Raw genomic sequence first — 51,727 nt, forward strand, 5'->3', positions numbered from 1 at the left:
CTGTTCGGCAGCCATTCTGGCCGCTCTCAGGCAGAAACTCCACTTATCCCGCTGTCCAAATTATCCGAGCCAGCTCTAGGTAATTGATCGAGACGGTCGCTCCATTTCTGGCAAACATAGCGGCAGTAGCAAAACCAATACCGGATGCCCCCCCCCGTGACTAAGACTTTCCTTCCGCTAAGATCTAACGAAATCAATCACTTCTCCGCAACCTTAGGTGAAAACTGGGCACACCGGCTTGGTACCACGATCTTAGTTCGAATCTTTGTGGTTGTGCATCTTGATCTTCATAAATCGCGCACATTAAATTAGAGAGGCAGGTGGAAATTAATTTCGCTGATCGGAATATGATCGAGAAAGCTCTTCGGGATTGCGTGTCAAAAACAGGACATAAACAGAACTCGGAGCTAACCTTAGTTCCTTGATGAATGTGCGTCGGCAGAGTGGTTTAGCGGCTGGAAGGTAGCCAAATGGCATTTCTCACTGAGTCTACTCCAGAGCGTGGTGTCGCTTCTGAGATAGTGCCCGGTATTAGGCGGATCGTCGCTCGCAATCCAAGTTTGATGACGTATCACGGCACCAATACGTACCTGATCCCGAGGCCGTCCGGCTTCATCGTAATCGACCCAGGACCGGACGATTCCGTTCATGTGAACGATGTTCTCTTGGCAACGGAGGGTCGTGTATCGACGATCATCCTCAGCCACAGCCACTCGGATCATCGCGGCGCCTGCGCAGCTCTGAAGGAGAAGACCGGAGCCCCAGTTGTCGCATTCCATGCTAGTGCGTCCCCCGAGTTTAGTCCGGACATCCCGCTGCAGGATGGCGACGAAGTGGAGGGCATGATCGCCATCCATACGCCCGGCCATGCGAGCGACCATCTTTGCTTCGCCAGGCCGGACGGACTTCTGTTCAGCGCCGATCACGTCATGTCATGGTCGAGCACGATCGTTTCCCCTCCCGATGGGGATATGGCGGATTATTGCACAAGTCTTCAAATTCTGTTGAATCGAGGCGAGAACATCTTTCTTCCTGGGCATGGGCCGCCGATTCACAATCCCAAGCCCTATGTTGCCAGCTTGCTCAGCTACAGAACCGAGCGTGAGCGAGCAATCGTCAATGCCCTGAATATCCGCCCGTTCAACACCTGGGATCTGGTCGATCGTTTGTACTCGAAAACCGATCCTTGGTTGAGGATGGCGGCCGAAAGGAATGTCGTCGCCCATCTGCTGAAGCTGCAGAGCGAGGGCAAGGTGGAGGAGTACGCCGAACTGTGGCGTCCGACGTCTCTGCGCCGCGCGCAAGCTCGCTGATCAGACCGCCGCATTGCCACGAGTTGCCACGAGGCCGATGCCGTGTTTTCGACCGGATGCTTGGGTCGGGAGTGTTCAAACGCTGCCCAAGGCTCGACGAATGCGCGTGGCGAGTTCGACAAGATCTCGTCCCACCGTATCGAGCATGTCCGTTTGCAAGATGAGCGCGGAGCCGCCGCAGTTCAAAGCATAGGTCTGCGCGCCGTGAAGAACCAGCGGCACACCGACAGAATTGACCTCCTGCTTCCATTCGCCCACAGAGGTGACATAACCGTTCTGGCGATATTGCTCGACAGACCGCTGAACACCCTCACGTATGGATTGTCCTGCCTCGTCCGGAAAGCACAGCTCCTCGAGAAGGCGCTCCCGCGCCGCAGGATCGAGGCTCGCGAGATAGGCCCTTCCCATGGCGGAGGTAGCCATCCTGATGTGAGAGCCAACCTCGATGCCGATATGCAGCGGGCTCGAGCCACGACAATGCTCGATATAGACCATCGTTCGCCCGTCCGGCGCGCCGATCGCAACCGAACATCCGACCCGGTCTGCAAGTTCCTGCATCATCGGGCGTGCAACATCGCGGACGGCGATACCCCCGAGCGCGGTGAAGCCGAGCGCCAGAGCCGAGACCGAAAGGGAGTACCGACCTGTTACCGGGGAATATTCTAGGTAGCCAAGGCGACTCAGCGTATAGGTGAGGCGTGATATCGTGGATTTCGCCAGTCCGGTCCGATCCGCAAGCTCCTGATTGCCGAGTCCGATGTCGCCACGCCTGAAGGCCCGAAGCACGCTGAGCCCGCGGGCGAGGGCGGTCACGAAACGAGGGTCTTGATCGTCGGCGAGAGTCGCTGTCGCGACGACACTGTCTTTTCGCTTGCGCATCATCGTCCCAGCCAAAAACTGTCACGCCACCCCTTGACCTAAACTGCGGCAAAGGGCAACTTCTAACTACGATTTCGGAATTTAATTCCACGGGGCGGAATTGACAACAGACAGCGAAGTTTTTCAACAGCTTTTGGATACGGTCGAGCGTTTTGTCCGGGAAAGGCTCCGGCCACGGGAGCTCGAGGTGGCCATGAGCGATGCCGTGCCTGCCGACGTCGTTCAGGAGATGCGCGACCTCGGCCTGTTCGGGTTAGCCATATCCGAGGAGTTCGGCGGACTGGAGCTCAACCTTTCGGAAGAAGTGCAGATCGCCTTCCGGCTTGGAGGAACCTCGCCTGCGTTCCGCTCCGTTATCGGCACGAACAACGGCATTGGATCGCAGGGCATCGTCATCGACGGAACGTCTGAGCAGAAGGCCTACTATCTGCCGCGCCTGGCGAGCGGTGAGTTGATCGGATCCTTCTGTCTGACCGAGCCGGAGGCGGGATCGGATGCCGGATCGCTTCGCACCTCAGCAAAGCGCGACGGCGATTACTTCCTGATCTCCGGCACCAAGCGATTCATCACCAACGCGCCGCAGGCCGGTGTTTTCACCGTGTTCGCGCGAACCGATCCGGAGAGCAAAACCGCCTCGGGCGTTACTGCCTTCATCGTCGATGCTCATCTGCCTGGCATAACGCTCGGCAAGAAGGACCATAAGATGGGCCAGCAAGGTGCTCATACCTGCGACGTGATCTTCGACAATGTCCGGGTGTCCGTGACTGCCATCATCGGCGGTGAGCGCAACCTCGGAAAGGGATTCGCCACCGCGATGAAGGTGCTCGACAGGGGCCGCTTGACTATCGCGGCGGTCTGCGTCGGCATAGCCGAGCGGCTGATCGCCGACAGTTTGGCCTACGCAATGGAACGAAAGCAGTTCGGACAGCCCATCGCGGAATTTCAGCTCGTCCAGGCCATGCTCGCGGATATGCGCACCGAGTGCTTCGCCGCACAATGCATGGTCGAGGAAACGGCCCGCCGGTTCGACAATGGCAAGATGATCGCCACGGAAGCCGCCTGCTGCAAGATGTTTGCCTCCGAAATGGTGGGGCGCGTCGCGGACAAGGCCGTGCAGATCCATGGCGGCGCTGGATATGTCGCGGATTATGGGATCGAACGGTTCTATCGGGACGTGCGCCTGTTCCGGATCTACGAAGGGACAACGCAGATCCAGCAACTTGTCATCGCGCGCAACATGACGCGTGACGCGCGGCGGCAATCCGCCAACATCTAATCCGACACGGAAAGGCTCGTCATGGTATCGGTAGAGGTTGAGCGCAGGGATGAAATCGCGATTGTCTGGGTCGACAACCCGCCGGTCAACGCATTGGGAGTTGCTCTGCGGGCTGGTATTCTGGGTTCCTTAGAGGCGGCTGTCCGAGATCAGGCAGTGGCCGGCATCGTATTGGCCTCGCGCCAGGGGATTTTCAGCGCCGGTGCCGATATCAAGGAATTCAACCAAACTCCAGCCAGGCCATCGCTGCGTGAGGTGATCGAAGCATTCGACGCATCTCCCAAGCCGATTGTCGCGGCGATCAACGGCGTTTGCTACGGCGGCGGCCTTGAGCTGGCGCTCGCGTGCGACGCAAGGATCGTGACCTCCACGGCGCTTCTAGCGTTCCCGGAGATCAAGCTCGGTCTGTTGCCAGGGGCCGGTGGAACGCAGCGCCTGCCAAGGCTCATGAGGCCTGCCGATGCCCTGAAGCTCATGGCTGATGGGGTGCCCTGCACCGGCGAGCAATCTGTGACGATCGGACTGGCGGATGCTCTCGCGGCATCCGAACGACTTGTCACCGAAGCGACGGCGAAAGCGAGGTCGCTCGCGAAGAGGAGTGCCCGCCAACGCCTTCGCGACTCCGTCGTCGACCATCGGACCCGGGAGGCCTTTGAGACTGCCGCGGCAGCGCTGTTGAAAGCGCATCCCGGCGAACCGCAGATCGAAGCATTGGTCGGGGTAGTTAGGGAGAGTTATGAGCTTTCCTTCGATGAGGGTATGCGGCGAGAGCGTAAGTCTTTCGAAAGGCTGCTGGTCGACGACCGCTCGAAATCTCTGCGTCACGCCTTCCTTGCCGAGCGCGAGAGCGGTCAGATCCCCGGGGATATCGACTCGTCCGAGCTCATCGCCGTTGAATCAGTCGGTGTTATCGGCGGCGGCACGATGGGAAGCGGGATCGCTATGGCGCTTGCTGCCAACGGTATTCCCGTCACTCTCATTGAGGCCGATGATCCTGCAGCACAGCGGGCCTTCGAGCGGATTGCCGCTAACCTCGCAAACTCGGTGCGCAGAGGGAGCCTCTCGGAATCAGCGAGATCCGAAAACCTCGCCCGAATCAAGACCGCCGTGGACTACGCGGAATTGGGCGCCGCCGATCTCGTCATCGAGGCCGCATTCGAGGAAATCGATATCAAACGCCAGATCTTCGCGAAGCTCGCGGCGGCCACGAAGCAGAACGCGGTTCTGGCTACCAACACGTCCTATCTCGACGTTGACGCGATCGCCGAGGCAAGCGGGGTCGCAGAGCGCGTGGTCGGCATGCATTTCTTCAGTCCCGCCAACATCATGAAGCTGGTCGAGGTTGTGCGCGGTGAACGGACTTCTGCCACTGCCATCGCCACCGTCGTGAATGTGGCACAAAGGCTCGGGAAGCTTCCTGTGGTGGTCGGCAATTGCCATGGATTTGTCGGCAACCGAATTCTCGCTCGGCGCAGCGAGCAGCTGGATCGGTTGCTTCTTGAAGGGGCTACGCCGGAAGATGTCGATCGTGCATTCACCGCATTCGGGTCGAAGCTCGGACCTTGCACCATGGGCGATCTCGCTGGCCTTGACATCAGTTGGCGAATGCGCCGCGCGACGGGACGAACCGCTCCCGTGGCCGACGCGCTCGTCGAGGCAGGCCGCCTCGGCCAGAAGACGGGACGCGGCTACTATCGTTACGCGGAAGATGGACGCACGGCGAGCCCGGACCCTGAGGTGACACAGCTGATCGAAACGGTATCGCAGACCCACGGCGTCAAGCGCCGCAGAATCGATCAGGACGAAATCATCGACCGGCTCATTCTCCCGATGATCAACGAAGGGGCACGTATCATCGAGGAGGGAATCGTGGCGCGTCCGGGCGATATCGATGTGATTTGGATCCATGGTTATGGGTTCCCGCGCTGGAGGGGCGGCCCGATGTTCTATGCCCAGACGCGTGGCCTTCCAAACGTTGTCGCTCGCCTAAAGGATCTCGCCGAAATGACAGGCGATGAGTCCCTCCGCCCGGCACCCCTTCTTGAGCGGCTGGCCGCGGAAGGAAAATCTTTTGCCTCGCGATGATACTGGTATGACATACAAGCGGATAACACACATGAATGAAGCTGTCATCGTTGCAACCGCGCGGACGCCGATCGGAAAGGCACAACGGGGAGCCTTCAACGATACAGCCGGCGTGGATCTAGTGGCGCCGCTGCTTCCCGAGCTTCTACACCGGGGCGGAGTATCGGCTGGCGATGTAGAAGAAGTCGTCATGGGCTGCGGCTACCCGGAGGGTGCGACCGGCGGCAACGTCGCCCGCGCGGCTGCGCTGCGCGCCGGTTTACCTGAGACATCCGCCGCTCTCATGATCAGCCGCTTCTGCGCATCCGGCCTCGAAGCCGTGGCCTACGCAGCTCGTCGGATCAAATTTGATGGAGTCCCCGTCTCCATTGCGGGCGGTGTCGAGTCCATCAGTCTCGTTGGGCCGAATGCCAACAAGAATCGGTTGCGCAACGAATGGCTCGAGCAGAACATTCCGGGCATCTACATGACGATGATCGAGACAGCCGACAACGTTGCCGGGCGTTATGGCATTTCTCGCGAACGGCAGGATGAATACTCCCTCGAAAGCCAGCGCCGTACGGCCGTCGCACAGCAGGCTGGCGTCTTCGCCGAGGAAATAGTCCCGACACAGGCCGTCAAGCTTGTGACGGATAAGGCAACCGGCAGCATCACGAAGGAAACGGTGAGGCTTACCCTCGATGAGGGCAATAGGACTGATACCACACTCAGCGGTCTCGCCAAGCTGAATCCGGTTCGTGAAGGGCATTTCATCACCGCTGGCAATGCGAGTCAGCTTTCCGACGGAGCCTCCGTGAACCTCCTTATGTCATCGGCGGAAGCCGAACGGCGTGGTCTCGAGGTGCTAGGGGTATTTCGCGGCTTCGCGTCGGCAGGCTGCGCGCCCGATGAGATGGGCATCGGACCTGTCTTCGCCGTTCCCCGCCTGCTCGAGCGAAATGGATTAGGGGTCGAGGATATCGATCTTTGGGAGCTCAACGAGGCTTTTGCCAGCCAAGTCCTGTACTGCAGGGACTGCCTCGGAATTCCTTCAGAGAAGCTCAACGTCAATGGCGGCGCGATCTCGGTCGGACATCCGTTCGGCATGAGCGGATCGCGCATGGTTGGTCACATCGTCCTCGAAGGACGTCGTCGCCAAGCAAAATATGCCGTCGTCACGATGTGCGTCGCAGGCGGTATGGGTTGCGCCGCGCTTATCGAATTCCCCTGATTTCTTAAGAGAGGAACGTCATGCGCGCAGTGAAGTGCAATCAATTTGGTCCGGCGGAATCGCTTGTGGTCGAAGAGTTCGATCTTCCGCCGCCCGGCCCAGGCCACGCGCGGGTCCGGGTCGAAGCCGCGGGTGTGAATTTCCCAGATACGCTGATGGTCCAGGGCAAGTATCAGGTCAAGCCGGACCTGCCGTTCGTTCCTGGCGCGGAGCTTGCCGGCATCATCGAGGCCGTGGGAGACGGTGTCGAGGATCTGCAGCCTGGCATGCCGGTGATCGGCATGGTCGGGCAGGGCGCTTTTGCCGATATCGCCAATGTCAGGACAACGCGCCTCATGCATCGACCCGACACAATGCCAGCCGTGACGGCGGCAGGGTTCTCGATGACTTACGGTACAAGCATGCACGCGCTCAAGCAGCGCGCTCATCTCAAACCTGGGGAAACTCTTCTGGTTCTCGGTGCCAGCGGCGGCGTGGGACTTGCCGCTGTTGAACTAGGTAAGGCGATGGGAGCAACCGTCATCGCCGCTGCGAGCAGCGCGGAAAAACTCAAGGTGGCCCGCAAGGCCGGTGCGGACCACCTCGTGAATTATTCAACGGAATCGCTCAAGGACTCTGTCAAGGAGTTGACGAGCGGCAAGGGTGTCGATGTGGTCTATGACCCTGTTGGCGGCGATCTCCTGGAGGAGGCGGTGCGTGCCACTGCCTGGGAGGGACGCGTCCTGATCGTGGGGTTCGCATCCGGAACGATTCCAAAGATCCCCGCGAATCTGATGCTGCTGAAGGGATGCTCCCTCGTCGGTGTCTTCTTCGGGACGTTCCGAGATCGGGATCCCGACGCGAATCGCGAGAATTTTGCCGAGATGTTCCGCTGGTATGAGGAGGGCAAGCTCAAGCCTCTCGTCAGCACCACGATGGACCTGGCCGACGTTGCCGAGGCGTTCAATATCCTGACCAGCCGGGGAGCGATCGGAAAAATCGTGCTCACCACATGATCGATCCTTTGGCGTCGACCTATCTTAATGTCGGCCTCTTCGGGCTTCTGGGTCTCGAGCTGATGCATTCCCAAGATGGAAGCGTCACGGGACGGCTTGTTATCGATCCGCGTCACCGCAATCGGGCCGGCTACGTCCATGGCGGCATATTCTGCACCATGATCGATTTTGCCGCATGCGCGGCTGGTCTCCATAGCGAGCCGGGAGAAGCTGCGCGTTACGCGGTCACTCTATCGCTGACGACGCAATTCACCAAAGCGGTGGTCGATGGAGTGCTGCAGGTCGAAGGCCGGCTCGTTTCCGCGGGCCGCAAGTCTTATACCGCCGAGGCCCACGTCTATGACGACCATGGCGCGATCGCCGCCCATGGGATCGGGACATTTCAATGGCGGCCGGGCAGCGAACCGCGTTCGCAGATGCAAACATAGAAAAAGTGGATGGTGCCGAAATGTTTGAACTCCGGGAAGATCTGAAGCCCCTGATGCGTGAGCTGACACAGTTCATGACGGACCATATCTATCCGAACGAGGAGGAGTATGAACGGCAGCTGCGGTCGCAGGCAAAGCTCTGGTCGGAGCCGCAGATCATGAAGGAGCTCAAGGCCAAGGCCAAGAAGCAGGGGCTTTGGAATCTGTTCCTGCCTGCCTATGAGCATGGCGGCAGATTGAGCAACCTGGACTACGCACATTTCTGCGAGGGGATGGGTCGGTCGTCGATCGCCTCTGAAGTTTTCAACTGCTCTGCGCCCGACACCGGCAACATGGAGACGCTCATTCTCTATGGCACCGACGAGCAGAAAAAGCGGTGGCTTGAGCCGCTTCTGGAGGGCGAGATCCGCTCCTGCTTCTCGATGACGGAGCCGGCGGTCGCATCCTCCGATGCAACGAACATCCAGACCGAGTTCCGTCGAGATGGCGATCATTATGTGATCAACGGACGGAAATGGTGGAGCACAGGCGCGAATGACGAGCGCTGCAGAATTGCGATTGTCATGGGCCGCACTGACCCGTCGGCGCCCAAGCACATGCAGCAATCGATGATTCTCGTTCCGCTTGATACGCCTGGCGTCACCGTCGAGCGTGCTCTGATGGTATTCGGATATGACGATGCACCGCATGGCCATGCGGAAATCAGCTTCAACAATGTTCGCGTCCCCGCATCCAACATTCTTCTGGGCGAGGGGAGGGGATTCGAGATTGCCCAGGGCCGTCTCGGGCCTGGACGCATCCACCACTGCATGAGGGCTATTGGGCTGGCGGAGCGAGCCCTCGAAACGATGTGCCGTCGTATCTCCTCCCGCACGGCCTTCGGCAAGCCGCTGGCGGATCAGGGGCATCTGCGCCAGCTCATTGCGATGTCGCGATGCGAGATTGAGACAGCGCGCCTGCTGACGCTGAAGGCCGCGCATATGATGGACACCGTCGGCAACAAGCAGGCGCGTCGTGAAATCGCGATGATCAAGGTGGTCGCTCCGGCAATGGCCTGCAACGTCATCGACAGGGCCATTCAGGCGCATGGCGCAGCGGGTGTATCGCAGGATACGTTCCTGGCATTCGCCTATGCGAAAGCCCGCACCCTGCGGATCGTGGACGGACCGGACGAAGTGCATCGGGAAACAATCGCCAAGCTTGAATTAAAAGCCTATCACTAACGAGGAGCAAGCCATGTTCGATATCGGCGGCAAGGTTGCCTTGATCACCGGTGCATCCCGTGGCATCGGGAGGGCAACAGCCCTCCAGCTTGCCAGAAGCGGCGCGAAGGTGGTCGTCTCGAGCCGCAAGCAAGCGGCCTGTGACGAGGTCGTCCGTGAGGTCCGTGCGGCCGGCGGCGAGGCGATCGCCATGTCCTGTCATGTGGGCGACCAGACCCAGCTCAAGGAGCTCGTCCTCTTCGTTGAGGAGACCTGGGGCCATATCGATGTTCTCGTCTGCAACGCGGCCACGAACCCGGTTTACGGGCCGATCGGAAACCTGTCGGACGAGGCATTCGCCAAGATCATGACGGTGAACGTGCAAAGCACGATTTGGCTAAGCAACCTTGTACTGCCGGGAATGGCCCAGCGAGGAGGCGGATCCGTCATCATGATGTCGTCCATCGCGGCATTGCGGGGGACTGGCACGATCGGAGCCTATGGCATGTCGAAAGCCGCCGAGGCTGCGCTGACCCGAAATCTCGCTGTCGAATGGGGGCCGAAGGGGATCCGTGTCAACGCCATCGCGCCGGGGGTGGTGAACACCGATTTCGCTCGCGAACTCATCAACGATCCTGCCAGGCGAGCGCAGATGGAGAACCGGACCCCGCTGAGGCGGTTCGGTGAGCCTGAGGATATTGCCGGGATCGTGCATTTTCTCGCCAGCGACGCCTCGGCTTACATCACAGGCCAAGTGATCGTTGCCGATGGGGGCGAAACAATTGGGTGAACGATAGGTCGCTTGCACTCAGACAGCCAGCCGTCGGCCTCACCGTCGTGTGCTCGTGATTCCGACCCCAGGACGATCTTACGCCAGTTTCGGCTTCAGGGCATGATGAAGGCTAGCTGATTTCGCACATTAGCAGCGAGCGACTTCAGCCGTGGACCCACTTCCTCCTCGATCTGGTTCGGGCTCAGCCGGAAGATAGGAACACGGCAATTCATGGCGAAGCATTCGCCATTCTTGTCACGAAGCAGCGGCACGCCCGCAGAATGTGTGCCCGGGATCCATTCGCCACGTGTCACTGAAAAGCCTTCGCTCTTGCAGTTTGCTACTCCCTTTAGGAAGGACTGGTGATACTTGTCCCATAAGTCGGGCCGGAGTTGTTTCATCTGCTGAAGCTTCAGTTCGTACTCCTGATCGGTCAGCAGCGAGCACAAGGCGTGACCGATTGCGGCGGGCACTAGGGGGCCGATCGTGCCGAGGTCTGGCGATGTCCAGATATTCTCGTTGACGCGGGATGTTTCCAGATAGACGAAGTTGGCGCCTTCGATCACCCCGATCGAAACCGTGCCACCGAGATCCTGCGCCAGCTTTTGCATGGACGGGCGCGCGATGTGGAGAATCTTCAAGTCCGCAAGCAGCGGGTTGACGAGCATTAAAGCGCCCCAGCTGAGCCGGAACTTGGATTTTTCCTGCTTCAGATAGCCGAGTTTCGTCAGTGTATAGGTCAGACGGGCAACCGTGGGGCGGTTGAGGCCGGTATGTGCGGCAATCTCGCCATTGCTCAGCACATTCCGGTCGGGGCGAAATGCTTCGAGGACAGCCAGCCCTTTTGCCAGTGTCGTGGCAAAGCCAGCATCGCGATCGGTCTCTTCCAAATGCCCCTCCTAGCCGCTTTCGAGGGGACTGAATTCCGATTACGGCAACGATTGCCGACCGGCTCAAGCACCTTCGAGGAAATTCTCTGATTTACTTCGCTACTGCAATAAATAAGAGAGCATTCGCACAAATGTCAACATATTGGACATATGGTAATAATTTTGACGATAATATTGACGTGCTGGTGCATGAGTGGTTTTCTTGACGTATAGAAATGCGTCGAAGGTAAGTAATAACGGCGCAACAACGGGAGGTTGCTGGAATGACCCGCGTAATCGATATGGAAATCGGGATGCCCGCTAGCGAGGCCAATCCAGAACTTGAGCGGATCGCCAGGGGGCGTCCGGGGACGCCGTTTCCTCAGCCTCTGGAGCGGCCGGAGGGCTACGGCTTCGCCAACTACGGCAAAGTGTTCAAGGCGCGCAATCGTGAAGAGGGTCCCGCGCACGACGTCGAGGATGGCGGGCTTGATCGGCTCGTCGAAGACATGAACCGCGCAAACATCGCGTGCGGGCTGCTGGTCGGCGCGGAGAACAGCGCGACGGGCAAGATCCATGCCCGCTATCCCGGCCGCTTCTTTACCTTCGTGACCTTCGACCCGACGGACGGAATGCGCGCCGTTCGGGAGTTCGAGCGTCTAGTCAAGGAAGAGGGGGCAAACGGCCTGCGCCTGTCCGCGCTCTACAACGGCGTGCCCGCGAACGACCGGCGCTATTATCCGCTCTACGCCAAAGCCGCGGAGCTCGATGTCCCTGTTCGCATCTACACGGCGATGAACTACGCCAATGACCGCCCTTATGATCTCGGTCATCCCCGTTACCTCGACGATGTCGCCGTCGATTTTCCCGAACTTCGCATCGTCGCCGGTCTTGCGGGATGGCCGTGGGTCAACGAGATGGTTGGTCTCCTGCGCCGTCACCCGAATCTGTATGTCGACACAGCCGCACATCACCCGCGATATTTCGCGCAGCCCGGCTCCGGATGGGAGCAGTTCCTGCAATTCGGAAACACCCTGTTGCAGGACAAGGTTATGGTCGGATTGTCGCGATATCTATTCGGAACATCATTCGAGTCGCTGATCGAGGATTATAAGAATCTGCCGCTCAAGGATAAGGTCATAGAAAAGTGGCTGTACGGCAACGCGGCTACCTTCCACCGTCTCTGATAGGGAAGGCGGTCTCCGATGCTCCGCTTTATCTTGCAGCGAGCTCTCTACGCTCTGCCGCTGATCCTGGTCATAATCGTGGTCATGTTCACGCTGCTTCACCTGATACCAGGTGATCCGGTGCAGGCCCTGGTCGGCGACTACCCCGTGCCGCCCGCCTATCGACAGGCGATCGAGGAGAAGTATCGGCTGAACGATCCGTTTCTGACTCAGGTATGGAACTACGTGACGGCGGTGCTGCAGGGGGATTTTGGCTATTCTTATCAGAACCAGCGGCCCGTGCTGGCCTTGATCCTCGAGCGCGCCCCGCGCACCATCCTGCTGGCATCCGTCGGCTTCGCGTTCGCCATTCCTCTGGGCATGGCCATTGGCATCATCACCGGCACCACGCGCAGCGCCAACACCGACAAGATTTGGACCACCTCAGCCCTGATTGCCTACGCAATTCCCACCTTCTGGCTCGGCCAGCTCCTGGTGATGTTTTTCGCACTGCGCCTCGGTTGGTTCCCGACACAGGGAATCGGTCCACTCGTGTCTCGTGCGCATGGCTTCGACTGGGTCTTGGAGCGGGGACGGTATCTGGCCCTTCCAGCCTTGGCATTCGCTATCCACGAAGGAATGCGCTTTGCGCGCATCATGCGAGCAAGCGTGATTGATACCCTGTCACAGGGATATATCATTACCGCCCGCTCCAAGGGCCTGACGCGTGGCCAGATCATCCGGCGGCATGTGCTGCGCAATTCCAGTCTGCCGCTGGTGACGGTAGCAGGATATGCATTCGGCTCGGCCCTCAGCGGGGCGGTGCTGCTGGAGACCGTGTTCACCTGGCCTGGACTCGGCCTCTTGATGGTCGATTCCATTCGCCTGCGGGACAATTTGACTGTCGTCGGGGTGGTCATATTCTCGGCGCTGGCCGTCATTCTCATGAACCTTCTGGTCGACATCCTCTATGCAATGCTCGACCCACGGATCAGGACGGGGGGATGATGGTGTCATGACAAATCAAACCTCTGTCCCCGTTTCCGCCCGCCTGAAATCCGCCTCCGATTGGGGTATCTCCAAGGTCGGGAACATGATGGGCACTCGCCACGGCGCGATCGGCTCAATCATCCTTCTCCTGCTCGCGTTCATCGCTATCGTCGCTCCGGCGATCGCGCCCTACCATCCACTTCAGCAAACCGCCGCCAGTCTCGCACCGCCGTCCAGCGAGTTCTATTTCGGAACGGACAATATCGGGCGCGACGTATTCTCGCTCATCCTTTATGGCGCCCGTTCCTCTCTTATGGTTGGGTTCGGAGCGGCTCTGGCGGCTCTGTTGGTCGGAGGAACCATCGGCATCATCGCTGGCTATTTCCGCGGGCCCGTGGAGATGGTTCTCATGCGGATCATAGAGCTCTTCCAGACGCTTCCCGTGATCATGCTGGTGCTCTGCGCCGTCGCCCTGTTTGGGTCGAACTTCTGGCTGCTCATCGCTGCCGTCGCCCTCGCCATCTGGCCTATGGAGGCACGTCTGGTCTATGGGCAATATATAAAGCTGCGTGAGCGGGACTTCATTTCCGCAGCAAGAGTCGCCGACTTTTCGACCTCTCACATCATCTTCCGTGAGATCCTCCCGAACGCCATTCAGCCTGTGATTGTCCAGGTCGCGCTTGATGCTAGTATTGCGATCCTGATTGAAGCCGGACTGGGCTTCCTTGGATTGTCTGACCCATCCATGGTGAGCTGGGGGCAGCTGCTATTCGTCGCTCAGGACTACATGGACTCGGCCTGGTGGATGAGCGTCTTCCCGGGCGCGGCAATCTGTATCGCGATCATCGGGCTCAACCTGTTTGCCGACGGCCTCAACGAAATCGTCGATCCCCGCAGCACGCGTGGAATGGGGGGGCTGCAATGACCGTTTCGCAGAGCCATATGCCCGGCGCGGCCGAGCACCTTCTCGACGTGCGGAACCTGAAGGTCCATTTCCAAGTCTCGGACCGGACGGTGCGCGCCGTCGACGGCGTCGACTTCCACGTGAAGCCAGCAGAGTGTGTTGGCGTAGTCGGCGAATCGGGATCCGGAAAAAGTACGCTGGTGCGTGCCATCTCGCGGCTGATGCCAAATCTGCGTGTAAGCGAGTTGAGCGGCGACCTGCGGTTCGAGGGACACGATATTCTCGGGATGAGCGAGCGAGATCTGCGGGCCCTGCGGCGATCGCACGGCTTCTCGATGATCTTTCAGGATCCGCTCGGATACCTGAATCCGACCCATCGGGTCGGTCGGCAGATCGCCGAGGCTCTGACGTTCCATGGCAAGGGGCGATCCGACAGCCAACGCGTTCACAGCCTGCTGGAGGAGGTCGGGTTCTCGGATCCGAAAAGCATCGCGCACGGGTTTCCTCACGAGCTTTCGGGCGGAATGCGCCAACGGGTCATGATTGCGATCGCGCTTGCCAGCGATCCGAAGCTGCTTTTTGCCGATGAGCCGACGACGGCGCTGGATGCGACCGTCCAGCTTCAGGTCCTACAGACACTTTACCGCATCCACAAGGAGCGAAACATGGCGGTCGTGATCATCACGCACGATCTCGGCGTCGTGGCAGAGCTCTGCGATCGCGTCTACGTCATGCAGACAGGAAAGGTTGTCGAGACCGCCGGCACTGTCGATCTCTTTGAAAGGCCAAAGCATAGCTATTCGGCACGACTGATAGAGCTGAGCGCACACCGCATCAACTTCAGGAGCGCTGGGCTATGAACCCACAGATCCTTTCCCTAGAAGGCGTCAGCCAGATCTATACCAGCCGTGGCGCCAACGGGTGGCGTCGAGTGGATGTTCGCGCCGTTGACGGCGTCGATCTCGATATTCGCGAAGGCGAGACGCTAGCAATCGTAGGTGAGTCCGGGTCCGGCAAGAGCACGCTGGCGAAGATGCTGCTGATGCTCAACCACCCGACCATGGGGCAGGTTACGTATCGCGGGTCGACGCTCAAGACGCTCGGCCAGGAGGAGCGCAGCCGGTATCGGCGCCAGGTCCAAGCGGTGTTCCAGGATCCTGCCTCGTCTCTCAATCCCCGCATGACCGTCGAGGAAACCCTCGGCCATGTTGCGAACCGCCACAACATCGTCGCGAAGGCCGAGGTGCGCAGTTTCCTCGCCGCACAGCTCGCAGCCGTTGGCCTCGATCCGCCGGAGCATTATCTGGGGCGCTATCCCCACCAGCTCTCCGGGGGACAGCAGCAGCGTATCGCCATCGCCCGCGCGATCATGCTGAAGCCGAAGATCATCATCGCCGACGAGCCGCTCTCGAGCCTCGATGTGTCCGTTCAGTCGCAGATCCTTCAGCTCCTGAGCGATCTGCGCAGGACGACGAATGTGGGTTTCGTGATTATCAGTCACGACCTCGGCGCGATGCAATCAATCGCGGACCGCACGGCCGTAATGTACAAAGGCCGCGTTGTCGAGATCGGCGAGGCAATCTACCGGTCACCAATCCATCCCTACACGCGTCTCCTACTCGACGCGCGGCTGCTGCCCAATCCCCGCGGAACCCGGATCCGTTCGCCTGCGCCAAGGTCGGTTGCGCCTGCCGCATCGTTGGCGACGGAGGGAGGGTGCAGATTTCTTCAGCGTTGCCCCCATGCAATCGAAGTCTGTGCCGCAGTTGACCCTCAGCTGCGGCCGATGGGTGTCGGAGCGACGCATGTCGCCTGCCACCGCGCGGAGGAGCTGTCTGCAGCACCTACGCCAATGTAGTAAGCAAAGCGAGAGTAAGAACGGGAGGAAAACAATGAAATCGATGCTTCGTCAATCGCCGACCATCTTCGAACTACGCATGGCCTCAATTCTGTTTGCTTGCGCAATCGGTGCCAACGCATCTGTCGCTATGGCCGACGATGGCAAACCCGTCACCGGGGGAACGGTGATCGCGGCCCTGAACTCGACGACTATTCCGACGCTGAACACGCAGCTTACATCATCCGTTCCGGCTCTCTTCGCGGCGGATGTCTGGGCTGATGGCTTGATGACCTACGACAAGGAGGGAACTCGCCTCCCTCGCCTGGCGACGCGCTGGGAGACCTCGGCGGACGGCAAGACCTACACTTTCACTCTGCGAGACGGCGTGAAGTGGTCGGACGGGAAGCCGTTCACGGCCGAGGACGTCGTCTTCACCTTGATGACCTTCGGCAAGTTCAACACCTATCTGACCAAACTCGTTCCTTTGGTGGAGGAGGCTTCGGCTTCGAATGCGACCACCTTTGTCCTGAAGCTGAAGCAGCCGCTCACCGCGACCTTGGATCTCTTCGACAAGGAGGTCTTCCCCCTCATGCCGAAGCACATCTATGACGGTCAGGACGTGGCCACGCATCCCGCCAATCTTGCTCCGGTCGGTCTAGGGCCCTTCAAGTTCCAGAGTTGGGCAAGCGGACAATCGATCACCTTCGTCCGCAACGAGCATTATTGGGAGAAGCCAAAGCCTTACCTCGATTCAGTTGTTTTCGCGCTTATTCCCAATCCGCAGCAGCGGATGAATGCGCTCATCGGCGGCGAGGTCAACTGGTTTCGCCCTGAGGTCGCGCAGGTTCGCGCCACCCAAGAGGCGTCCAAGAGAGGCAAGTTCAAGGTTGTGCAGATCGTTAACAACGCACCTGAGACAGCGGTGGTCGATCTCAATCTGACTCGGGAGCCCTTGAAGAACGTCAAGGTCCGTCAGGCGCTGTTCCATGCGATCGATCGAGAGCGCATCGTTCAGGACGTCTATCAGGGACTGGCTGCAACCGCCAAGAATGCGGTTCCGACGCAGTTCAAGGAATTGCACGACACGTCAGTCAACTACGATACGCTCTATGCGTACGATCCCGTCAAGGCTGGGAAGCTTCTCGACGAAGCGGGGTATCCTCTGAAGGACGGCAAGCGCTTCACGATCGAGCTAACCGTGATCGCCAAGCCGCCCTATGATGCAGTTGCTCAGATCGTGCAATCGCACTGGTCGAAGGTCGGCATCGACGTGAAGCTGAGTGCTCTCGATCAGCAGATCTGGACGAATAAAGTCTACACCCAACGCGACTTCGATGCATCGGTGATCTCGTTGACCGGCCGCACGAACCCGGTTCTGGGTGTCGATCGCAGTTTCGTATGCAATGAGGGAAGCGTGCCGTTCGCGAATCCGACCGGGTACTGCAATCCGGAGTTCGACAAGGTTGCGCTAGATGCCTCGGCTGCGCCGGTCGGCCAGCAAAAGCCCTTCTACAAGAAGTATGCCGAGATTATCGCGCGAGACCTCAATCAGCTTGCCCTTGCGGATTCGAAGGTTTTTGAGGCTGTCAGCACCGACCTGAAAGGGCTCGACGCGCAGTTCAACTTCTCCTTCAACACGCACCCCAATTGGGCTGAGGCTTGGCTGCCTGCCGACAAGCAGTAACAGAGTCCGGCCTATCTGAACACCAAAGCTGCCGTGCGGTCATCGGCTGCACGGCCGTCATCCGAAGAGGAATGATCACCTTGCATATCGATGTTACCTCCATGATGCGACCTCGTTCGGTTGCCGTTGTCGGCGCTTCGGCAAAACGTGCTACCCAAGGAAATGTGGTCATCAGCAATCTGAAGGATTGGGGCTATAACGGCACCATTTTCCCGGTTCACCCGGAAGCGAAGGAGATTGACGGACTGGCCGCCGTCAACTCGGTGGCTTCGCTCCCCTCAGATACGGACCTTGCCATCGTGGCCATTCCGGCCGCTCGAGTGCCGGGCATGCTGGACGAGCTCGAGCAGAGCCCGGTCCGTTCCGCTATCGTGTTCACAAACGGCTTTTCAGAGGAGCAGGAACGATCCATTCGAGAGCTTGGAAGTTCCAGCAGGCTCATCGTGCACGGCCCAAACTGCATGGGCCTAGTCAATTTCACGGATTCGATTCCACTTTATCCCTCGCGACCGTCGAAACGGCTGCGGGCAGGCAAGGTGGCAATCGTCGCCCAATCGGGCTCTGCCGCTATTTCCGTTATGAACTCCACCGTTATCGGGCTGTCGAAGGTCGTCACGATGGGCAGCGAGTTTCAAGTGGCCGCCGCCGACTATATCCGTTGGCTCGCTGATGACGACGCGACGAACGCCATCGGTGTCATCGCCGAATCGATCAAGGATCCTGTTGCGCTCGCCTATGCTGCCGAGAGCGTACATGCGGCCGGGAAGTCCCTCGTGGTGCTGAAGGTGGGCCGCACTGCGAGCGGACTTGCGGCGACCCAGGCGCATACGGGGGCGCTCGTCAGCGACTGGGACGCTTATGAAGATTTCTTTTCTGCGACCAACATCGCGACCGTCTCCGACTATGACGAACTCATTGCGTCGCTCGAGTGCGCTGCGGTTGCGCGGAAGATGGTTGGAGGGGCGTCTCTCGGAATCGTGGGCATTTCCGGCGGCCAGACGGCGCTTGCGTGCGATCTCGCCGAGGCGAGAGGCATCGGCGTCGCGGCCTTTGGCGAAGGCACGCAAAAGCGCCTGCTCAGAGCTCTTCCGGGTGCATCCGGGCGTAATCCGATCGATTTCGGTGCGACCGTCAACGTGGAAGATCGCAATCCAGCCGAGGCCATCGCTGCGGTTCTCGACGACGAAGAAGTGGGCGCCGTCGTTGCGCTTCAGGATACGCAGGAAAGCCTCAATCCGGCGACCCTGCAGAATTATATGAACATTCTGAACGTTTACGCGCAGAGCGGACGTGACGCGAAGAAGCCTTTCGTCGTCATCTCTCCGACCGCTGAGAATGTCGATCCGGGCGTTCGGGCGCTGCTGGCGGAGAATGGGATTCCTCTCTTGCGGGGACTTACCCCGGGCCTGCAGGCTGTCGAGCATCTCAATCTTGGCAAGCCGGGTCCGGCAGCAGCCTGGGCGCAGGCGCGTCGACCAGGCCGCGATTATTTTCACCCGCGTGCCGAGGCGCTGCGTCGGCAGCTGTCGGAGCGCTCCGGTGCCCTGGATGCCGAGTCCGCTTTCGACGTTCTGCGTGAATACGGCTTGCCGGTGGTGAAATCCATTGTGGTGGCGGATGAGGAAGAGGCGATCAGGCGTGCGGGCGAAATCGGCTTTCCAATGGTCGTGAAGGTCGCTTCAGGCCAAATCCAGCACCGGTCGGATGTCGGCGGAGTCGTTCTCGACGTCGGTGACGAGGACGCATTGCAGTCTGCGATCGCAACGATCCGATCGAAGGTCGGCGCCGCCATGCCCGACGCTACGATCGACGGCTATGAGCTGCAGGAACAGATTCTGGCGGGGATCGAGGCTCTCGCGGGCTTTACCTCCGCGGCGCCGTTCGGTCAGCTCATCGTTCTCGGTAGCGGCGGAACGCTGGTGGAGATCACGGCTGACCGGGCAGTGAAGCTGGCGCCGCTCAGCAAGGACGAAGCTGGCGCGATGCTCGATCGGACGAAGCTTGCAAAAATTCTTGACGGCTATCGGAACCTGACGCCGAAGACGGACAAGTCGCACCTCATCGACGTGGCGGTCAATCTGTCTCGGCTTGCCAATGATCTGGATGGGATCATGCTGGCCTGCGATCTCAACCCGGTGGTGGTGCGCAAGGGAACCGGCGAGGTCCGTATTGTCGACGCCTTGTGCATCACGGCGTGAGGCGCCGAGGGGCCCCGTCCCACCAAGATGGAGATGAAATCGTTCGACCTCAGCCTCACTTGAGGCTGAGGTCGAATGTTTCGGAAGCAGGCTCGCCTCCGCCCTCGGAAAGGGTCTTCTTCGCAATCTTCTCTGAGCTCGTCTTAGGAAGTGCGGAGTAATATTGTATGTAGCGCGGCACCTTGAATGCGGCCAGGCGCGAGCGGCAATGCTGAGCGATCGCTTCCGGAGGCAGATCGTCCGCGGCCACACCCGCCTGGAGAACGATGCAGGCCTTGACCTCCTCGCCCCGCTTGTGATCGGGAACGCCGATCACCGCCACTTCCATGACCTGGGGCAACGTGTAGATCGCCGATTCGACTTCCTGGGCGGCGATGTTCTCGGAGCTGCGCTTGATCATCTCCTTGATGCGCCCGACAATGTAGAAGTAGCCGCGCGCGTCCATCCGAGCGAGATCACCCGTGCGGAACCATTTTCCCCAGAACGCGGTCGTCGTGGCTTCCTGGTTCTTGTGATAGCCCTTGAAAATCCCGGGCCCTGCAATCAGTAATTCGCCGATTGCGCCGGCGGCTACGGGATTGCCCAGGTCGTCCGCTACCATGCATTCACGAAACGGGGCCGGTATTCCGCACGAGCCGGAGCCGACCATGTCCTCGGCATCGGCAGGCATGTATAGCCCCGCTCCGACCTCGGTCATGCCGAAAGATTCTCGAACCGGCACGCCCAGCTTCTCTTCAAGAGGGCGGTGAAGCTCCTTCTTCAAACCATAGAGCGATACATATTTGAGCTTGTGCTTTCGCTCGGAGTCCGACAGGGGAAGAGTGGCGATGGGATCGCCGATCCAGACCACATCGATATCGTACCGAGCGATGCGATCGTAGAATTTGCTGATGCTCGGCGCTGGAGGAACGCAAATCGCGGCCGCCTGAAAGGATGCTGCCGAGAATCGGTAGTAGGGCGACATATAGTAGAACGGCAATTCGCACAGAATACGCTTAATCGGGGGAAGCAGGGACGCCTTGACCTTGCCGAGAGTCAGCCAATAGCGATGTGTGAGAACACAACCCTTCGGCCTGCCGGTCGAGCCGGACGTGTAGAGAATGCTGATGGGATCGTCGAGATGAACTTTTTCCTGCTCGACAAAATCCGACGATGCTCCGCTCAGCATCGTTCCCCACTCGTCCTCTCCTCCCGCATCCGAGACAACGATCCGGCCTGTGGCGACGAGCGCCGAGCCAACCGATGTCGATTTCAGCAGCTCGAGGCTGTCGGCGGCAGCCAGCAGAAATGCCACGTTGCCATCTGCCAGAACATGCTCGAGCTCATGGGCCGTGAGCTTCGGGTTGACGGGGACGAGCACCGCTCCCACTTTCGCCAACCCGAGCCAAGCGACCAGGAAATCGGCTCCGTTCGGCAGCATGACGCCCACATGATGTCCTTTTCGCACCTCGCACGCCCGAAAGGCGTTCGCCGCCTTGCAGGCCATGGCGGAGATCTGGCGATAGGTCAGATCGGGACCGTCGCCGTCGATCGTGATCCAGGCAAGGTTGTCCCCATACGCCTCCGCGACCGCTTGCAGATGGGCGCCATAATTTCGCGGAAGTGGCTCGGATTCTACCCTCTCGCGAAGCTCGGCCGGGGACTCGTCGGATCGCAAGGCGGCGGGGTTCATTTCTTGCGATCCTTCAGGTAATTCGCCGTCACGCCCTCGGCCTCGTTGGCCATCCATCCCATGCGGTACAGATTCATGCCGAAATGGTAGGCGTCAGCTTTGCTCAGGTCAGCTCCGAGTTCGAGACCTTCCATTTCAAGTCGCAGCGCGATCGACGAATTGAGGGCGATCTTGCCCGCCATTTCCTCGGCCGTGGCGATGAGCTGGTCGCTCGGCACGACCTTGTTGACCAGGTTCAGGCGATAGGCTTCGTCAGCTTCCATGAATTCGCCTGACAGCGCCATCCAATAGGCGGCGGTGAACGGCAGGTGTCGGGCAAGCCTTTTGGGACCGCTGCCGCCGCCGGCACCGAATTTGATCCCGGTCAGGCCGAACTTGACGCTCTCGCTCGCGACACGCACGTCACTGTGGTAAAGGCAGTACGAGAACGCGATGCCCAGACAATAGCCCTCGATGGCCGAGACGATCGGCTTGTAGCGGCGATGCGCGCATACATCGTGCTCCCAGCCCGGACGCATGGGCTTGTCGCCCTCGTTCTGGTGCAGGAACAGATACGCCGCAAGTTCTTCCTGGCGCGTCCGCGGCGGCTTGTGCATGCTCTTCAGATCGTCACCAACCGAAAAGCACTTGCCATCGGCCCCATAGAACAAGCCGACCTTGATGTCGGGATCGATCTCAAATTCCTTGAGGCGGTGATAGAACTCCTTATGGAACTCCGGCATCAGAACATTCATCGGTCCATGGTCGATGATGAAATGTGCGATGTTGCCATGCTTTTCGTAACGTAAAGACATCCGCGCCCTCCTAGAAAATCCAAAGTGGTTGAAACGGCTTTGTCGCCCTGCTGGTGACACAGGGTCTGGGCGATACGCCCGTGTACTGCAAAAGGAAGCTCTGCGTTTCGGCGATTCAAGGCCGGCAGCCCCATCTGTCGAAAAGTTAGCATGCAGTTTTTTTGGCGCGCAAGATCAAAAATGTTGTAAAGAAGCTAGGAAACGACACTTCGTGGCGAGGGTGGAACTTTATTTGGAATTATAGGTATGTTTCTTTGGTGCAAACTGGTTTGCAGGCCGGGTCCGAGGACCATGGGGCCCCTCACGCGTTCGGGGAGAGGAAACCCGCCAATAGGGGCTTGGCATAGAATTCGATGGCTTCCTCCGAGGTGGTTTCACGAACCCAGAGGGGCAGTTCGGTCGCGGCGTAGATCATCGCGCTCACGAGGTGCGAGCCGACGACTGGATGCACCGGGCGGATCGACCCGTCCGCAATTCCTCGGACGATGGGATAGACGAAACGTTCCGACAGCTTGTTGGTCGCGTCGATCATGTGCGCGCGGTCCTCTGCGGGGAGGGCACTCAGGGCGGTGGCGCGCAGGAGCGGGCCCCGTTCAGACAGCTGAAAGGCGACCAGGTAGCTTATGGCGGAGCCGAGTTCGTTCCACCCTGTGGATTGGGAGCGTGCTTCATTCTGGACATCGCTGAGGATCGCGAATGTCCGAACCGCGCATTCGGAGAACAGTCCTTCCTTGCTTTCGTTGTAGTGATAGAAGGCTCCCTTTGTGACCTGGAGGCGCATGGAGATCTTGTCGACAGACGCGCCGGAGAAGCCGAAATCGTTGATGGTCTGGGTGGCGGCGCGCAGAAAAGCGTCGCGCGAGGAGGTCGAATCCTCCTCAAAGGACCAGTTGACCGGCGCCAGGGCTGCCGGCGGCCATGAGGCTCCAGGCGCGATGAATCCACCGATCAGCACGTCGCAGAAATGTTCGGCGACGCGCTCGTAGTCGTTCGTTGCATATCGTCCGATCCAGATCCGCATCGAATGGACGAGCGAGATGAGAAGATGCGCTCGTGCATTGAACTGACGGTTGGGCTTCGGATGCTCGGCGGTCAGGAGAAGGGCCCTGACCTCTCGAAACAGGTCGTTGTAGGCTGCGGATACGACCTCGGATTGCGTGCCTTCCAGCGCGCGCAGGTCATAGATGCCGACGAGCTTCTGCCCGCCTCCTTCCGCTTCATGAGCAAGCTGCCTGGCAAAGCCGGAGGCCAGCCTGCGGATTCTAGTCTCCGGAAACGCTTCGCGCGCCGCCTCGGCGACGATCGCACGAATGACGCTGATCGTCTCGATGAAGCAGGCTGCTGCCAGGTCGTCCTTCTTTCGAAAGTAGTAGCAGATGCTGTTGGTGCTCAGGCCGACCGCCTGACCGACGTCGGAGAGGGTGGTCCCGCGCAGGCCCTTCTCGTTGAACAGCCGGACGGCGGCGGTCAGGATCGCGCGGCGGCGCTCTTCGGAGCGGCGCTTGGTCCGCGTTTGGCGCACGGCTTTGGTCGCGGCCGTCCCGAGGTCCTCTTCCGACCGCCGCTGCGCCGTCTCCTTTGATCCTGCCATTTTGGGCCCGTGCTAATTCTTCCGAGGAGGAGTTGGATGCATGCTCGACAGGCCGCCGTCAACCGCAATGGCCTGGCCGTTGACATAGCTTGAGCTGTCGCTGGCGAGGAAGAGCGCCATCTCGGCGACCTCGTCGGGGTGGCCCGCGCGGCGCAGTGGGTTGAGCTGTCCGATTTTGTCTGAGGTTCCGCGGCTCGCGGCGCGCTCAAAGATCGCGCGCGTCATGCCCGTCTCGATCAGGCCCGGACAGATGGCGTTGATTCGCAGCCCGGTGCCGCCGAGGGCGCTGGCAGCCGTCTGGACGAGGCTGATCACACCCGCTTTGCTGGCGCTGTAGGCAGCGCCGGCTGCATTCGCGCGCATGCCCGCAACCGAGGCGGTGCAGATGATCGATCCATAACGCTGAGGCAGCATGGCGAGGGCGGCCTGTTGGACCAGCCGAAAGGTGCCGATCAAGTTCGTCCGCAGCACGGCTTCCCACTCAGCCACGGTTTGTTCGAGGAAGGCTTCGGCTCCGCCATTGATGCCAGCATTTGCGAAGACGATGTCGATTCCGCCCAGGCGATCTCGAGCCGTCGATACCATCCCGTCAATATCTGAAGCCACGTCACAATTAGCCAGATGAGGCGTGATCGCGCCGCCAGATCGGTCGAATAGTTCGGCGAGGCTGTCCCGGTTGCGGTCGACCGCAAGGACGCGAGCGCCTTCGGCTGCGAAAAGCAATGCGGAGGAACGACCGATCCCGCTGGCTGCACCGGTGATGATCGCACGCTTCCCTTCGAGCCGACTCATTGCACGCTCCTCGATGATCCGGCCGCACTCCCGCCACTGTCGGGCTCATCATTCATGAGAAGAGATGCCGGTTTTTCTAAATACTAGATCACCCATACCATAATTCGGGCAACCGGCCCCGAATTTATGTGAATGCACCGTATTGATAGCATGTAAAAGACATGCTACTTTTTCTAAATAAGAAGTGCCCGATGAAGCAAGGATGATCGGCCAGCCCATTGGAGGGCGGTCCGGCCGATCAGGCCCGCGCGACTCCGTACGTGGAGGCTGGAGCCATGAAGAGCATTCGAGAGGGGACGTCATGAAACAGACAATCCAGAATAGCGGTCTTTCCCGACGACATGTCCTGCGCATCGGCGCCACTGCGCTTGCGGCACCCTTTGTCCTGCGGCCGCAATCGGCCCGTTCGGCGCAATCGATCGTCGTCGCGAGCTATGGTGGCGGCTGGGCGGAGGCGATGACCGAGGCTTTCCACAAGCCGTTCACAAAAGAAACTGGGATCGACGTCATCGTCGCCGCTGGAACCGACCTCGCGAAGGCGCGGGCTCAGGTTCAAACAAAGAATGTCGAATGGGACGTCGTCGAGCTCTCGAACGGCTGGCTGGCCACCGGAATGCGGGATGGCCTTTGGGAGAAGGTCGATACCGGCGTCGTCGACATGTCCGGGACCACGCCCGGCAGCCAGAATGAATACGCCATCGGCCTCTGCCTCGTATCCGGCAGTTTCGCGTGGCGCACCGATAAGGTCGGGCCCGCCGGACCGCCTAAGGACTGGGCCGGCTTCTGGGACGCAAAGGCCTATCCCGGACGCCGCGGATTGATGACCCGGGTTACCAGTACGCTGGAATATGCGCTGATGGCCGACGGGGTCGACGCCAAAAAGCTTTATCCGCTCGATGTCGACAGGGCTTTCAAGTCCCTCGACAAGATCAAGCCCGCGGTGACCAACTGGGTCAATGCGATGCCCCAGACCATTTCCCTGCTGCAAGCGAACGAGGTCGACTACGTCTCGTCGGCAGCAGGACGCGTCTTCCTGGCGCGGCGTCAGGGCATTCCGCTGGCCTATGCCACCAATTGCGCCCTGGTCGACGTGACCCGGGTGGCCATCCTGAAGGGCACCAAGAAGCTCGACCTTGCCCAGAAGCATCTGGCCTTTCAGCTCAGGCCGGATCGCCAGGCCCATTTCGCGGAACTCACGAGCTACACGCCGACCAAGACCGAGGCCATCGCCAAGCTGTCCAAGGAGCTGCTCGATCTTTCGCCTGATCTCAACGGGCCGAAAACGGCCATGAGCGATGAAATCTGGTGGTCGACCCGCTTCGACGAGCTGACCCGGCGCTACAAGGAATGGCAGCTCAGCTGAGCTCCACGCGCGATCTTTCGTTCTTCTGTCCCGATGGTGAAGGGCCGCCATGTTCGCACGAACCGGTCAGCAATCTGCCGCATTCTATGTGCTTCCAGCGCTGCTCTTCACGGCGGTGGTGTTCATCGCGCCACTGGCGAGCGTCATCGGCCAGAGCGTCTGGAACGGTCAGTTCACGATCCACAGCTATCAGAGCGTCCTGTCGAGCTCGCTGTTCCAGAAGGTTCTCGTCAACACGCTGGTGATCAGCTTCAGCAGCACGTTCGTCGCGCTGCTGTTCGCCTACCCGATGGCCTACCACATGGCCAAGCAGACGCCCCGGCGCCGTGCACTTCTGATGATGATCGTCCTCATCCCGTTCTGGACGAGCATTCTCGTGAAGAGCTACGCGCTGATGATCATTCTCGGGCGCAACGGCATCATCAACACGACGATCGGCTACTTCGGCATTCCAGCTCTTCCTCTGCTCTTCAATCGCTTCGGCGTCATCGTCGGTACGATTCACACGCTGATCCCCTTCATGATCTTCCCGATCCTGAACAGCCTCCTAGCAAGGGATCCGGATCTCGGACGGGCCGCGCAGATCATGGGGGCCGGCAAGCTTCGCATTTTCTTCAAGGTGACCTTGCCTCTGAGCATGCCCGGCGTTGCCGCGAGTTTTCTGCTGGCTGCCGTTCACACCTTCGGCTTCTATGTGACGGCCTCGCTGCTCGGGGGGCGCGGCGATCTGATGATGGCCAACCTCGTCGACCTCTATACCCGTGAAATCCTGGACTGGAACATGGCCGCTACGATCGCGGTGCTGCTTTTCATCCTATGCGCGGTCTTCACCCTCCTGATGGGCCGGACACGCGCGCTCTCGACACTGGCAGGTTAGCAAGATGAGAGAGACCGCCGCTACCGCCAATCATGCGACCTGGGTCTCCCATTGCGCCAATGCCTGGGCCTGGTTCGGCTATGCCTTCCTGGTGCTGCCGACCCTCGTCATCATCCCCATGTCCTTCAACAGCACGGATGAACTCGCGTTTCCTCCCGACAGCTTCTCGCTCCGGCAATATGAGACCTTCTTCTTGAAGAGCGACTGGCTCTCGTCAACATTTCTCAGCTTCAAGATCGCGATTGCAACCGCCGTCCTCGCTGTCGTCATCGGGGTCACCGCAGCCTACGGCCTCGCACGCAGCAGCTTTCCGGGCCGCGGAGCCATTGTGCTGTTCCTCCTCAGTCCGATGCTCGTCCCCGTCGTCGTCGTCGCGCTTGGATTGTACCTGTATTTCGCGACGTTGGGCTTCTCAGGCAGTGCGTTGCCGATCATCGTCGGCCACACGCTCGTGGCGATCCCGTTCGTCATCATCACCGCGAGTTCGGCCCTTCGCCACATGGAGCGCAACATCGAAGCTGCTGCCATGATCATGGGCGCCAGCCCCTTCCAGGTTTTCCGCAAGGTGACGCTCCCGCTACTGAAATCCGGAATCATCGCCAGCGCCCTGTTCGCCTTCCTCATCTCCTTCGACGAGGTCATCATTGCATATTTCGTCGGCCGAGCAGGATTCTCGACGCTGCCGGTAAAGATGTTCTCGACCATTCAATGGGAGATCTCACCCGTCATCGCCGCAGTAGCAACCTTGCTGACTATTCTTTCAACCGGAATATGCGTTCTGGTTACGATCATCATGGACAGAAAATGATGCAAAGGACCACTCTCACCCAAGAGCCGATGGTGCGCCTCACCGGCGTCGCCAAGCGTTACGGCGGCGGCGTGGTCGCGCTCGATACCCTCGATCTCGACGTCACGAAGGGCGAGTTCGTCGCGCTTCTCGGGCCGAGCGGATCAGGAAAGACGACACTCCTCAATATCATCGCCGGAATGACCCCTCCCTCCTGGGGCAGCGTTCATATCGCCGGAAGCGACGTTACCCAGCTTCCTCCCAGCAAGCGGAATCTCGGCATGGTCTTCCAGAACTATGCACTGCTTCCGCACATGAGCGTCTATGAGAACGTGGCCTTTCCGCTGCGTGTCCGCAAACTTGCGGAGAAGGACATCGCCGAAAAGGTCGAAACGGTTCTCGAACTCGTCCAGCTTGCGCATGCCAAACAGCGCCTGCCCCGTGAATTGTCCGGCGGCCAGCAGCAGCGCGTGTCCCTTGCCCGATGCATCGTCTACGATCCGAGTCTCATTCTGATGGATGAGCCGCTCGGCGCGCTGGACAAGAAATTGCGGGAGCAGATGCAATCCGAGATCAAGCGCCTCCATAGGACGCTCGGCACGACCATTCTGTATGTCACGCACGATCAGGAGGAAGCGCTCAGCATGGCCGACAGGATCGTGCTGTTCCACCAAGGCCGCATCGTGCAGCAGGCGACCCCCGCAGATCTCTATTTCAAGCCGCGCTCGGTCTTCGCCGCAAACTTTCTCGGAGCATCCAACATCCTGTCGACCACCGCGGTCGGCGAGGGCATAGCACAACTGAAGAGTGGCGAGCCGATCCAGATCGGTTCCGGTGCGCCGGTGAGCACGAACCACCCGGTCAAGCTCCTGGTCCGCCCTGAATGTGTCAGGATCGAGCGACGGGAAGCGGCTTCACGCGCGCAAGGTACCAACAGCGTTTCCGGACGGATCGTGTCGTCGACCATCCTCGGAAACGTCACCAACCATCACATCGTGATCGCCGATGGGCACACGGTGATGGCGCAGGAGCTGACCCGCCGTGCCGCGCAGGACTGGGCGCCGGGCGAAGAGATTAACCTGACCTGGGCTGCAGCCGACACGCGGGCTCTCGAACCCGACGAGATGGAAGTGTAGCCCCAGCCGAGTTGAGTCCCAGCCCTGAGCTCTGTTCCAAAAGTTAAAAGAGGCTTCTTATGTTCCAAGTAAATCCAATGCCCGAACAGATCGATGCCGAGCTGCTCGCCCTGCTCCGCCAAGTTGACGCGGTCAAAATCGGACATTTCATCCGTGATGGTGCGATGGATCCGGGGATGGCATCGCTTTTACCTCGCACGGTCGTGGTGGGAACCGCGGTGACCGTCAAGGCTCCCGGCGCCGACGGCACGATCATTCCGCTCGCGGTCAGCCGAGTGCGACCCGGCGACTTTCTGGTCATCGACAGGGACGGGGATACGCGTCATGCCGCATGGGGCGGAATGCTCGCATATGCCGCCAAGGTCGCGGGCGCCGTCGGCGTCGCCATCGACGGTGTCGCGTGCGACATTGCGAAGCTGCGTGAGCACGGCCTTCCGACCTGGTATCGCGGTGCGAGTGCCCTGACCACCCAGCGTCTGGGGGAAGCCGGCGAGCTCAACACCCCCGTCAGGTGCGGCGGGGTCGCTGTCGTTCCGGGCGACGTCATCGTCGCCGACGAGAGCGGCGTCGTGGCTCTGAAACGGGACGAGGCGGCATCCTTTGCCGAGAAGGCGCTCGCCGTCGTGCGCAGCGAGCCCGGTACAAAGTCCCGGATCGATGCCGGCGAGAAGCTGTCCGACATGCGCGACACGCTGGGGTTCATTCGCAGTCGCGGCTTCGAGGTCGCCTGACCGCGGGTCCTCACCAGGCAAAGGAAAACACGTCATGAGTGTTCTACACGATATCCGAGTGCTCGATATATCACGGGTCCTGGCCGGGCCGAACGCAACGCAGATTCTCGCCGACTTCGGTGCGGAAGTCTGGAAGATCGAGGCCCTTTGGGGCGATGAGGCCAGAACCTGGGGCAGGTCCAGCTTCGCGATGATCAACCGCGGGAAGAAGAGCATCGCTGTCAACCTGGCCGAGCCGCGCGGCCAGGACATCATCCGGGCGCTTGCGAAGAAGGCGGACGTGGCGGTCGAGAACTACAAGGTCGACAACCTCAAGCGCTTCGGGATCGACCTCAAGAGCTTGATGACCCTGAACGAGCGCCTGATTGCCGTCTCGGTGACCGGCTTTGGCCAGACGGGCCCGAACAGGGACGGCCTGGGGTATGACATGGTTCTGCAGGCGATGACCGGCCTGATGAGCCTTACGGGCGATCCGGATCGCCCGCCGGCTCGGGTCGGCGTTGCGATTTACGACATCATGCTGGGCCTCAATGCGGCGATCGGTATTCTCGCTGCTCTCTACGAGCGCAAGACCAGTGGGAAGGGACAGCATATCGACGTATCGCTTTTCGATGTCGGCATGTCGTCCCTGCTCGGCGTCGGCACGGCCTACCTCAACGAGGGGCGCGTTGCGCTGCGGCAGGGCAGTCTGCATCCGACCCACGTTCCCGTGCAGCCCTATCAGGCCTCCGACGGACTTATCCTCGTGGCAGTGGGGACCGATGAGCAGTTTGCGCGCCTCTGCAGCGCCATCGGCTGCGAGAGCTTCTCAACCGATCCGCGCTTTCAGACAAATGCGGCCCGTATGGCCAATCGCGTCGCTCTGGAGGAACTCCTGTCCGAAGTCCTCGGAACGAAGACCCGCCAGGAATGGCTCGATATCTTCATGGCGAAGCGTGTGCCTGCCGGGCCGATTTACAATGTCGGCGAGGCGCTCGAGCATCCTCATTCAAAGGCCCGCAATGTCGTCTGGACCTTCGACGACGGAGGAAAGCCGCTCCATGTTTTGGCCAATCCCCTGCAGCATATGAGCCGCACGCCGCCAAAGCCCACCTCCGGCGCGCCGCGTCTGGGTGCGGACACCCTCTCGGTGCTCATGTCGCAAGTCGGGTTGACGGAGGAAGAGATCGAGATGCTCGTCCGCGACAAGGTCATCGGCGTGGCGCAGCCCGACCCTGCGCCGGCCGAGGCCCCAGACAGTGGCAGCAGATGATTGGGGTATGCAGCCGAGCCGATGCAGGGGCCGCGCGCCTGACGCCGGAGAAGTGCAGCGCACGGGCAGGGCGGAAGGACACCACCCTACCGAACGAGTGCGCTGTGAGAGCAGAATATCGAGAATGCGGGAAGTCCGTGAGATGAGTTCAGCAGGAGAACCGCGCCGGCAATCGACCGGGCTCATCGACGATGATGCGTTCAAGGGAACAAAGCCGCTCGAGGACGCCGGCCCCTTCGACCTGGCGCGCCTCGATGCATGGCTCGCCGCGAATGTCGAGCATTATCGTGGTCCGCTGGATATTCGGCAGTTCAAAGGCGGGCAGTCGAACCCGACTTACCACATCACCAGCCCGAGCGGCTCGCTTGTCTTGAGGCGGAAGCCGTTCGGCGCATTGCTGCCGTCGGCTCATGCGGTGGATCGGGAGTTTCGTGTCATCTCCGCGCTGCATCGGGCCGGATTTCCCGTTCCGACGCCATACGCCCTATGTCTTGACGGGGACGTCATCGGAACGACGTTCTACGTCATGGAGATGATGCAGGGCGACATCTATTGGAATGCCCTCCTGCCCGGGGCGAGCCCCGAGAGGCGTCGCAGGATCTTCCGGTCTCAGGTCGAAACGCTGGCCCAGCTTCACCACGTCGATTACGCCGCACTCGGCTTGAGCGACTATGCGCGACCCGGCAACTACTTCGAGCGGCAGGTCATCCGCTGGACGAAGCAGTATCGCTCCTCTGAGACCGAACACATCCAGGAGGTCGAGAATCTGATCTCCTGGCTGCCGCAATCCCTGCCCGCGCAGGAGCGGGTCTCGATCGTGCATGGCGATTATCGGCTGGACAACACCGTCTTCGGCAACGACGACCGCATCAAAGCTGTGCTGGATTGGGAATTGTCGACCCTCGGCGATCCCCTGGCCGACTTCACCTATTTTCTGATGCAATGGGCGATGCCCCCGGATGGACGCAGTGGTCTGGCGGGGGTTGATCTGAAGAGCCTCGGCATCCCCGACATCGATGAGGTCATCTCGCTTTATTGCGGAATGACGGGCAGATCGGACTTGCCGGATCTCAACTGGTATTTCGCCTATAATCTGTTTCGTCTCGTCGGGATCCTTCAGGGGATCGCCGGTCGTGTTCGCGACGGCACCGCATCGAGCGAGAAGGCCCGCGAAATGGCTGCGCGTACCCGCCCGCTCGCCATGCGAGCCTGGGACTTTGCACAGAAGGCTGAGGCCGGCCAATGACGGGATGCGGATACCGAGCAATCTCTCCACCGGCACGGGCCCTTGATCGGAAAGTTCACGGGCGGGCTCCAGATCAGATATATTGTGAGGTTTGATGGGCCAGGAGCACCGCTACCGTAAAGACGAGACCCAACCGATTTCGTCACCTGTCGAAACGAGCAGGATAGGTGCCGATCACGGTGTTCCGATTGCCTTCCGGAATGTCACGAAACGGTTCGGGGCATTCACGGCGCTTGACGGCTTCAGCATGACGATCGAACGGGGAGAGTTTCTAACGATCCTCGGCGAATCGGGTTCGGGAAAGTCGACGATCCTGAATGCGTTGGCGGGGTTCGTTCCGATCGACAGCGGAGAAATCTCAATCGACGGCAAGGCCGTCCACGCGCTGCCGCCGGAGCAGCGGGGCGTCGGCATGGTTTTTCAGAACTATTCGCTCTTTCCCCATATGAACGTTGCCGATAACGTTGCCTTCCCCCTGCGCATGCGGGGCGTCCAGAAGCGGGAAGCCCGCAGGCGCAGCGAAGAGGCGCTCGATATCGTCAGGCTGAGCGGCCTGGGTCACAGGTTTCCCCGCGAATTGTCGGGCGGGCAACAGCAGCGCGTCGCGGTTGCCAGGGCGATTTCGTTTCATCCGCCCGTCCTCTTGATGGATGAGCCGCTGGGCGCCCTCGACCTCAAATTGAGGGAAGCGCTTCAGTTCGAAATCAAGCAGATCCAGCGCCGGCTTGGGTGCACGGTCGTCTATGTGACGCACGACCAGCGCGAGGCCATGGCGCTGTCGGATCGCATCGTGGTCCTGCGGAGCGGGCGGATCGAGCAGCTCGGATCGAGTGCCGATCTCTACGACAAACCGCGAACGAAATTCGTCGCCGACTTTATCGGCCAGACGAATGTCATTCCCGCAACCCGGTCTGGCCGCCAAGTGATCCTCGATCACCTCGGCCTTATCATAACCCCGCCCTCCATTACCGGAGGCGATGACCCGCTTTTCCTGAACCTGAGACCGGAGAAGCTGACCGCGCGACGGGCGGAGGGGCAGGAGGTCGAGTTCCCTGCTACCGTCCAAGAGACGGTGTTTCTCGGCGATACGATATCCGTGAGCGCCATGACCCCCAGCGGGATCGCCATCTATTTCCGCCAGCCGCGTCATGCCGCGTCCGGCTTGAGCCCAGGCGATGCGATCTGGCTGAGCTTCGATCCGTCGGACGCCGTGCTCGTCGTCGATGTCCCGTGATAGTAACCAGAGGAGAGAAAATCGCTATGCGTATATCGGCTAAACATCTACGATTCCCAGGCGCAATCCTTGCGTGTCTTCTGGCTTCGTCGGCCATCGCGCAGGAAAAGGTGGTCATCGCCAATTACGGCGGCATGGTTGCAGATTTCTACAACCGGTATTGCGCCCAGCCCCTCAAGGAACGCCATGGGATCGTTCTGGAGCAGGTCGCGATCAGCGATCCCCTGGGACAGCTGAAGGTTCAGCAAGCCACCGGCACCAATCTTTGGGACATGTTCCCGGCGGAAGGTGAAATCCTCATCACCGCGACCAACAACGGATGGCTTGAGCCGATCGACTGGTCCGTCGTCGACCCGGACAATGAAATGCCGGCAGTCGGGCGGCACAAATACGGCGTCGCCGGCCGTGTCTATTCGATGATCCTCGCCTATCGTACGGACAAGGTGCCTGCCGGCAAGGTCGTCGACGGCTGGAAGACCTTCTGGGACGTCAAGAATTTTCCCGGGCCTCGGGCGATGCGGGACACCCCCCTCGAGAATCTTGAGTTCGCGCTTATCGCCGACGGCGTTCCGCTCGATCAGATCTATAATGTGCTCCGGACACCCGAAGGCGTCGACAGGGCCTTTGCAAAGCTGAGCGAGATCAAGCCCAACATCGCCGTGTTCTGGACGAGCGGACAGCAGCCGGCGCAGCTTCTTGCGAGCGGTGAGGTCTATTACACAAACACGTGGAATGGCCGCGTCGTTCAAATGAAGAGCGAGAAGGTGCCGGTCGATATCTCCTGGAGCGGTGGATCCCTGAATATCCCATTCTATTCTATCCCGAAGGGAGCGAAGAATCCCAGCGCCGTCATGAAGTTCTTCAACGTCTGTTTCATGGATCTCGGGATTCAGAAGATCGGCGCCGAGGTAACCGGATATCCCTCGCTGTCGCCGAAACTGCCGGCGCTCTTGAGCGAGAAGATACGCGAGGACCTGCCGACCTCCGAGAAGAACATGAAGCAGCAATTCGCGTTCGACCTCGAGTTCTGGGCGAAGAACAGGCCCGCGCTTCAGCGGCGCTGGGACGCTTGGCGCCTGAAGTAGAGCTATGGTGAAGCCAGAGGCAATGCATCCATGACCAACAGATCACGAACTACCGCATTGCTTCTGGCGGCGCCGATGGGGCTGACGATCTTCGCCTTCATCTTACCGATGGTCGAAGTAATCCGCTGGAGCTTCTTCGACGGCCAGGGCTTCACGAGCGAGCACATCGCGACTGCTCTGACCGACGAGCTTTTCGTCCAGGTGCTCCTGCAGACGATCGTTCTATCCGCACAGGTGGCCGCGCTCTGCGTCATTATCGGATATCCGGTCGCCTATTACCTGTCGATGATGAGCGGTCCTCTCCAGCGTCTGTGCGTTCTCCTGATCACGTTTCCTCTCTGGGTCAGCGTTCTTGTCAGGACCTATGCCTGGATCGTTGTGCTCGGCCGCGAGGGGTTGCTGAATCTCATGCTCATCGAGTTGGGAATCGTAGGAGAGCCCCTGAAGCTCATCTTTACCCGTGGCGCCGTGCTGGTGGCCTCGATCCAGGTACTGCTACCGCTCGCGGTCCTCATCATGTACGGCGCCATGAGCCAGATCAATCGCACCCTCATCAGGGCTGCGCGTGTTCTCGGCGCGCCGCCTTCCGCCGCCTTCCGGGTGATCTTCCTGCCCCTGAGCATGAACGGCGTCATCTCCTCGGCGGTGCTGATCTTCATCCTGTCTCTCGGCTTCTACGTGACGCCGGCCCTGGTTGGCGGTCCGAGGGATATCATGATCTCGAACGTCATAGCCACGCAGATCAACCAAACCCTCGATTGGGGGCTTGGCGCTGCGCTGGGCATCGTGCTTCTTGCCGCGGGATTGATGGTAGCCGGATTGACATACATGGTCCTCGGCAGGTTCGCCGCCACGGCCAATGACGGGGGTATCCGCTCATGAAAGGTACGTTATGGGATTCCCTCGGCCGCTCGTTACTGCCTTTGTACTTCGTATTTGTCGTCGCCTATCTGGTCATTCCCCTGCTGATTGTCGTACCATTGTCATTCAGCGATACGACGTATCTCGTCTTTCCTCCGAGAGGCTTCTCCTGGCGCTGGTACTCTGAGATTTTCCTGAATCCGGGGTGGCTGAAAGCCTTTCAGACGAGCCTGCTGCTCGGCGTTATTACAGCGGTCGGCGCAACGGGACTCGGGACACTGGCGGCCATGGCGATTGTCCGCTTCCATCGAAAGACAAGTTTCACTATCGGCGCAGCGTTTCTCGTGCCTCAGATCGTGCCTGCGGTGATTACTGCCTTGGGAGCGTTCCTGCTTCTCAATGCACTCGGTCTTTTGGGAACGTTCACAGGCCTTGTCATCATGCATGTAATGATGGCGCTACCGCTCGTCGTCGTGACGATGACGGCTGCGCTGCGCCAGCTCGGAGAGGGATTGAGCCTCGCGGCCCGAGTGCTCGGTGCAACGCCACTTAAGGCCTTTATTCATGTCACTTTCCCTGCGGTTGCTCCTTCACTCGCGATCAGCGCGATCTTCGCGTTCTTTATATCGTTCGATGAGCTTATCATCACCCTGTTTATCAGTGGAAGCCACGTGACCATGCCAGTTCGCATCTGGGCCGACGTCAAACAGGAGCTCACTCCGGTAGTGCCGGCGGCTGCCACATTGCTGACGTTGCTCGTCGCTGTATTGGTAGTTCCAATCGAACTGTATCGGCAGAGAGCGAGTATTAAGGATAGAGTTAAATTGCAGATGTGATGCCTCTAACAAGAATGAGCGGAGGTTAATCCTTCGTGAGCCTAAGGAATCTAGCTATTAGCTTTTGGATTTTAATGCCACGATGATTCATGTTCGCTTGGAGGACTAGCAGCCGATTTAGGAGGCCGACTGCTTATCGCAAGCAGTTCCAGCCTCGGGCCAAAAGGTTGCGGCTCCCCGAGGATCACATCACCGCACGATCTTTAGGAGACAGAGATGGACCGATTGGAAAGGAGCTTGACGGGATCACTGCCAGATTACGAAGGCTGTTTCCGCGCGGCGCTCCACCAGCTTCGTTCCGAGCACCTCTACCGCGTCTTTGCCGATATCGAGCGGCTAGCCGGGCGTTACCCCCAGGCGATCTGGCACTCCCCGGACGGTCCGCGCCCCATCACGGTCTGGTGCTCCAACGATTATCTCGGCATGGGCCAGAACCGGGACGTGACCCGCGCCATGGTGGAAACGGCCTGGCGCCTCGGCACCGGGGCCGGCGGCACGCGCAACATCTCGGGCAACAGCCACCCCATCGTCGAGCTGGAAGCGGAGCTTGCCGACCTGCACGGCAAGGAGGCGGCCCTGGTCTTCACCTCGGGCTATGTGTCGAACCAGACCGGCATCGCGACGCTCGCCCGGCTGATCCCGAACTGCCTGATCCTGTCGGACGCGCTCAACCACAATTCCATGATCGAGGGCGTGCGCCAGTCCGGCTGCGACAAGGCGGTGTTCCGCCACAACGATCTCGATCACCTGGAGGAGCTGCTCCAGGCGGCCGGCGATCGGCCCAAGCTGATCGTGTTCGAGAGCGTCTATTCCATGGACGGCGACATCTCTCCGATCCATGCCATCTGCGATCTGGCCGAGCGCTACGGTGCCATGACCTATATCGACGAGGTTCACGCCGTGGGCATGTACGGCCCCCGCGGTGGCGGCATTGCCGAGCGCGAGGGCGCCATGCACCGGATCGACGTGATCGAGGGCACGATGGCCAAGGCCTTCGGCGTCATGGGCGGGTATCTCACCGGCACCAAGGCCGTGATGGACGCCATCCGCAGCTTTGCCCCGGGCTTCATCTTCAGCACCGCCCTGCCTCCGGCCGTGGCCGCGGCTGCCATGGCGTCGATCCGGCATCTCAAGTCCTCCTCCACCGAGCGCCAGCAGCAGCAGCGCCAGGCCGCCCGCACCAAGGCGATCTTAAGCAGCGCCGGCCTGCCCGTCCTCGATACGCCGACGCATATCGTTCCGGTGATGGTCGGCGATGCGGAAGCCTGCAAGGCAGCCTCCGACCGGCTGCTGGAGAAGCACGGCATCTACATCCAGCCGATCAACTATCCCACCGTGCCCCGCGGCACGGAGCGGCTGCGCATCACCCCCGGGCCCTCCCACACCAACGCCCATATCGACGCCCTGGCTGCCGCCCTGGTCGAGGTCTGGACCGCGCTCAGGCTCCCCCTGGAGCCAAAAGTCCAGGCGGCTGCTGGATTCTGACCGCCAACAGCAATTCCGGTTCTATCGCAAACCCGACGTAGGCGCGAGAAACAGTGAGTCTGTCTTGCTGCGCTCATGCTGTGAGCAGGCGAAACGGTTCTGTCGCAAATCCGAGTGAGGGTAAGAAAGAAGCAGATACTTTGAACCGCGCTCAGGCGGCCAGGATCTCAAACTGCTCTGCGAGCGAGGGATGCAGATTGCAGGCATACTTCGCCTGCTGTTTGCGCATCATGTGGATCATCTCGATGCCTCCCAGAATCGTACGCGCGCTGTCAATGGTCTGAAACCCGAGCATCGGCCGCACGCGCCTCTTGATGGCACGATGATCCTGTTCGATCCGGTTATTCAAGTAAGCACTTTGCCGGATGCGAATGGGCTTCAGGTCACGCCGTGTTCTATCCTGAAGGCGATCGGCAGTATCGCAGGAGAGGATCGCTTCACGATTGGTCTGGCTGCCGTCGATCACAACCCGCTCAGGCCGGCCATGGCGCTTGAGTGCCTTGCGCAGAAACCTCTTGGCAGCAATGAGGTCTCGTCGTTCGCTGAACCAGAACTCGACCGTGTCGCCATTGCTGTCGATGGCGCGGTAAAGATACATCCATCGACCCCGGACCTTGATGTAAGTTTCATCCAGGTGCCATTTCCGGCTGACGCTTCTTTTGCGAACATCGAAGCGCTTGAGCAGTTCGGGCGAGTAGCGAATAACCCACCTGTGGACGGTCGCATGGTCGACGGAGATGCCGCGCTCGGCCATCATCTCCTCCAGGTTCCGCAGGCTCAGATTGTAAGCCAAATACCAGCGAACGCAGAGCAGGATCACCGATCGATCAAAATGCCTGCCCTTGAACACCGCGTCCTCCACTACTGTGACCAAGGTCTCAGTAGCTGAAACTCTGAAACAAAAAGTTTGCGACGGATCCCGGATTTCTTCGTCTGACCGAGGTCGTGTGGAAACGTGATTTTGAGCGACGTGCGCTGACGGTTGTTTGGGCGTGATCCGCGGCGGCAAGAGGGCTCAGGCTGCCAGAGCCTTCAGCACAGGCCCGACACCCAGGATGTTGATCATCCGCTTCAGATTGTAGGCCAGCACGTGCAGGCTCATCTCGGTTCTGACCTTCTCCAGGCTCTTCATCAGGAAGTGCGTGCTGCCCATCCAGGCCTTGATGGTCCCGAACGGATGCTCCACCGTCTGCCGGCGAATGAGCATGGCCTCGGGCATCCGCTCGAGCCGATCCTGCATCCGGTCGAGCACGTCCTCATGCTCCCAGCGCTTCACCCGCTTGTGGTTGTCCGGCGTGCAGCGGGACTTGAGGGCACAGGTCGAACACGCGGTCAGGTTGCGGTAGTGGTCAATATTGTCCCTGCGATCTGAACGCACCTTGCCCTTCGTCAAGTGCTGGCCCGCCGGGCAGGTGTAGCGGTCATGCTCGGCGTCGTAGATGAAGTCCTGTCCCGTGAAGAGGCCTCGTTTGCTGTTGCCGGAGGTCTGGGTCTTGGGAACGTAAGGCAGAACACCACTGCCCTCACAGGCCAGCACCTCGTCACCGTTGTAGTAGCCGCGATCCGCCAGCACAGTGAGTTCATCACAGGTCATGACATCCCGGGCTTGCTGCCCCATCGCCAGCAGTTGGGTGCGGTCGTTGCCGACATTGGTCACCTCGTGCGCCACGATGAGGTGATGCTCGGCCTCCACCGCCATCTGCACGTTGTAACCCACGACCCCGGTGCCTTTGCCGCTGGTGGCCATTGATCGGGCATCCGGATCGGTGAGGGAGATCTGCTGGTCGGGTGCGGCCTCGACCTGCTGCTCCATCTCCTTGAGAGCTTGCATCTGCCGGCGCAGGCCCGCGATCTTCTGCTTGAGGCGGGTTGTCCTGGCCTCGGTCTCCGCGCCACCCTGCCGGTCGGCGTGATCCAGCGCGGCCAGGTAGCGGGCGATGCCGGCCTCGACCTGCTCGATGCGCTTGGCCACCTTGGCCACGGTGAAGTTCTTGTCGCGGTTCTTGACGGCCTTGAACTTGGAGCCATCAAGGGCAACGACTGCGCGGGTGAACAGGTTGAGCTTGCGGCACAGCATGATGAACTGCGCACACGCTGCGCGGATGGCTGGTCCATTGTCGCGGCGAAAGTCGGCAATGGTCTTGAAGTCCGGCATCAGCCGGCCGGTCAGCCAGATCAGTTCGAGATTGCGCTGGGTCTCGCGTTCCAGGCGGCGGCTGGACGGGACGCGGTTGAGGTAGCCGTAGATGTAGATCTTGAGCAGGGTGGCGGGATGGTACGACGGCCGGCCTGTTGCCTCCGGGACCACGCCGGCAAAGCCGAGAGCTGCCAGGTCCAGTTCGTCCACGAAGGCCTCGACGATGCGCACGGGATTGTCGGGCGCCACATAGTCGTCCAGGCACTCAGGAAGCAGGGTGGCCTGCCGGCGGTCTTCCCCTTCAACGAAACGCTTCATCCCGCCCTCCGCTGATCAACATCAGCTTAGCAGATTAACGCGTTTCCACACAGGCTGGACCCGGAGCTGACTTTGGCCGATCCCATCTCAATTGGCTGGCGCACAGAACACTCCACGCAGCGGAGTTGGAGCAAGCGGCTTCTAAAGTGTTCTTCAGTATTCGAGCTCACTCTGGGGTGGGGCAGAGCAGCCCTATAGACTGGCTCGTTACTGATTCACTGCGCCAACCGTCGACGGAAGATTCCGAATACGGTTTAATGATACCCTATCCGGTTCCATCAATGCGCTGACCGGAAATCGCAGTCATCTGGGATGGATCATTTCGCGGACGGAACTGGGCAGCTCAAATCACCTTCCTTGCACTTCAGATAATTCTCAAAGTCTTTGACGCGGGATTGAGTCATCCCGTCCATGCACATCGAGACGAGCATTGGGGTGAGAGTTCCTCCGGCGGACGCAGAAGTCTGAAAACTGCACTCCGCGTCGCGAAACTTGACCCAGACCTGTTGGGCTTGAACGAGAAGCTTCTTGGTATCGGCATCGTCCTTCAGGCGCGCCTCGATCTGCCGGTAAAGCTCGTTGAGCTTCTTGTCAGATTGTTTGAAAGCCGCATCGGCGCAAGCATTCATGGTCACCTGATCCACGGCATTGGCGCACTTGTCCGCAGCCAAGGCGAGAGCTGGCATGGCTAATATCGTGGCAACAGTCAGCATCGCAGTTTTCATCGGCTGTCCCCATGAAGTGGTCCGGGATCTATCTGCTAGATTGCACCCCAGTCGGTTCCGTAAAGGCCATGCTGCGAATTATGCGATCCTACCCATCAGGGTTTTCTGAACCCAGGCTCCGGCCTCCTCGGGCGTTTTGAACACGGGTGGAGCGATACGGACATCGCAATGGCCGAAACCCGCCTCCAGGTGCCACAGCCCCTTGTGCTCAGGGCCATGGTACTCGCCGTCGAGGCGGACGATCACGGCAGGTAGCTGGCCGTCTGCGAGGACAAGGCTGCCGTCGCTGTCGTAGCCGTCAATAAGAAGTACGCGCATGGTCTGGAACGAGATGTCGAGGGCCATGGCGGGAGCAGGTTCGAGCGCCCCGGGCACTCCGGACCGAGGTGACCAGCAGGGTGGCCTGGGCGGTTTCCTCAGCAACCTGGGCAGTGGCGGTGCTCCGGGTCAGGATGATCAGCAGGCGGGCCTTGGGGGCTTCTCGGAAGCCTTGGCGGCGGCGGGCTCGGCGAACTGATGGAGAGCTTCAGGCAGCAAGGCCAAGACGATGTGGCGCAGTCCTGGGTGGGCACGGGACCGAACAAGCCCATCGCCCCCGATCAACTCGAGCAGGCTATCGGTCCCGAGGTGCTCGCGACCTTGACCCAGCAGACCGGGCTATCGCGCGAGGAACTCCTGTCGCGGCTCACGACCACCCTGCCCGAAGTCGTAGACAAGTCCACTCCGGACGGGCGCCTTCCCGACACGACGGACGTGCCGCGTACCTGACACAACCTGGAGAAACCGCATGCGCCTGCCGTCCGTGCTGTTGATGTGCGTTGCGGTGTCCGTATGCGTCTCGTCAGGCAAGCAGCAGGCCACGCCCATGCCGCCCGCGAACCTGGGGTCGAAGCAAGCGACGCCGTCAGCGTCCACGGCGCCGGCATCCGCACCCACGTACACGAGACGCGTGACCTACAGCGACGGCAGGTACATCCTGCCCGACGGCTCGAACGTGGCTGCCGACCGGGTGGCGGGTTTAAGCTGGCAAACGGGGTGGTCGTGCCGCCTGACGGTACGGGCGGGATCATCCTCCCCAACGGGGCACGGTGCGCCTCCGACGGCAACCGCGGCTATCTCTGTCCCTGACCGATCCTTGCGGCTCGGCAATCCGAAGAACCGCCTTCCGGCGGTCCGCTCGACGCTAAAGATCGATCCGGATGGGGAGCTTCATCTGCTGTCTTGGAAGTTGCGACCGTCTGGCGGGTCATGAACGGTCGGCGGGCACCTCCCTCCTTGCAATCCCGGCGATGGATTATGCATTGCAGGACATGGAGCCACCCCATGAACAAGATCCTCACCGAAAGCTTGGCCGCCATGGCCCCAATGGAATGGCCTTCCGGCACCGACGAGATCGAACAGCGTGACGCGACTGATCTCTTCTGGCCCTCGTTGGCCCGTCTTGTGGTCTGGTTCTGAGACCTGCTTAAACGGCTCTACAGGAGCCCGGCGCCGGGCAATGGCCTCGACGTGCTCTCGTGTTCGCGCCTTTTGGGCTTGCGCAGGCAGCGGCAGACCGTCAACGCGGCCTGGCACCTGATCTTCATTCTGAGGCATCTGGTTTGCCTCCTTCTCACACGTCGAGCCTACGGACCTTTCCGCGAGAGATTGCTCGCTAAGTCACAACAGCGATCCAGACTTCTACTCCAAGAGGAACTAGGGTTCAGGAGCTAACGCGTCCTGATCGCGCTAAACGTCCAGTTACCCGATCTGCGTGCTCGCCGCTCTGATCTGAATTAAGCGTGGCCGCAGTTTTATGCGTCAGTCGAGACTCCACCGCTCCAAATTCTAATCTGGATCATAGACGCGCTCCCAATACCGCAGGACGGTTGTGGCATGACCCCGGGGAGGCCTCATGCCACGTTACTTCTTTCACCATCGCATCGGCGACAGGATGATGTGGGACCCCGTCGGGCTCGATCTGCCAGACCTGAAGTTGGCTCCGGACCCGGACCGGGCCGCGGCGGTGTGGATGAACATCATCGAAGGCCGGATCGAGCCAAATCAGATCCTGGTGGTCACCGATGCCGTCGGGCAGGTGCTGTTCGTCACGGCCCGATGATGTCCGGAACGCAGGCTGGTCTTTGCCTGGGTGGCGCCGCTCGCATTCGGATCCTTGTGATCCCATATGGAAGTCATCGGTGGCCAGGAGTTCGGGCTGTTGCCGACTGAGAGATGTGACGTGCTCCCACCTGTGAGGCTGAGGAGCACTCCATGCCCCGCTACTTCTTCCATGTGAACGATGGATCCTCGGTCCGCGACAGCGAGGGCACGGAACTGCCTGACATCTACGCAGCCCAGGATCAGGCAATCCGCACCAGCGGTGAGATCCTGCGCGACATGGGCGCCGAGTTCTGGAACGGCACCGAATGGAAGCTCAAAGTCACTGACGAGAGCGACCAGGTCCTGTTCGTGCTCCGCTTCTCGGCCGAGGAGAGACTCAATCCTGGAAACCCCTAGAGGCTTTGTTCCCGGAGGCCGTCCTGCTCGGCCAGATGCAGGTAATTCGAATTGAAACCGCTGAGGGACATCAGGCGCTCCACATCAAGAATGACAAGGTTTTTGCCTCTCAAGATAATCAGTCCACTCGCCCGCAACCGCTGAAGGATTCGGTTTACGTGCACCCCTGTCAGGCTCACGGTGTCGGCGAGCTCGGCCTGGGTGATCGGGAGTTCATATTGGTTGCCGTTCGTCAGCCCGACCGTTTGCAGGCGCAGCAGCAATTCGCACAGAAGATGGCCAACGCGCTGCTCGGATCGGCGGGCCCCAATGTTCACCAGCCACTCGCGTAAGGTCGCCTCATCGACCAGCGCCGCCCACCAGAATGCCCGCGCAATGGCGGGTCTCTCCATCAGTTCCAGAATGCGAGCCCGGGAGATCTTTACCACCGTGCAGGCGGACAGGGTGGCGATGGTATGGTCCATGGTCTTCAGAATGAACACATGCAGGTCGCAGAAGTCGCCTGGCACCAGGTAGGCCATGATCTGGCGCCGGCCGGTCGGGAGAACCTTGTAGCGGCAGGCGAAGCCCTCCAGGATCAGGTTGACGTCGCTTGGCGTGTCGCCCTCCCGGATCAGATCCGTCCGTGGGCCAACCGCCCGGGCGGAGCGGATGACATCATCCAGGAGGAGCCGGTCGGCATCCGGCAGAGGCCCGAAGGCCTCCAGCTTGCGGGTAAGCAGATTAGCCATGGGACGGCCTCCTGAACCCTGTCACCCTTAAAGTAGCGGAAGTGCCTGACCGGCCAAGAGGCCCATGCCCAATAGACGCGTTGCCTCAAATTACATCTGGCCTCGCCTCCTTGTGACACTGCCCTGAGCAGTGCCCTTTGTTCCATGCTCACTGTGCAGTGCAGCCTGCGGCCGAGCCTATGCTGCAATGCAGCAACTGCTGGCTATCTCACACGTTCACAGTGCTCCTGTCGGGCTTGTTCATCCGATCGGCCGTGCCGCACCACCGATCAACATAACTATAACCCGCGGCACTATGGAGGCAGACATGACCCTTCTCAATCCCATCACAGAGCCGCTTCCGCTAGCACAGACAGGCATTCTGCCGCCGGCCCGGTCTTCCCGACCCAAGACAGTGGGAACAAGGCCAAGGCGGATCTCGCTTGCGCTCCAAGGCGGGGGTGCCTTCGGCGCCTTCACGTGGGGCGTTCTCGACCAGTTTCTGGAGGAGGGCGTATCCTTCGATGTGGTGAGTGGCGCCAGTGCGGGCGCCATGAACGCCGTGCTGCTCGCCTCCGGGTTGGCGCAGGGTGGTGCAGCGGAAGCGCGCGCCACGCTGGAGCGGTTCTGGCGCAAAGTCAGCGAGGTGGGCAGTCAGAGCCGCTTTCTCACGTCAAATCCCATTCTGACGCGGGTGACGTCGCACCTGTCGCCCTACCAGTTCAATCCCTTCGATCTGAGCCCCTTGCGGGACATCCTCGCGAGCGAGGTCGACATCGAGGCCGTGTGCCGGCGAGCGCCTGTGCGGCTGCTGCTTGGAGCGACACGGGTCCGGGACGGGGCGCTGCGGCTCTTCCGCAACAAGGAGCTGACCTATGATGTTGTCCTCGCCTCAGCCTGCCTGCCGCAACTGCATCAGGCCGTGTTGATCGATGGCGAGCCGCATTGGGACGGCGGCTACGCGGCCAATCCTCCGCTGATGCCGCTGGTGACCGCCACACGGGCATCGGACTTGGTGGTCGTGCAGATCATTCCCACGAACGATGCTGATTTACCGACAACCTCAGGGGCCATCGATAAGCGGGTGAACCAGATCACCTTCAGCAACTCACTCCAGAGAGATTTGGAGGCCTTGTCGATGATGGCTCAGCTTTGCCGGGAAGGCGACATGCAGGGCTCGAGTCTCGGACGTAAGCTGCAACGCCCTAAGCTGCACCACCTGATTGCTGAGGATCATGTTGATGGCTTGAGTGGGCTCAGCTTCATGAACACGGACTGGGGGCATCTTCAGCATCTGCGGGATCAAGGCCGATCGGCGGCGGAGGCCTGGCTTGCGCGGCAAGCGAAACATTAGCCACGCCAGATAGTCTCGCTCCAAGCGATAAGGCCCTGTCGGTTCCGTAAGGAAGCCGCTCGGGGGAACATTGACGCTTGCCCTGGCGTTGCTCAGTATCTCGCCGGAAAAGGAGAGCCGGATTAATACCCTGCACAACGACATAGCCATCGCCGCGTGTATCGACGGGGATGGATTGAAACGAACCCTGGTTTGCTTTGAACGGCACCAGGGTTTTCTCTTGGATGCGGGATCAAGAAGAAGTTTGCCACTCAGCTTGAGGAGCACCATCAGCGGGACCGGGAGCCGTATGTGCAGCGGCTGGTTGATCTCCATTGCTCGATGGTCAGGCGCATGACCTTAGAGGATATCTGCTCTAATCCGTGAGGTTCCCAGCGACCAGTTCACGCGGCTTATCGATCTCATGAGTACTGCTACATTCTGGAGATCGTAGCTTCGACCTTGCTCGACACTCGGGTGACGCGAGTTGGAGACCTCCGGGAATTGAGCGGCCTGTCTATTGCATGTCTGGCCATGAATGCCTTGATGCGCGGGGCGATCTCCGCTCGATAGCGTGAGCCGTTAAACACACCATAGTGCCCAACTCTGGCTTGCAGATGGTGCTCCTTTTTCGTGGGCGACAAGCTTGGCGTCAGGTCGAGCGCCGCCGCCGTCTGGCCGCGCCCGGTGATATCATCCTTCTCGCCTTCAATGGTCATGAGAGCACAGCGGCGGATCGCCTTCAGGTCCACGGGTCTGCCCCGGTGCCGCATCAGCCCTCTGGGCAGCAGATGGTCGATGAACACCGTCTCCAGCGTCTGGAGGTAATACTCGGCAGACAGGTCCATGACAGCAAGGTATTCGTCGTAGAATTCCCGGTGCTTTTCCGCCGAGTCGCCATCTCCCTCGACCAGATGATTGAACATCTCCCAGTGAGCTGAGACGTGGCGATCCGGGTTCATGGCCATGAACCCGCACAACTGCATGAACCCTGGATAGACCAGCCGCCCCCGGCCCCGGAACCGGTCTGGCACCGGGTGGATGCAGTGACGCTTGAACCAATGGATGTCTCGTGTCTGGGCGAAGCTGTTGACTGCGGTCGGCGCATGGCGGGTATCGATGGGTCCACCCAGGAGCGCGACTGAACGGGGCACCTGTGGATGTTCTTCAGCCTCCATGTGGGCAATCGCCGCCAGCACCGGAACGGCGGGTTGGCACACTGCCATCACGTGCAGGTCTGGCCCCAGCACGTTGAACATGCTTATGCAGTAGTCCACATAATCCGAGAGATCGAACTGGCCCTCGGACAGAGGCACCTGCTTGGCATCGCTCCAGTCGGTGATGAAGACCTGATGGCTGTCGAGGAACGCCGCCACCGTGCCGCGCAGCAGCGTGGCATAATGACCGGACATCGGAGCAACGATCAAAACCTTGGGCTTGTTCGACGGTGGTCCGAAGGCGATCAGCCGACAGAAGGGCCGCTGCCACACAACCCGTTCCGAAGCAGCGAGGTTGAACGCGGGTTTAGGATAGGAGCGAGTGCTCCGCTCGAATATCTCACAAGAAGCCACCAGAGCGCGACCGTGCGGAGTATAGGTGAGCGGACTGAAGGGGCTCTCACAAACCAATCGCGTCATGTCTGCCGCGAGTCGGGCAGGAGATAGCATAAACTGTGACGCTTCATGCAACAGGTACAACATGCGACCGAGCCTCGTAGTCCGTTTGCGCCCCACAGTGCTTGAGTCGTTGGTTCCCGCTCAGCACTGGTGTGATGGCGCTGCGGTTCGGCTCAATCCGCAGTGAGTCTGGAACAGCGATGCTAAGCATCGGATGAATTAGATACTCTCAAAAAAAGGCGGGAAGCCGTAGCTTCCCGCCAGTCGGGAGGAACCAAACCATGAGGATCATATCCACAAAGTCCGAGTTAAACCTCTCTCAAACAAGTTTGTTCCAAAGATGACTGGAACAAGACAGGATTGTTCAAGTATTCATAACCTATGATAATCTTTGTGTTGCATACAACAGGATAATTCTAACCTAGGTTAAATTTGTTTGTTCGTTGCCAACGACGCCAGCTTCGATCAGAAATTCTGGTGAGGCCCTGATGGATAGTGATTCTGCACACCTAACGGTACGGTTGAAACAAATTCCGCTGCGGCCCGCTGAGGACCTTCGAGCACCCCTCGCAGGTGCTTCTTTTTACTTTTGGTCTGACCTCCTCCAGCGGATTTGCGTCAAGGTCAGACACCCATTTGCTTCTTTCAAGCTTAGGGAGAGTAGTATGAATAATGATCAGGTTTAGGATTAAAGGCTGAATGAGTATGATCGCAGGTCCAACGAACAGACCTCCTGCCGTATATTTAACCACTCGCCCTTTATTAACCTGTGTTAAACTTTGCCGGACCGCCTCAACAATGGGGGAGCAGCGATGTCTGGGCGAACGATCTCTTCGGTCTCCAAGCCAGAACTCGGGTTTAAGCAAAATTCAAATGGTGCTGAACCAGAAGTCACAACATTCCTAATCAGTGACAACGCCCTGCTGCTCCTGGGACTTCAGCAGGTCCTACAGGAAACGCCACTCGTCATTGCCAGGGCGGCTTCTTCTCCAGGGCCAGATTGGCTCCAACAATTAGCGTCACAGCCTACCCTGGTCCTCATCGATGCCAATCAGAACGCCGGTCGCGCGCTTGAGGCCATCAGGCAGGCAAGAGAGCAGTCTCCGGAAGCCCGCATTGTGGTTCTGGCCGATCACTTCGATCTGAGCTTCGTGCGGTTGGGGCACGAGGCAGGTGTGGATGGCTTCTGTCCAGCAGCCAGTGCGCCTGACTAAATCAACAGAATCGACCAAAAGGGGACATTCCGCTTCAGGATGCCTTGACGTTTGTCCCCCAGCGGCTGTGCAGGAAGCGCTCCCAAGGCGAGAACAGGAGCCGATCCGCGAGAAGGCCAATCAGCACGATCACAATCATGACGCCGATGACCTGATCCATGGCGTTGAGCTCGCGCCCATAGTGCAGTAGGTGTCCGAGCCCGAAGCCCGTCAGGATGGTCACGTAGATCTCCGCTGCCATCAAGGAGCGCCAGGCGAAGGCCCAGCCCTGCTTCATCCCGGTTACCAGAAACGGCAGCGAGGCGGGCAGGATAACGCGCGTCCACTTGTGCATACCCTCCGATCCCATGGTTCGGGCCGCACGGGCATAGATCGGAGGGATCGAGCGAGCACCGTAATCGGTTGCAATGATGACGGACCATACCGTCCCCATGATGACAACAAACAACATTGCGCTTTCCGTCTGCCCGAACCAGACAAGAGCCAGCGGAACCCAGCATACGCTCGGCAACGTCTGAAGCCCGAGCGCCATGGCTCCTACCGTGTCCTCAAGCGTCTGGGACATACTGGTGAGGAGGCCGAGGGGGAGACCGATAAGAACACCAGCCACATAGCCGATGAGGAGCCTCTTGAGCGTGACCCAGGCCGATTCTAAGAGCGTTCCGTCGAGGAGCGCCGCCCACAGGTACTCCGCGACATAGAGGGGCGATGGCAGGAGAACCGCCGACCAGCGCCCGCTGCGCACGGCGAGCTCCCAAAGGCCGATCAATGCCACGAAGAATGCGAGAGCGACTGCAACCCGTTTCATTCCGAAACCGCTTCCTTCAGCGTATTCTTGAGGGCCGCCGCGATCCGCGAGGTGTAGTCCCCGAGGTCCGGGCTGTTGATGTCCCGCGGGCGCGGCAGCGCAATGTCGAAGATGCTGGCAATGCGGCCAGGCGAGGGCGACATCAGCACGACCCGGTCGCCGAGGCATACGGCCTCGCGCACATTGTGGGTCACGAAGACGATAGTCTTCCGGCTTTCCATCCAGATGTGCTGGATATCGTCATAAAGTTGGTCGCGAGTAAGCGCGTCGAGCGAAGCGAAGGGCTCATCCATCAAAAGGACCTGCGGGTCTGGAGCGAGCGCCCGCGCCAGGGCTACGCGCTGCTTCATGCCTCCGGAAAGCTCGTGCACGTGGGCATGCTTGAACTTCTCAAGCCCAACGAGCCTTAGGAAGTGCTCGGCAATCTCCTTTCGCTCCCGCTGGCTGAGATCGTCTCGCAGCTTCAGCCCGAACATCACGTTGCCGAAAGCGTCGAGCCAGGGGAAGAGAGCCGATTCCTGGAACATCACGAGGCGCTGGCGCCCGGGACCCTGGACCAGCCTTCCATCCGCCAACACCCGGCCCGAGTCCGCCACCGTCAGACCGGCCATGATGTCCAGGAGGGTTGACTTGCCGCAGCCGCTTGGCCCGATCAGACAAACGAACTCGCCCTCTGCCACGGTCAGTGAGACGCCATCGAGAGCCTGCACAATGGCACGTTGCGAGGTGAAGCGTTTCGATACGTTTTCGACGACCAGCTTGGCCAGTGCGCCCTCACGTGGGATTGGAGGCGACTGCATCAAGGGCTTTCGACGAGGCGTGAGAGGTCCGGCGCGCCGCGCATGAACCCGACCTGCTGGGCGCTCGTCATGAAGGATTTGAAAGCATCGAGCGTCACTTCCGGCGTGATGATCATCCGAGTCCAGGCTCGGGCGACCAGTTCCGGCGCCATGTCGACCCGAAAGGATGCCTGGAGCTCGTCACGGGCAAGGCGCTGAGCCTCCTCCGGGTTTTGCAGGATCCACTCGGTGAGCTCGCGATGCGCGCTCACGAAGCGCTGGGTGAGGTCGCGGTTCTTGGACAGAAAGGCAGCGCTTGAGACCAGCACTGTCGTGATGGCATTCTTCTCCTCGACCAAGATCTGACCGCCCGCCTCCGACTCAAGCCGCGAGACCCAGGGCTCCACCGTCCAGACTGCATCGAGTTGCTTGCTCTGAAACAAGGAGAGTTGGTCCGGATTGCTGGTCGGAAGCACCTGGGCGTCGCCTCCCGTCTGTGTAATCCTCAAGCCGCCGGCAACGAGCCAGGCTCGGGCGGCGACGTCCTGAGTATTGCCGAATTGCGGCGTGGCGATGCGCTTGCCGCGGAAATCTGCTGGCTTCGCGAGGCCTGAATTCGGCTGCACGATCAGGGCCGAGCCGCCGTTCACCGCGCCGGCGACCACCCGGATCTCGTCCCCGCGGGAGCGGGCATAAGCATTCAGCGCCGGATTTGGGCCCACATAGGTCACATCAAGCGAGTTGGCGAAAATCGCCTCCATGGCGCTTGGACCTGCGTTATAGGTGTACCATTCAACCTTCACGCCTGGCCCAAGGCGCTCTGAGAACCAGTTTCGCCCCTGACGTTCAAAGGCGCGAGCCACCAGAGCTTGAACATGGGTGATATTGGGAAAATGCCCGACCCGCACAGTCGTGCTCTGTGCCATGGCGCGGGGGTATGCCAGCACAAGCGAAAAGGCCAGCAGCAGAAGGAACCGAAATCCATAGGGCATCGGACTAGCTCCCGTGGGACGAAAGGAGGCTAGAGGCCTGTTGGCCAACGTCAATGGCCGGCCTTGGATGGATCTCTTACGCTCATCAGCTGCGCTTTTCCTCCGAGTAGCTTGTTCTCCTTTGTGCATCCATGCAAGACAAGACTTCTTCCGGATCCGTGCTTTTTGAAATAGAATTCTATTGATTTGCTCGGGCGGCAACGACACGCTAAGGCGTTCAGTCAGCAGGATACAATGCCTGAGATCGTTGCCGTTGTCGGGAGTCCGACACCCCATTCCCGCACGCGGAATCTTGTCACAGATATTTTAGCGCGAATTGCCGGCGTAACCGGTGCTGCGGCGCGGTTGGTTGATATCGCCGAGCTTGTGCCGAGTCTGATGGTGAGAAGCCGCGAGGAGACCTCGCCCGTCCTTGAGGAAGCACTGCGGGCCGTAGAGCGGGCACACCTCCTCCTCATCGGAACACCCGTCTACAAAGGGTCTTACACAGGCCTCTTCAAACATTTTATCGATCTGGTCGACTACAGATCACTTGCGGGCGTACCTGTGGGGCTCCTTGCAATGGGTGGGTCCGACCGGCACGCGCTCGTGATTGATCACCAACTCCGACCGCTTTTCGGGTTCTTCAATGCACAGATGTTGCCGACAGGCGTCTTTGTATCTGAGCGGTCATATGCGGATGGTTTCATCGACGATCCTGTGCTTCAGAACAGAATCTCGGTATTTGTGCGCGAGAGTGTTGATGCTGTAAAAATTCGTTTGGTGATCCGTGATCTGCGGGCGGCATGATCTTGGGCTACCGAGCAGGTGCAGTCAGAGAATAGGCGGTTGTAAATTTGACCCGCTGCATGGCGAAGCGTGAAGTCACGTTCTTGAGCGGGATTGCAGTGATGAGGCGTTTGTAGAAGGCGTCATAGGCGTTCATGTCAGGCACGACCACGCGCAGCATGTAGTCTACATCTCCCGGGTGTTGTCATGTCTGGATGGCGCCCGTTTGGCAATGTGATTGTTGTTGACGTTTCGGCCTAGCGGGGCGGGTGCAG

50 protein-coding genes and 1 pseudogene are annotated in these 51,727 nt (G+C 60.1%); 35 read left to right on the forward strand and 16 right to left on the reverse strand.

Annotated features, from left to right (window positions below; all coding sequences use genetic code 11):
• The first annotated feature begins 470 nt into the window (after nucleotides 1–470).
• Nucleotides 471–1,313: an MBL fold metallo-hydrolase gene (locus tag IC232_RS22870; protein ID WP_190847264.1), complete on the forward strand. Its 843-nt coding sequence runs from the start codon at nucleotides 471–473 to the stop codon at nucleotides 1,311–1,313.
• 75 nt (nucleotides 1,314–1,388) lie between these two features.
• Here the strand turns inward: IC232_RS22870 and IC232_RS22875 are convergent, their stop codons facing one another.
• Nucleotides 1,389–2,195, reverse strand: a complete 807-nt coding sequence (locus IC232_RS22875; protein WP_190847265.1) for an IclR family transcriptional regulator — start codon at nucleotides 2,193–2,195, stop codon at nucleotides 1,389–1,391.
• 97 nt (nucleotides 2,196–2,292) lie between these two features.
• Here IC232_RS22875 and IC232_RS22880 point away from each other — a divergent pair, with 97 nt between their 5' ends.
• Genes IC232_RS22880 through IC232_RS22910 form a run of 7 tightly spaced genes read left to right on the forward strand, consistent with a single transcriptional unit; the run spans nucleotide 2,293 to nucleotide 10,178 of the window.
• Nucleotides 2,293–3,468: an acyl-CoA dehydrogenase family protein gene (locus tag IC232_RS22880; protein ID WP_190847266.1), complete on the forward strand. Its 1,176-nt coding sequence runs from the start codon at nucleotides 2,293–2,295 to the stop codon at nucleotides 3,466–3,468.
• Nucleotides 3,469–3,489: 21 nt separating this feature from the next.
• Nucleotides 3,490–5,553, forward strand: a complete 2,064-nt coding sequence (locus IC232_RS22885) for an FAD-dependent oxidoreductase (protein ID WP_190847267.1) — start codon at nucleotides 3,490–3,492, stop codon at nucleotides 5,551–5,553.
• 31 nt (nucleotides 5,554–5,584) lie between these two features.
• A complete protein-coding gene (locus IC232_RS22890; RefSeq protein WP_190847307.1) occupies nucleotides 5,585–6,763 on the forward strand; it encodes an acetyl-CoA C-acyltransferase in 1,179 nt (392 codons plus the stop codon).
• 20 nt (nucleotides 6,764–6,783) lie between these two features.
• Complete coding sequence (locus IC232_RS22895; RefSeq protein ID WP_190847268.1) at nucleotides 6,784–7,758, forward strand: NADPH:quinone oxidoreductase family protein; 975 nt, start codon at nucleotides 6,784–6,786, stop codon at nucleotides 7,756–7,758.
• Nucleotides 7,755–8,186 carry a PaaI family thioesterase gene (locus IC232_RS22900; protein ID WP_190847269.1) on the forward strand — a complete coding sequence of 144 codons (432 nt, stop codon included), beginning with the start codon at nucleotides 7,755–7,757 and terminating at the stop codon, nucleotides 8,184–8,186. The genes IC232_RS22895 and IC232_RS22900 overlap by 4 nt, the downstream gene beginning before the upstream one ends.
• A 53-nt stretch (nucleotides 8,187–8,239) precedes the next feature.
• The gene (locus tag IC232_RS22905; RefSeq protein ID WP_246812350.1) at nucleotides 8,240–9,409 is read left to right on the forward strand and encodes an acyl-CoA dehydrogenase family protein; all 1,170 of its coding nucleotides are present in this window, start codon (nucleotides 8,240–8,242) and stop codon (nucleotides 9,407–9,409) included.
• A gap of 13 nt (nucleotides 9,410–9,422) precedes the next feature.
• The gene (locus tag IC232_RS22910; RefSeq protein ID WP_190847271.1) at nucleotides 9,423–10,178 is read left to right on the forward strand and encodes an SDR family NAD(P)-dependent oxidoreductase; all 756 of its coding nucleotides are present in this window, start codon (nucleotides 9,423–9,425) and stop codon (nucleotides 10,176–10,178) included.
• A gap of 95 nt (nucleotides 10,179–10,273) precedes the next feature.
• Here IC232_RS22910 and IC232_RS22915 read toward each other — a convergent pair whose 3' ends face one another.
• Nucleotides 10,274–11,050 (reverse strand): IclR family transcriptional regulator, encoded by a 777-nt coding sequence (locus tag IC232_RS22915; protein WP_190847272.1) that lies wholly within the window; start codon nucleotides 11,048–11,050, stop codon nucleotides 10,274–10,276.
• A gap of 263 nt (nucleotides 11,051–11,313) precedes the next feature.
• Here IC232_RS22915 and IC232_RS22920 point away from each other — a divergent pair, with 263 nt between their 5' ends.
• The 7 genes from IC232_RS22920 to IC232_RS22950 all read left to right on the forward strand — a co-directional run bounded on the left by IC232_RS22920 (nucleotide 11,314) and on the right by IC232_RS22950 (nucleotide 19,811).
• Nucleotides 11,314–12,216, forward strand: coding sequence for an amidohydrolase family protein (locus IC232_RS22920; protein WP_190847273.1), 903 nt, complete (start codon nucleotides 11,314–11,316; stop codon nucleotides 12,214–12,216).
• 18 nt (nucleotides 12,217–12,234) lie between these two features.
• Nucleotides 12,235–13,203, forward strand: coding sequence for an ABC transporter permease (locus tag IC232_RS22925; protein ID WP_190847274.1), 969 nt, complete (start codon nucleotides 12,235–12,237; stop codon nucleotides 13,201–13,203).
• Between the two features lie 7 nt (nucleotides 13,204–13,210).
• The gene (locus IC232_RS22930; protein WP_190847275.1) at nucleotides 13,211–14,110 is read left to right on the forward strand and encodes an ABC transporter permease; all 900 of its coding nucleotides are present in this window, start codon (nucleotides 13,211–13,213) and stop codon (nucleotides 14,108–14,110) included.
• A gap of 17 nt (nucleotides 14,111–14,127) precedes the next feature.
• Entirely contained in the window at nucleotides 14,128–14,949 is an 822-nt protein-coding gene (locus tag IC232_RS22935; RefSeq protein WP_190847276.1) for an ABC transporter ATP-binding protein, read from the forward strand.
• Nucleotides 14,946–15,947 (forward strand): oligopeptide/dipeptide ABC transporter ATP-binding protein, encoded by a 1,002-nt coding sequence (locus IC232_RS22940; protein ID WP_190847277.1) that lies wholly within the window; start codon nucleotides 14,946–14,948, stop codon nucleotides 15,945–15,947. The genes IC232_RS22935 and IC232_RS22940 overlap by 4 nt, the downstream gene beginning before the upstream one ends.
• A 34-nt stretch (nucleotides 15,948–15,981) precedes the next feature.
• Nucleotides 15,982–17,613, forward strand: coding sequence for an ABC transporter substrate-binding protein (locus IC232_RS22945; protein ID WP_246812351.1), 1,632 nt, complete (start codon nucleotides 15,982–15,984; stop codon nucleotides 17,611–17,613).
• Between the two features lie 104 nt (nucleotides 17,614–17,717).
• Nucleotides 17,718–19,811 (forward strand): acetate--CoA ligase family protein, encoded by a 2,094-nt coding sequence (locus IC232_RS22950; RefSeq protein ID WP_246812355.1) that lies wholly within the window; start codon nucleotides 17,718–17,720, stop codon nucleotides 19,809–19,811.
• 55 nt (nucleotides 19,812–19,866) lie between these two features.
• Here the strand turns inward: IC232_RS22950 and IC232_RS22955 are convergent, their stop codons facing one another.
• The 4 genes from IC232_RS22955 to IC232_RS22970 all read right to left on the reverse strand — a co-directional run bounded on the left by IC232_RS22955 (nucleotide 19,867) and on the right by IC232_RS22970 (nucleotide 24,660).
• Nucleotides 19,867–21,483 (reverse strand): class I adenylate-forming enzyme family protein, encoded by a 1,617-nt coding sequence (locus IC232_RS22955; RefSeq protein ID WP_190847279.1) that lies wholly within the window; start codon nucleotides 21,481–21,483, stop codon nucleotides 19,867–19,869.
• Nucleotides 21,480–22,277: an enoyl-CoA hydratase/isomerase family protein gene (locus IC232_RS22960; RefSeq protein WP_190847280.1), complete on the reverse strand. Its 798-nt coding sequence runs from the start codon at nucleotides 22,275–22,277 to the stop codon at nucleotides 21,480–21,482. The genes IC232_RS22955 and IC232_RS22960 overlap by 4 nt, the downstream gene beginning before the upstream one ends.
• A gap of 301 nt (nucleotides 22,278–22,578) precedes the next feature.
• Nucleotides 22,579–23,868, reverse strand: a complete 1,290-nt coding sequence (locus tag IC232_RS22965; protein WP_190847281.1) for a TetR/AcrR family transcriptional regulator — start codon at nucleotides 23,866–23,868, stop codon at nucleotides 22,579–22,581.
• A 12-nt stretch (nucleotides 23,869–23,880) separates the two neighbouring features.
• Entirely contained in the window at nucleotides 23,881–24,660 is a 780-nt protein-coding gene (locus tag IC232_RS22970; protein ID WP_190847282.1) for an SDR family NAD(P)-dependent oxidoreductase, read from the reverse strand.
• Between the two features lie 301 nt (nucleotides 24,661–24,961).
• On the opposite strand from IC232_RS22970, the gene IC232_RS22975 reads away from it, so the two are divergent.
• The 12 genes from IC232_RS22975 to hemA all read left to right on the forward strand — a co-directional run bounded on the left by IC232_RS22975 (nucleotide 24,962) and on the right by hemA (nucleotide 37,553).
• A complete protein-coding gene (locus IC232_RS22975) occupies nucleotides 24,962–26,023 on the forward strand; it encodes an ABC transporter substrate-binding protein (protein WP_190847283.1) in 1,062 nt (353 codons plus the stop codon).
• A 49-nt stretch (nucleotides 26,024–26,072) separates the two neighbouring features.
• Nucleotides 26,073–26,900 (forward strand): ABC transporter permease, encoded by an 828-nt coding sequence (locus tag IC232_RS22980; protein ID WP_190847284.1) that lies wholly within the window; start codon nucleotides 26,073–26,075, stop codon nucleotides 26,898–26,900.
• Nucleotides 26,901–26,904: 4 nt separating this feature from the next.
• Nucleotides 26,905–27,708 carry an ABC transporter permease gene (locus IC232_RS22985; protein ID WP_190847285.1) on the forward strand — a complete coding sequence of 268 codons (804 nt, stop codon included), beginning with the start codon at nucleotides 26,905–26,907 and terminating at the stop codon, nucleotides 27,706–27,708.
• Nucleotides 27,705–28,823 carry an ABC transporter ATP-binding protein gene (locus tag IC232_RS22990; RefSeq protein ID WP_246812352.1) on the forward strand — a complete coding sequence of 373 codons (1,119 nt, stop codon included), beginning with the start codon at nucleotides 27,705–27,707 and terminating at the stop codon, nucleotides 28,821–28,823. Before IC232_RS22985 ends, IC232_RS22990 begins: the two co-directional genes overlap by 4 nt.
• 59 nt (nucleotides 28,824–28,882) lie before the next feature.
• Nucleotides 28,883–29,554 carry an RraA family protein gene (locus IC232_RS22995; protein ID WP_190847286.1) on the forward strand — a complete coding sequence of 224 codons (672 nt, stop codon included), beginning with the start codon at nucleotides 28,883–28,885 and terminating at the stop codon, nucleotides 29,552–29,554.
• 34 nt (nucleotides 29,555–29,588) lie between these two features.
• Nucleotides 29,589–30,806 carry a CaiB/BaiF CoA transferase family protein gene (locus tag IC232_RS23000; protein ID WP_190847287.1) on the forward strand — a complete coding sequence of 406 codons (1,218 nt, stop codon included), beginning with the start codon at nucleotides 29,589–29,591 and terminating at the stop codon, nucleotides 30,804–30,806.
• Between the two features lie 124 nt (nucleotides 30,807–30,930).
• A complete protein-coding gene (locus IC232_RS23005; protein WP_246812353.1) occupies nucleotides 30,931–32,052 on the forward strand; it encodes a phosphotransferase family protein in 1,122 nt (373 codons plus the stop codon).
• 94 nt (nucleotides 32,053–32,146) lie between these two features.
• Nucleotides 32,147–33,286: an ABC transporter ATP-binding protein gene (locus tag IC232_RS23010; RefSeq protein ID WP_190847288.1), complete on the forward strand. Its 1,140-nt coding sequence runs from the start codon at nucleotides 32,147–32,149 to the stop codon at nucleotides 33,284–33,286.
• A 26-nt stretch (nucleotides 33,287–33,312) separates the two neighbouring features.
• Nucleotides 33,313–34,371 (forward strand): ABC transporter substrate-binding protein, encoded by a 1,059-nt coding sequence (locus IC232_RS23015; RefSeq protein WP_190847289.1) that lies wholly within the window; start codon nucleotides 33,313–33,315, stop codon nucleotides 34,369–34,371.
• A 30-nt stretch (nucleotides 34,372–34,401) separates the two neighbouring features.
• Entirely contained in the window at nucleotides 34,402–35,253 is an 852-nt protein-coding gene (locus IC232_RS23020; RefSeq protein WP_190847290.1) for an ABC transporter permease, read from the forward strand.
• Entirely contained in the window at nucleotides 35,250–36,068 is an 819-nt protein-coding gene (locus tag IC232_RS23025; RefSeq protein WP_190847291.1) for an ABC transporter permease, read from the forward strand. The genes IC232_RS23020 and IC232_RS23025 overlap by 4 nt, the downstream gene beginning before the upstream one ends.
• Before the next feature lie 237 nt (nucleotides 36,069–36,305).
• On the forward strand, nucleotides 36,306–37,553 hold the full coding sequence (gene hemA, locus IC232_RS23030; protein WP_409564956.1) for a 5-aminolevulinate synthase: 1,248 nt from the start codon (nucleotides 36,306–36,308) through the stop codon (nucleotides 37,551–37,553).
• Between the two features lie 151 nt (nucleotides 37,554–37,704).
• Here the strand turns inward: hemA and IC232_RS23035 are convergent, their stop codons facing one another.
• The 4 genes from IC232_RS23035 to IC232_RS23050 all read right to left on the reverse strand — a co-directional run bounded on the left by IC232_RS23035 (nucleotide 37,705) and on the right by IC232_RS23050 (nucleotide 41,078).
• Nucleotides 37,705–38,403, reverse strand: coding sequence for an IS6 family transposase (locus tag IC232_RS23035; protein ID WP_190847311.1), 699 nt, complete (start codon nucleotides 38,401–38,403; stop codon nucleotides 37,705–37,707).
• Nucleotides 38,404–38,568: 165 nt separating this feature from the next.
• The gene (locus tag IC232_RS23040) at nucleotides 38,569–40,008 is read right to left on the reverse strand and encodes an IS1182 family transposase (protein ID WP_190847293.1); all 1,440 of its coding nucleotides are present in this window, start codon (nucleotides 40,006–40,008) and stop codon (nucleotides 38,569–38,571) included.
• Between the two features lie 317 nt (nucleotides 40,009–40,325).
• Nucleotides 40,326–40,733 carry a lysozyme inhibitor LprI family protein gene (locus IC232_RS23045; RefSeq protein WP_190847294.1) on the reverse strand — a complete coding sequence of 136 codons (408 nt, stop codon included), beginning with the start codon at nucleotides 40,731–40,733 and terminating at the stop codon, nucleotides 40,326–40,328.
• A gap of 78 nt (nucleotides 40,734–40,811) precedes the next feature.
• Nucleotides 40,812–41,078 (reverse strand): hypothetical protein, encoded by a 267-nt coding sequence (locus IC232_RS23050; protein WP_246812354.1) that lies wholly within the window; start codon nucleotides 41,076–41,078, stop codon nucleotides 40,812–40,814.
• Between the two features lie 171 nt (nucleotides 41,079–41,249).
• On the opposite strand from IC232_RS23050, the gene IC232_RS23055 reads away from it, so the two are divergent.
• The 5 genes from IC232_RS23055 (at nucleotide 41,250) to IC232_RS23070 (ending at nucleotide 43,232) form a co-directional block, all read left to right on the forward strand.
• The gene (locus IC232_RS23055; RefSeq protein ID WP_190847295.1) at nucleotides 41,250–41,501 is read left to right on the forward strand and encodes a YidB family protein; all 252 of its coding nucleotides are present in this window, start codon (nucleotides 41,250–41,252) and stop codon (nucleotides 41,499–41,501) included.
• A 63-nt stretch (nucleotides 41,502–41,564) separates the two neighbouring features.
• The gene (locus IC232_RS23060) at nucleotides 41,565–41,861 is read left to right on the forward strand and encodes a hypothetical protein (protein WP_190847296.1); all 297 of its coding nucleotides are present in this window, start codon (nucleotides 41,565–41,567) and stop codon (nucleotides 41,859–41,861) included.
• Between the two features lie 195 nt (nucleotides 41,862–42,056).
• The gene (locus IC232_RS32955; protein WP_281413418.1) at nucleotides 42,057–42,191 is read left to right on the forward strand and encodes a hypothetical protein; all 135 of its coding nucleotides are present in this window, start codon (nucleotides 42,057–42,059) and stop codon (nucleotides 42,189–42,191) included.
• 436 nt (nucleotides 42,192–42,627) lie between these two features.
• On the forward strand, nucleotides 42,628–42,834 hold the full coding sequence (locus tag IC232_RS23065) for a hypothetical protein (protein WP_190847297.1): 207 nt from the start codon (nucleotides 42,628–42,630) through the stop codon (nucleotides 42,832–42,834).
• Nucleotides 42,835–42,986: 152 nt separating this feature from the next.
• Entirely contained in the window at nucleotides 42,987–43,232 is a 246-nt protein-coding gene (locus tag IC232_RS23070; RefSeq protein WP_190847298.1) for a DUF6894 family protein, read from the forward strand.
• Here IC232_RS23070 and IC232_RS23075 read toward each other — a convergent pair.
• Nucleotides 43,229–43,963 carry a Crp/Fnr family transcriptional regulator gene (locus tag IC232_RS23075; RefSeq protein WP_190847299.1) on the reverse strand — a complete coding sequence of 245 codons (735 nt, stop codon included), beginning with the start codon at nucleotides 43,961–43,963 and terminating at the stop codon, nucleotides 43,229–43,231. The two genes, IC232_RS23070 and IC232_RS23075, sit on opposite strands and share 4 nt — an antisense overlap.
• Before the next feature lie 307 nt (nucleotides 43,964–44,270).
• Between IC232_RS23075 and IC232_RS23080 the strand changes: the two genes are divergently transcribed.
• Entirely contained in the window at nucleotides 44,271–45,296 is a 1,026-nt protein-coding gene (locus tag IC232_RS23080) for a patatin-like phospholipase family protein (RefSeq protein WP_190847300.1), read from the forward strand.
• 413 nt (nucleotides 45,297–45,709) lie between these two features.
• Here the strand turns inward: IC232_RS23080 and IC232_RS23085 are convergent, their stop codons facing one another.
• Nucleotides 45,710–46,975, reverse strand: a complete 1,266-nt coding sequence (locus IC232_RS23085; RefSeq protein ID WP_190847301.1) for a polyhydroxyalkanoate depolymerase — start codon at nucleotides 46,973–46,975, stop codon at nucleotides 45,710–45,712.
• 728 nt (nucleotides 46,976–47,703) lie between these two features.
• Between IC232_RS23085 and IC232_RS23090 the strand changes: the two genes are divergently transcribed.
• Nucleotides 47,704–48,105 (forward strand): response regulator transcription factor, encoded by a 402-nt coding sequence (locus IC232_RS23090; protein WP_190847302.1) that lies wholly within the window; start codon nucleotides 47,704–47,706, stop codon nucleotides 48,103–48,105.
• Nucleotides 48,106–48,139: 34 nt separating this feature from the next.
• Here the strand turns inward: IC232_RS23090 and IC232_RS23095 are convergent, their stop codons facing one another.
• Genes IC232_RS23095 through IC232_RS23105 form a run of 3 tightly spaced genes read right to left on the reverse strand, consistent with a single transcriptional unit; the run spans nucleotide 48,140 to nucleotide 50,684 of the window.
• Nucleotides 48,140–48,913 (reverse strand): ABC transporter permease, encoded by a 774-nt coding sequence (locus IC232_RS23095; RefSeq protein WP_190847303.1) that lies wholly within the window; start codon nucleotides 48,911–48,913, stop codon nucleotides 48,140–48,142.
• Nucleotides 48,910–49,713 (reverse strand): ABC transporter ATP-binding protein, encoded by an 804-nt coding sequence (locus tag IC232_RS23100; protein ID WP_190847304.1) that lies wholly within the window; start codon nucleotides 49,711–49,713, stop codon nucleotides 48,910–48,912. The genes IC232_RS23095 and IC232_RS23100 overlap by 4 nt, the downstream gene beginning before the upstream one ends.
• Nucleotides 49,713–50,684: an ABC transporter substrate-binding protein gene (locus IC232_RS23105; protein ID WP_190847305.1), complete on the reverse strand. Its 972-nt coding sequence runs from the start codon at nucleotides 50,682–50,684 to the stop codon at nucleotides 49,713–49,715. The genes IC232_RS23100 and IC232_RS23105 overlap by 1 nt, the downstream gene beginning before the upstream one ends.
• Nucleotides 50,685–50,918: 234 nt before the next feature.
• On the opposite strand from IC232_RS23105, the gene IC232_RS23110 reads away from it, so the two are divergent.
• Nucleotides 50,919–51,473 (forward strand): NAD(P)H-dependent oxidoreductase, encoded by a 555-nt coding sequence (locus IC232_RS23110; RefSeq protein WP_190847306.1) that lies wholly within the window; start codon nucleotides 50,919–50,921, stop codon nucleotides 51,471–51,473.
• A 7-nt stretch (nucleotides 51,474–51,480) separates the two neighbouring features.
• On the opposite strand, the pseudogene IC232_RS23115 reads toward IC232_RS23110, so the two are convergent.
• Nucleotides 51,481–51,648: pseudogene (locus tag IC232_RS23115) on the reverse strand (Lrp/AsnC ligand binding domain-containing protein); the annotation flags it as partial.
• Nucleotides 51,649–51,727: the final 79 nt, after the last annotated feature.

The sequence above is a fragment of the Microvirga sp. genome (assembly GCF_014699075.1).
Lineage (GTDB): Bacteria > Pseudomonadota > Alphaproteobacteria > Rhizobiales > Beijerinckiaceae > Microvirga.

Coding starts and splice junctions, on each gene's coding strand:
- IC232_RS23040 (WP_190847293.1), bottom strand. CDS start 40,008: ATGAAGCGTTTCGTTGAAGGGGAAGACCGCCGGCAGGCCACCCTGCTT.
- IC232_RS22995 (WP_190847286.1), top strand. CDS start 28,883: ATGTTCCAAGTAAATCCAATGCCCGAACAGATCGATGCCGAGCTGCTC.
- IC232_RS23105 (WP_190847305.1), bottom strand. CDS start 50,684: ATGCCCTATGGATTTCGGTTCCTTCTGCTGCTGGCCTTTTCGCTTGTG.
- IC232_RS23100 (WP_190847304.1), bottom strand. CDS start 49,713: ATGCAGTCGCCTCCAATCCCACGTGAGGGCGCACTGGCCAAGCTGGTC.
- IC232_RS22875 (WP_190847265.1), bottom strand. CDS start 2,195: ATGATGCGCAAGCGAAAAGACAGTGTCGTCGCGACAGCGACTCTCGCC.
- IC232_RS22970 (WP_190847282.1), bottom strand. CDS start 24,660: ATGAGTCGGCTCGAAGGGAAGCGTGCGATCATCACCGGTGCAGCCAGC.
- IC232_RS23055 (WP_190847295.1), top strand. CDS start 41,250: ATGGAGAGCTTCAGGCAGCAAGGCCAAGACGATGTGGCGCAGTCCTGG.
- IC232_RS22940 (WP_190847277.1), top strand. CDS start 14,946: ATGAACCCACAGATCCTTTCCCTAGAAGGCGTCAGCCAGATCTATACC.
- IC232_RS22945 (WP_246812351.1), top strand. CDS start 15,982: ATGAAATCGATGCTTCGTCAATCGCCGACCATCTTCGAACTACGCATG.
- IC232_RS22955 (WP_190847279.1), bottom strand. CDS start 21,483: ATGAACCCCGCCGCCTTGCGATCCGACGAGTCCCCGGCCGAGCTTCGC.
- IC232_RS23075 (WP_190847299.1), bottom strand. CDS start 43,963: ATGGCTAATCTGCTTACCCGCAAGCTGGAGGCCTTCGGGCCTCTGCCG.
- IC232_RS22900 (WP_190847269.1), top strand. CDS start 7,755: ATGATCGATCCTTTGGCGTCGACCTATCTTAATGTCGGCCTCTTCGGG.
- IC232_RS23045 (WP_190847294.1), bottom strand. CDS start 40,733: ATGAAAACTGCGATGCTGACTGTTGCCACGATATTAGCCATGCCAGCT.
- IC232_RS23010 (WP_190847288.1), top strand. CDS start 32,147: ATGGGCCAGGAGCACCGCTACCGTAAAGACGAGACCCAACCGATTTCG.
- IC232_RS23095 (WP_190847303.1), bottom strand. CDS start 48,913: ATGAAACGGGTTGCAGTCGCTCTCGCATTCTTCGTGGCATTGATCGGC.
- IC232_RS22870 (WP_190847264.1), top strand. CDS start 471: ATGGCATTTCTCACTGAGTCTACTCCAGAGCGTGGTGTCGCTTCTGAG.
- IC232_RS22890 (WP_190847307.1), top strand. CDS start 5,585: ATGAATGAAGCTGTCATCGTTGCAACCGCGCGGACGCCGATCGGAAAG.
- IC232_RS22930 (WP_190847275.1), top strand. CDS start 13,211: ATGACAAATCAAACCTCTGTCCCCGTTTCCGCCCGCCTGAAATCCGCC.
- IC232_RS22985 (WP_190847285.1), top strand. CDS start 26,905: ATGAGAGAGACCGCCGCTACCGCCAATCATGCGACCTGGGTCTCCCAT.
- IC232_RS23020 (WP_190847290.1), top strand. CDS start 34,402: ATGACCAACAGATCACGAACTACCGCATTGCTTCTGGCGGCGCCGATG.
- IC232_RS23110 (WP_190847306.1), top strand. CDS start 50,919: ATGCCTGAGATCGTTGCCGTTGTCGGGAGTCCGACACCCCATTCCCGC.
- IC232_RS23050 (WP_246812354.1), bottom strand. CDS start 41,078: ATGGCCCTCGACATCTCGTTCCAGACCATGCGCGTACTTCTTATTGAC.
- IC232_RS22960 (WP_190847280.1), bottom strand. CDS start 22,277: ATGTCTTTACGTTACGAAAAGCATGGCAACATCGCACATTTCATCATC.
- IC232_RS22925 (WP_190847274.1), top strand. CDS start 12,235: ATGCTCCGCTTTATCTTGCAGCGAGCTCTCTACGCTCTGCCGCTGATC.
- IC232_RS22905 (WP_246812350.1), top strand. CDS start 8,240: ATGCGTGAGCTGACACAGTTCATGACGGACCATATCTATCCGAACGAG.
- IC232_RS23005 (WP_246812353.1), top strand. CDS start 30,931: ATGCGGGAAGTCCGTGAGATGAGTTCAGCAGGAGAACCGCGCCGGCAA.
- IC232_RS22885 (WP_190847267.1), top strand. CDS start 3,490: ATGGTATCGGTAGAGGTTGAGCGCAGGGATGAAATCGCGATTGTCTGG.
- IC232_RS22935 (WP_190847276.1), top strand. CDS start 14,128: ATGCCCGGCGCGGCCGAGCACCTTCTCGACGTGCGGAACCTGAAGGTC.
- IC232_RS23085 (WP_190847301.1), bottom strand. CDS start 46,975: ATGTTGTACCTGTTGCATGAAGCGTCACAGTTTATGCTATCTCCTGCC.
- IC232_RS23025 (WP_190847291.1), top strand. CDS start 35,250: ATGAAAGGTACGTTATGGGATTCCCTCGGCCGCTCGTTACTGCCTTTG.
- IC232_RS32955 (WP_281413418.1), top strand. CDS start 42,057: ATGAACAAGATCCTCACCGAAAGCTTGGCCGCCATGGCCCCAATGGAA.
- IC232_RS23000 (WP_190847287.1), top strand. CDS start 29,589: ATGAGTGTTCTACACGATATCCGAGTGCTCGATATATCACGGGTCCTG.
- IC232_RS22910 (WP_190847271.1), top strand. CDS start 9,423: ATGTTCGATATCGGCGGCAAGGTTGCCTTGATCACCGGTGCATCCCGT.
- IC232_RS23065 (WP_190847297.1), top strand. CDS start 42,628: ATGCCACGTTACTTCTTTCACCATCGCATCGGCGACAGGATGATGTGG.
- IC232_RS22990 (WP_246812352.1), top strand. CDS start 27,705: ATGATGCAAAGGACCACTCTCACCCAAGAGCCGATGGTGCGCCTCACC.
- IC232_RS22895 (WP_190847268.1), top strand. CDS start 6,784: ATGCGCGCAGTGAAGTGCAATCAATTTGGTCCGGCGGAATCGCTTGTG.
- IC232_RS22920 (WP_190847273.1), top strand. CDS start 11,314: ATGACCCGCGTAATCGATATGGAAATCGGGATGCCCGCTAGCGAGGCC.
- IC232_RS23015 (WP_190847289.1), top strand. CDS start 33,313: ATGCGTATATCGGCTAAACATCTACGATTCCCAGGCGCAATCCTTGCG.
- IC232_RS23060 (WP_190847296.1), top strand. CDS start 41,565: ATGCGTCTCGTCAGGCAAGCAGCAGGCCACGCCCATGCCGCCCGCGAA.
- IC232_RS22950 (WP_246812355.1), top strand. CDS start 17,718: ATGCGACCTCGTTCGGTTGCCGTTGTCGGCGCTTCGGCAAAACGTGCT.
- IC232_RS23070 (WP_190847298.1), top strand. CDS start 42,987: ATGCCCCGCTACTTCTTCCATGTGAACGATGGATCCTCGGTCCGCGAC.
- IC232_RS23090 (WP_190847302.1), top strand. CDS start 47,704: ATGTCTGGGCGAACGATCTCTTCGGTCTCCAAGCCAGAACTCGGGTTT.
- IC232_RS22975 (WP_190847283.1), top strand. CDS start 24,962: ATGAAACAGACAATCCAGAATAGCGGTCTTTCCCGACGACATGTCCTG.
- IC232_RS23080 (WP_190847300.1), top strand. CDS start 44,271: ATGACCCTTCTCAATCCCATCACAGAGCCGCTTCCGCTAGCACAGACA.
- IC232_RS22980 (WP_190847284.1), top strand. CDS start 26,073: ATGTTCGCACGAACCGGTCAGCAATCTGCCGCATTCTATGTGCTTCCA.
- IC232_RS22965 (WP_190847281.1), bottom strand. CDS start 23,868: ATGGCAGGATCAAAGGAGACGGCGCAGCGGCGGTCGGAAGAGGACCTC.